General features: G+C 66.0%; 46 protein-coding genes and 1 riboswitch (2 of these 47 running past the window's edge). Of the genes, 15 read left to right on the top strand and 31 right to left on the bottom strand.

Annotation, left to right across the window (positions count from 1 at the left end):
• From lepB to M2428_RS02870, 9 genes are all read right to left on the bottom strand, one after another.
• A protein-coding gene (gene lepB / locus M2428_RS02910) for a signal peptidase I (protein ID WP_277523483.1) crosses the window boundary here: on the bottom strand, positions 1-94 show its 5' end (the start). It extends 587 nt beyond the left edge of the window; 94 of the gene's 681 nt are visible here — the first part of the coding sequence; it begins with the start codon at positions 92-94; its stop codon lies beyond the left edge, outside the window.
• A gap of 131 nt (positions 95-225) precedes the next feature.
• Positions 226-585, bottom strand: coding sequence for a 50S ribosomal protein L19 (rplS, locus tag M2428_RS02905; RefSeq protein WP_090578701.1), 360 nt, complete (start codon positions 583-585; stop codon positions 226-228).
• A gap of 235 nt (positions 586-820) precedes the next feature.
• Entirely contained in the window at positions 821-1660 is an 840-nt protein-coding gene (trmD, locus tag M2428_RS02900) for a tRNA (guanosine(37)-N1)-methyltransferase TrmD (protein WP_277523479.1), read from the bottom strand.
• Positions 1661-2260 (bottom strand): ribosome maturation factor RimM, encoded by a 600-nt coding sequence (rimM, locus tag M2428_RS02895; RefSeq protein WP_277523478.1) that lies wholly within the window; start codon positions 2258-2260, stop codon positions 1661-1663.
• A 123-nt stretch (positions 2261-2383) separates the two neighbouring features.
• A complete protein-coding gene (locus M2428_RS02890) occupies positions 2384-2626 on the bottom strand; it encodes an RNA-binding protein (RefSeq protein WP_018773450.1) in 243 nt (80 codons plus the stop codon).
• A 1-nt stretch (position 2627) separates the two neighbouring features.
• On the bottom strand, positions 2628-3053 hold the full coding sequence (rpsP, locus tag M2428_RS02885) for a 30S ribosomal protein S16 (protein WP_026266438.1): 426 nt from the start codon (positions 3051-3053) through the stop codon (positions 2628-2630).
• Positions 3054-3283: 230 nt separating this feature from the next.
• On the bottom strand, positions 3284-3721 hold the full coding sequence (locus M2428_RS02880) for a hypothetical protein (protein WP_277523468.1): 438 nt from the start codon (positions 3719-3721) through the stop codon (positions 3284-3286).
• Between the two features lie 558 nt (positions 3722-4279).
• Positions 4280-5155, bottom strand: coding sequence for a VOC family protein (locus M2428_RS02875; protein ID WP_277523467.1), 876 nt, complete (start codon positions 5153-5155; stop codon positions 4280-4282).
• A gap of 81 nt (positions 5156-5236) precedes the next feature.
• Positions 5237-6337, bottom strand: a complete 1101-nt coding sequence (locus tag M2428_RS02870; RefSeq protein WP_277523466.1) for an amidohydrolase family protein — start codon at positions 6335-6337, stop codon at positions 5237-5239.
• A gap of 78 nt (positions 6338-6415) precedes the next feature.
• Positions 6416-6523: riboswitch (TPP riboswitch) on the top strand.
• Between M2428_RS02870 and thiC the strand changes: the two genes are divergently transcribed.
• Positions 6519-8324: a phosphomethylpyrimidine synthase ThiC gene (gene thiC, locus M2428_RS02865; protein ID WP_277523463.1), complete on the top strand. Its 1806-nt coding sequence runs from the start codon at positions 6519-6521 to the stop codon at positions 8322-8324. (Overlaps the previous riboswitch by 5 nt.)
• Here thiC and M2428_RS02860 read toward each other — a convergent pair.
• Both M2428_RS02860 and ffh read right to left on the bottom strand, forming a co-directional pair.
• Complete coding sequence (locus M2428_RS02860) at positions 8321-9055, bottom strand: alpha/beta hydrolase (RefSeq protein WP_277523461.1); 735 nt, start codon at positions 9053-9055, stop codon at positions 8321-8323. The genes thiC and M2428_RS02860 overlap by 4 nt on opposite strands.
• A gap of 71 nt (positions 9056-9126) precedes the next feature.
• Positions 9127-10716, bottom strand: a complete 1590-nt coding sequence (ffh, locus tag M2428_RS02855; RefSeq protein ID WP_277523459.1) for a signal recognition particle protein — start codon at positions 10714-10716, stop codon at positions 9127-9129.
• Between the two features lie 152 nt (positions 10717-10868).
• Between ffh and M2428_RS02850 the strand changes: the two genes are divergently transcribed.
• A complete protein-coding gene (locus M2428_RS02850) occupies positions 10869-12257 on the top strand; it encodes a glucose-6-phosphate dehydrogenase (protein ID WP_277523457.1) in 1389 nt (462 codons plus the stop codon).
• Between the two features lie 133 nt (positions 12258-12390).
• Here M2428_RS02850 and M2428_RS02845 read toward each other — a convergent pair whose 3' ends face one another.
• Both M2428_RS02845 and M2428_RS02840 read right to left on the bottom strand, forming a co-directional pair.
• The gene (locus tag M2428_RS02845) at positions 12391-12729 is read right to left on the bottom strand and encodes a P-II family nitrogen regulator (RefSeq protein WP_028276847.1); all 339 of its coding nucleotides are present in this window, start codon (positions 12727-12729) and stop codon (positions 12391-12393) included.
• The gene (locus M2428_RS02840; RefSeq protein ID WP_277523456.1) at positions 12726-14093 is read right to left on the bottom strand and encodes an ammonium transporter; all 1368 of its coding nucleotides are present in this window, start codon (positions 14091-14093) and stop codon (positions 12726-12728) included. The genes M2428_RS02845 and M2428_RS02840 overlap by 4 nt, the downstream gene beginning before the upstream one ends.
• A 248-nt stretch (positions 14094-14341) precedes the next feature.
• Between M2428_RS02840 and M2428_RS02835 the strand changes: the two genes are divergently transcribed.
• Together M2428_RS02835 and M2428_RS02830 are read left to right on the top strand one after the other, a co-directional pair.
• Positions 14342-15592 (top strand): MFS transporter, encoded by a 1251-nt coding sequence (locus tag M2428_RS02835; RefSeq protein ID WP_277523454.1) that lies wholly within the window; start codon positions 14342-14344, stop codon positions 15590-15592.
• Between the two features lie 149 nt (positions 15593-15741).
• A complete protein-coding gene (locus M2428_RS02830) occupies positions 15742-17445 on the top strand; it encodes a hypothetical protein (protein ID WP_277523453.1) in 1704 nt (567 codons plus the stop codon).
• A gap of 102 nt (positions 17446-17547) precedes the next feature.
• Here M2428_RS02830 and ftsY read toward each other — a convergent pair whose 3' ends face one another.
• On the bottom strand, positions 17548-18759 hold the full coding sequence (gene ftsY / locus M2428_RS02825) for a signal recognition particle-docking protein FtsY (RefSeq protein ID WP_277523451.1): 1212 nt from the start codon (positions 18757-18759) through the stop codon (positions 17548-17550).
• 54 nt (positions 18760-18813) lie between these two features.
• A complete protein-coding gene (gene smc / locus M2428_RS02820) occupies positions 18814-22449 on the bottom strand; it encodes a chromosome segregation protein SMC (protein WP_277523449.1) in 3636 nt (1211 codons plus the stop codon).
• 268 nt (positions 22450-22717) lie between these two features.
• On the opposite strand from smc, the gene M2428_RS02815 reads away from it, so the two are divergent.
• From M2428_RS02815 to M2428_RS02805, 3 genes are read left to right on the top strand one after another with little or no spacing between them, the layout of a single operon-like run.
• Positions 22718-23740: a 3-oxoacyl-ACP synthase III gene (locus M2428_RS02815; protein ID WP_277523448.1), complete on the top strand. Its 1023-nt coding sequence runs from the start codon at positions 22718-22720 to the stop codon at positions 23738-23740.
• Positions 23734-26439: an alpha/beta fold hydrolase gene (locus M2428_RS02810; protein ID WP_277523446.1), complete on the top strand. Its 2706-nt coding sequence runs from the start codon at positions 23734-23736 to the stop codon at positions 26437-26439. Before M2428_RS02815 ends, M2428_RS02810 begins: the two co-directional genes overlap by 7 nt.
• On the top strand, positions 26436-27473 hold the full coding sequence (locus tag M2428_RS02805; RefSeq protein ID WP_277523444.1) for an NAD-dependent epimerase/dehydratase family protein: 1038 nt from the start codon (positions 26436-26438) through the stop codon (positions 27471-27473). The genes M2428_RS02810 and M2428_RS02805 overlap by 4 nt, the downstream gene beginning before the upstream one ends.
• Here M2428_RS02805 and mutM read toward each other — a convergent pair.
• The 5 genes from mutM to coaD all read right to left on the bottom strand — a co-directional run bounded on the left by mutM (position 27409) and on the right by coaD (position 30610).
• Positions 27409-28416 carry a bifunctional DNA-formamidopyrimidine glycosylase/DNA-(apurinic or apyrimidinic site) lyase gene (gene mutM / locus M2428_RS02800; protein ID WP_277523443.1) on the bottom strand — a complete coding sequence of 336 codons (1008 nt, stop codon included), beginning with the start codon at positions 28414-28416 and terminating at the stop codon, positions 27409-27411. The two genes, M2428_RS02805 and mutM, sit on opposite strands and share 65 nt — an antisense overlap.
• Before the next feature lie 9 nt (positions 28417-28425).
• Positions 28426-29148, bottom strand: a complete 723-nt coding sequence (rnc, locus tag M2428_RS02795) for a ribonuclease III (protein WP_277523441.1) — start codon at positions 29146-29148, stop codon at positions 28426-28428.
• Between the two features lie 21 nt (positions 29149-29169).
• A complete protein-coding gene (gene rpmF, locus M2428_RS02790; RefSeq protein WP_056738282.1) occupies positions 29170-29373 on the bottom strand; it encodes a 50S ribosomal protein L32 in 204 nt (67 codons plus the stop codon).
• Between the two features lie 36 nt (positions 29374-29409).
• Entirely contained in the window at positions 29410-29934 is a 525-nt protein-coding gene (locus M2428_RS02785) for a YceD family protein (RefSeq protein ID WP_277523430.1), read from the bottom strand.
• 175 nt (positions 29935-30109) lie between these two features.
• A complete protein-coding gene (gene coaD / locus M2428_RS02780; RefSeq protein WP_277523428.1) occupies positions 30110-30610 on the bottom strand; it encodes a pantetheine-phosphate adenylyltransferase in 501 nt (166 codons plus the stop codon).
• Positions 30611-30658: 48 nt separating this feature from the next.
• Here coaD and M2428_RS02775 point away from each other — a divergent pair, with 48 nt between their 5' ends.
• Positions 30659-31870 (top strand): aminotransferase class I/II-fold pyridoxal phosphate-dependent enzyme, encoded by a 1212-nt coding sequence (locus M2428_RS02775; protein WP_277523425.1) that lies wholly within the window; start codon positions 30659-30661, stop codon positions 31868-31870.
• Positions 31871-31872: 2 nt separating this feature from the next.
• The gene (locus tag M2428_RS02770) at positions 31873-32658 is read left to right on the top strand and encodes a fused MFS/spermidine synthase (RefSeq protein WP_277523423.1); all 786 of its coding nucleotides are present in this window, start codon (positions 31873-31875) and stop codon (positions 32656-32658) included.
• Here the strand turns inward: M2428_RS02770 and rsmD are convergent.
• From rsmD to M2428_RS02730, 8 genes are all read right to left on the bottom strand, one after another.
• Positions 32655-33278 (bottom strand): 16S rRNA (guanine(966)-N(2))-methyltransferase RsmD, encoded by a 624-nt coding sequence (gene rsmD / locus M2428_RS02765; RefSeq protein WP_277523421.1) that lies wholly within the window; start codon positions 33276-33278, stop codon positions 32655-32657. The genes M2428_RS02770 and rsmD overlap by 4 nt on opposite strands.
• A gap of 24 nt (positions 33279-33302) precedes the next feature.
• Positions 33303-35531 (bottom strand): ATP-dependent DNA helicase RecG, encoded by a 2229-nt coding sequence (locus M2428_RS02760; RefSeq protein ID WP_277523419.1) that lies wholly within the window; start codon positions 35529-35531, stop codon positions 33303-33305.
• A complete protein-coding gene (locus M2428_RS02755; protein ID WP_277523602.1) occupies positions 35521-36609 on the bottom strand; it encodes a DAK2 domain-containing protein in 1089 nt (362 codons plus the stop codon). Before M2428_RS02755 ends, M2428_RS02760 begins: the two co-directional genes overlap by 11 nt.
• A 22-nt stretch (positions 36610-36631) precedes the next feature.
• A complete protein-coding gene (thiL, locus tag M2428_RS02750; RefSeq protein ID WP_277523601.1) occupies positions 36632-37675 on the bottom strand; it encodes a thiamine-phosphate kinase in 1044 nt (347 codons plus the stop codon).
• Positions 37676-37761: 86 nt separating this feature from the next.
• Positions 37762-39936 carry a glycosyl transferase gene (locus M2428_RS02745; RefSeq protein ID WP_277523417.1) on the bottom strand — a complete coding sequence of 725 codons (2175 nt, stop codon included), beginning with the start codon at positions 39934-39936 and terminating at the stop codon, positions 37762-37764.
• Positions 39923-40783 (bottom strand): hypothetical protein, encoded by an 861-nt coding sequence (locus tag M2428_RS02740; RefSeq protein WP_277523415.1) that lies wholly within the window; start codon positions 40781-40783, stop codon positions 39923-39925. The genes M2428_RS02745 and M2428_RS02740 overlap by 14 nt, the downstream gene beginning before the upstream one ends.
• 20 nt (positions 40784-40803) lie before the next feature.
• Positions 40804-42057 (bottom strand): UDP-N-acetyl-D-mannosamine dehydrogenase, encoded by a 1254-nt coding sequence (gene wecC / locus M2428_RS02735; protein ID WP_277523414.1) that lies wholly within the window; start codon positions 42055-42057, stop codon positions 40804-40806.
• Positions 42058-42071: 14 nt separating this feature from the next.
• Positions 42072-43922, bottom strand: a complete 1851-nt coding sequence (locus M2428_RS02730) for a glycosyltransferase (RefSeq protein ID WP_277523412.1) — start codon at positions 43920-43922, stop codon at positions 42072-42074.
• A 281-nt stretch (positions 43923-44203) separates the two neighbouring features.
• Between M2428_RS02730 and M2428_RS02725 the strand changes: the two genes are divergently transcribed.
• The 6 genes from M2428_RS02725 (at position 44204) to M2428_RS02700 (ending at position 53071) form a co-directional block, all read left to right on the top strand.
• Positions 44204-44785 carry a YdcF family protein gene (locus tag M2428_RS02725; protein WP_277523410.1) on the top strand — a complete coding sequence of 194 codons (582 nt, stop codon included), beginning with the start codon at positions 44204-44206 and terminating at the stop codon, positions 44783-44785.
• Positions 44786-44860: 75 nt separating this feature from the next.
• On the top strand, positions 44861-45184 hold the full coding sequence (locus M2428_RS02720; RefSeq protein WP_277523409.1) for a hypothetical protein: 324 nt from the start codon (positions 44861-44863) through the stop codon (positions 45182-45184).
• 53 nt (positions 45185-45237) lie between these two features.
• Positions 45238-46383, top strand: coding sequence for a UDP-N-acetylglucosamine 2-epimerase (non-hydrolyzing) (gene wecB, locus M2428_RS02715; protein ID WP_277523407.1), 1146 nt, complete (start codon positions 45238-45240; stop codon positions 46381-46383).
• A gap of 226 nt (positions 46384-46609) precedes the next feature.
• Entirely contained in the window at positions 46610-47308 is a 699-nt protein-coding gene (locus M2428_RS02710; protein WP_277523405.1) for a phosphocholine cytidylyltransferase family protein, read from the top strand.
• 85 nt (positions 47309-47393) lie between these two features.
• Entirely contained in the window at positions 47394-49199 is a 1806-nt protein-coding gene (locus M2428_RS02705) for a TIGR03767 family metallophosphoesterase (protein ID WP_346780704.1), read from the top strand.
• Positions 49200-49462: 263 nt separating this feature from the next.
• Positions 49463-53071 carry a CDP-glycerol:glycerophosphate glycerophosphotransferase gene (locus tag M2428_RS02700; protein ID WP_277523403.1) on the top strand — a complete coding sequence of 1203 codons (3609 nt, stop codon included), beginning with the start codon at positions 49463-49465 and terminating at the stop codon, positions 53069-53071.
• 246 nt (positions 53072-53317) lie between these two features.
• On the opposite strand, the gene M2428_RS02695 is transcribed toward M2428_RS02700, so the two are convergent.
• From M2428_RS02695 to M2428_RS02685, 3 genes are all read right to left on the bottom strand, one after another.
• Positions 53318-54571, bottom strand: coding sequence for an endonuclease/exonuclease/phosphatase family protein (locus M2428_RS02695; RefSeq protein ID WP_277523597.1), 1254 nt, complete (start codon positions 54569-54571; stop codon positions 53318-53320).
• Positions 54572-54788: 217 nt separating this feature from the next.
• Positions 54789-56198, bottom strand: a complete 1410-nt coding sequence (locus M2428_RS02690; protein ID WP_277523402.1) for a glycosyltransferase family 2 protein — start codon at positions 56196-56198, stop codon at positions 54789-54791.
• Positions 56199-56629: 431 nt separating this feature from the next.
• On the bottom strand, positions 56630-57671 hold the 3' portion of the coding sequence (locus tag M2428_RS02685; RefSeq protein WP_277523400.1) for an endonuclease/exonuclease/phosphatase family protein. Its footprint extends 245 nt past the window's final position; 1042 of the gene's 1287 nt are visible here — the last part of the coding sequence; its start codon lies off the right edge, out of view — the gene reads right to left on this strand; its stop codon occupies positions 56630-56632.

Genomic DNA, 57671 nt, shown 5'->3' with positions numbered 1-57671 from the left:
AGCGGACCACGGCGCTGATGGCCACGGCGAGCACCAGTGCCAGCAACGCAAAACGCCAGCCCGGTTTCCTGGGCTGGCGTTTTGGCTGTTCCATGTTCCGTATCCCTTGGCGCTGTCGTGAACTAAATTGCGCTGTTGCGGATAGCTCCGGCGCCGCACTAGCTGACGCAGCGGGTACGGTCCGTGGACCCGCGGTGGAAGCCTGCGGTGTAAGTCTGGGAAGACTTACTTAGCGGGCTGGAAGTCGCGCTTTTCCTTGATCTTCGCGGCCTTACCACGCAGGTTACGCATGTAGTAAAGCTTGGCGCGGCGCACGTCACCCTTGGAGACGAGCTCGATCTTGTCGATGATCGGGGAGTGCACCGGGAAGGTACGCTCTACGCCGACACCGAAGGAGACCTTGCGGACGGTGAAGGTTTCGCGGACGCCATCGCCGTGGCGGCCCAGGACGAAGCCCTGGAAGACCTGGACGCGGGAGTTCTTGCCTTCGATGATGTTCACGTGAACCTTGATGGTGTCACCCGCGCGGAACTCGGGAACATCGGTGCGCAGCGAGGCTGCATCTACGGAATCGAGGATATGCATTGATCCACTCCTGGTGAACGCCACAGGTCACTCACGTTGGGTTACGGCGGCCAAGCCCGGGGGCATATGCCGCCCGGAAAATTCCGCCGAAAGTTTGTCAATCCGGCCCTGTCAGGAATAGACGGGACCGGGGTGCCGGGCTGTTGGTAGCGCTCCCCCTGTGGCAGGTTCGCAACCCAGCAGGCACAAGGACCAATTTTGCCACATTTTGTGCGGGTTAGCCCAATCCCGTCGGTTAGGCGTCGGGACGGCGCACCAGGAGGCCGTCGACGACGTCGTACCCCAGGTCAGCGAACGCCGTGCGGTCCGCGCGCGGCAGCTTGCCGGCGTCGAACTCCGCGAGGAGGTCGGGGCGGCGTTCGGCGGTGCGCCGGTACTGCTCGTGCCGGCGCCACTGGGCGATCTTGCCGTGGTTGCCGCTCAGCAGCACCGCCGGGACGTCCCGGTCCCGCCAGCTGGAGGGCTTGGTGTAGACGGGGTACTCGAGCAGCCCGTCCGAGTGGGACTCCTCCACGAGGGACTCGGGGTTGCCGACGACGCCAGGCAGCAGCCGCCCGATGGCCTCAACCATGGCCAGCACGGCCACTTCGCCGCCGTTGAGGACGTAGTCCCCTAGACTCATCGGGCGCACCGTGAAGTGGTCCGCGGCCCATTCCAGGACCCGTTCATCGATGCCTTCGTAGCGGCCGCAGGCGAACACCAGCTGGTTTTCCTCCGCCAGTTCGTGCGCGGTGGCCTGGGTGAAGCGCTCCCCCGCCGGCGACGGGACGATCAGAACCGGTTTGCCGGCAGATCCGGCAGCACCCGTAGCGTCGGGGGCGCCGGCGTTCTCGGCACGCTCCGCCTGCCCGGCGGCCACGGCGGTGAGGGCCTGCGCCCACGGCTCGGGCTTCATGACCATGCCGGCGCCGCCGCCGTAGGGGGTGTCATCCACGGTCCGGTGCCGGTCGGTGGTGAACTCCCGCAGGTCATGGACCCTCAGGTCCAGCAGGCCGTCCTGGCGGGCCTTGCCGATCAGCGACAGCTCCAGCGGGGCCAGGTACTCCGGAAAGATGCTGACGACGTCGATTCTCATCTACGCGTTGCCCTGCGCTTCGGGGTTCTGGTCTTCCGGGTGCTGGTCCGGGCTCTTCTGGTCCGGGCTTTTCTGGTCCGGGGCCTCGTCGGTGTTGACCTCGAACAGTCCGGGCGGCGGGGTGACCAGGACGTACTTTTCACCCACGTTGACCTCGGGCACAATCTGCTCCACGAACGGGATCAGGACTTCCTTGCCGTCGTTCGTGGTGACCACCAGCAGGTCCTGGACGGGCAGCGTGTGCAGTCCGGAGACCTTGCCCACCACGTTGGCGCCCACCCGGATGTCCAGGCCCACAAGCTCGTGCTCGTACCAGCCCTCATCGTCGTCGTCGGCGCCGATTTCTTCGGTTTCGATGAACAGCTTTGCGCCGCGCAGGGTCTCGGCCTCGTTGCGGGTCTCGATCTCATCGAAGGCCAGCAACAGGATGTCTTTGTTCCAGCGGGCACTGAACACGGTCAGCGGCCCGGCAGAGGCGGGTTCCACGATGAACTGCGTGCCGGGGACAAAGCGGTCGCCGGGCGCGTCGGTGAGCACCTGGACGGTCACTTCGCCGCGGATGCCGTGGGGCTTGCCGATTCGTGCCACCTGGAGCTGCATCTGTTCCTCTGTTCGGGGTTGGTGATTCTGTAGGTCTGGTGCGGAAATACGGGAAAACAGTCCGGCCCCTCCACCATTATCTGGTGAAGGGGCCGGACTCAAGACAAGTAGTGCTGAAAAGCGTTACCGGCGGCGGTCGGTGTCGACGACGTCGACCCTGACCGGCTCGCCGTCCGCCAGCGCCGCAACCACAGTGCGCAATGCGCGTGCGGTCCGGCCCTGCCGGCCGATCACCCGTCCGAGGTCGTCCTGATGAACGCGCACCTCGAGGGTTTCCCCGCGGCGGTTGTTCTTCGCACTGACCTTGACGTCCTCGGGGCTGTCAACAATCCCGCGGACCAGGTGTTCGAGCGCTTCTGCCAGCAATTTACTCTGCCTCGGTGGTCTCTGCTTCGGCGGCGTCGGCGGGAGCCTCGGCAGCTTCGTCCTTCTTGGCCTTCTTGGTGATGGCTTCCGGGATAATCACGGAACCCTTTTCCGGGGTAACGAAGGCAGCCTTGGGAGCCTTGGTCTTCAAGGTTCCCTCCTGGCCCGGGAGACCCTTGAACTTCTGCCAGTCACCGGTGATCTTCAGGATCGCGGCGACCTGCTCGGACGGCTGTGCGCCGACGCCGAGCCAGTACTGGGCACGGTCCGTGTCGACCTCGATGTACGAGGGCTCTTCGGTCGGGTGGTACTTGCCGATCTCTTCGATAGCACGGCCATCACGCTTGGAGCGTGAGTCCATGACGACGATGCGGTAGTACGGTGCGCGCATCTTACCGAAGCGCTTAAGGCGAATCTTTACGGCCACTTTTGTGGTCACTCCTGTTTCTGAAACGGGGTCGAGCCCGGCGTTCTGCACCCGTGGGGCGGGCCGTACTTGGGGGTTCTAAAGGACAAGATCCAGACGCGGAGAGAGGGGCCACGCAGATCGAGTACCTGTTCATTGTGCCAGATCACCGGCAGGATTTCGACTTGACACGGGCCCGGCGCACCAGCGCGCGGCCTGGGCAGGTCGATAGACAGGGCGATCCGCGCCCGTCAGGACGTCCAGACGTAGAGGCCAGACCTGGTGGCGGGGTCCACTCCCGCGGCGAGCTCGGCGATCCGGCGGACATAGCCGCGCGCCTCGTCCGGGCCGAAGGGCATGTCCTCCTCGGCGGCCCAGTTGGCCGCGACGTCCTCAAGGACGTCGCCCTCCCCCTCGGTTTCATAGCTGAGCAGTTCCGCCAGCGTGCGGACCATCGCGGCGGGGACGCCAAGCAGGGAGTCGCTGGCCACGTCAACCATGGCCAGCTCATAGTCCGCGCCGGGCGCGTGCACGGCCACTCCGGCGAGGTCTCCCAGCCGCTCCACCTCGAAGTCACTGATGTCCGGGATCCGGACGGCCCCCGGTGCGGCCGGGCCGCCGCCTTGGAGTGCGCCGGCGCGCTTGAGGGCTTCTTCGTGGGTGGACACAAAGAGTTCGGTGAATCCCATGCATCTAGTCCTTAAGGTTCGGCGGTACGCGGACCGCTGTTTTCGCACGTCGCCTCAGCCTAGCCTGCCTCAGCGCAGCCTCGCCCCGGTTGCTGGACATGCCCTTCGTAACACTGTCGGAACTCGCCTCACGTGGCCCCGCCCGTGGACATGCCCTCCGCCGACGTCGAGCAATGGACATATGGCAGCTATGTCCATTCCCGGCTGCGACCGGTGGACATGCCCAGCGGTCCTGTCAGCAAACAGTGGACAGGCCCTCCCCCGACCGTGAGCACTGGACATACGGCAGCTATGTCCATTCCGGGCTGCGACCGGTGGACATACCCCGCGGAGCCCTCAGCGAACAATGGACATGCGCTCCGCTGGCCCGGGGGAACCCCGCGCAGACCGGCCCAGCCCGTGGACATGCCCTTCCCCGACCGTGAGCACTGGACATACGGCAGCTATGTCCATTCCGGGCTGCGACCGGTGGACATGTTCCGAAGTCCTGCCGGCGAACATCGGGCATGTCCAGCGGGGAGCCTTGAACGCCGGACATGCCCAGTAAAACAGCGTGCCTTAGCGCACGGCGACGCGGATCCGGTTGCGCCATGGGTCCTCGAAGCGCAGCTCGGCGCCGGTGTGGTGCGAGTCGACGCCGGCGACCTTGAGCCGGTCGGCCAGGGCCGCGACGTCGTCACCGGACGGCACTTCGATGAGGACCTCACCCAGGCCCAGCGTGTCGCGCCGGGGGCCCGCGCCGCGGCTGTTCCAGACATTCATGGCCATGTGGTGGTGGTAGCCGCCGGCCGAGACGAACAGCGCCTGGCCGTGCCAGCCCGCGGTCTTCTCGAAACCGAGCGTGCCCACGTAGAACTCATGCGCCGCCTGGACGTCGCCCACCTGCAGGTGGACGTGCCCGACGCCGGCGGCAGCCTGGCGCTGCCCGGTCACGGACGCCTCGGTCAAATACTGCTGCAGGTAGCGCTGCGGCGGCAGGGCGAGGCTGTCCATGACGACGTTCTTGCCCTCCCAGGACCATGCCTCCCGCGGCCGGTCCCAGTACAGCTCGATGCCGTTTCCTTCGGGGTCGTTGAAGTAGAAGGCCTCACTGACCAGGTGGTCCGCACTGCCGGTGAAGGACTGGGGCTCGTACTGGGCCGCGCTGGCAATGGTGGCCGCCAGGGAGTGCTGGTCCTCGAAGAGGAGGGCGGTATGGAAGAGCCCGGCCTCGCCGCGGGACGGAAGATTCAGGCCAGGTGCGGGTGCCAGGTGCACCAGCGGCTTCTGCTGGCGGCCAAGGTAGAGCCCGCCGTCCTGCTCGGCCACAGTCTCCAGGCCGAGGGCCCGCTGGTAGTAGTCGGTCATGAGCTTCATGTCGCCGACCTTGAGCATCACAGTGCCCATAGTGAGTTCGGCAGGAAGGAGGTCCTGGGTGCTGGCTTCTGCGGTCATTGAAACGCTCCGTGGGTTCTGTAGCCACCGGCTTTCGGTGACTCTGCATAGAAGTAAATTACTTGAAGCTTCAATTTATTCCTAATGGCGGCCTGGTTGCCGGTTCACCGGCAGCCCGCGCAACACGATGTGCCTGAGGTGGCGGAGCGTGGCCGGCTGGCTCCGCGGATCTTCGGCGGTGACCAGGACATCCGCACTCGCCCCTTCACCGATGGACTCCGCGCCGAGCCACTTCCGCGCGGACCAGCATGCGGCGTCGAGGGCGGCTGCGGCGGGAAGGCCGGCGGCGTGCAGGGCCTGGATCTCGTCCACGATCCGGCCGTGGCTGATCACGCTGCCGGCGTCGGTGCCGGCATAGACGGCCACCCCCGCCTCGTGGGATTCGAGCACCCGCTCCGCCCGCCGCTCCCACAGCGAGCGCATGTGGGCGGCGTAGCGGGGGAACTTGGCCTCGGCCCGGGCGGCGATGTCCGGGAACGTGGCGATGTTGATTAGGGTAGGCACAATCGGGACGCCCTGTTCGAGGAAGCGCGGCAGGTGCCGGGGCAGCAGCCCGGTGGCGTGCTCGATGCAGTCGATCCCGGCGTCGAGCATGTCATCCAGGGTGTCTTCGGCGAAGCAGTGTGCGGTGACGCGGGCCCCTTCGTCGTGGGCGGCCTGAACGGCGTCCTTGACCGTCCGGGCGGGAAAGCTCGCGGCGAGATCGCCGGCGTCGCGGTCGATCCAGTCGCCCACGAGCTTGACCCAGCCGTCGCCGGCGCGGGCCTGCTTGCGCACCGCCTCGACGAGATCATCGGGTTCGACCTCGACGGCCAGGCCCGGCAGGTAGCGCCGGGTCCGGGCGAGGTGCCGGCCGGAGCGGATGATCCGGGGAAGGTCCGCGCGTTGCTGGAGCCAGCGGGTGTCGTGGATGGCGCCGGCGTCGCGGACCAGCAGCGTCCCGGCGTCGCGGTCCGCCAGAGCCTGGGATTCCGCAGTGGCCTCGGAAACGTCCCCGCCCGGGCCCAGGCCTATATGGCAGTGCGCGTCCACGAGCCCGGGAATGACCCAGCCGTCCAGCACGAGGTCCGGCGCGGCGGCCGGACGGCGGAAGGTCAGCAGGCCATCCACCGACCAGAGCCCGCGGCGTTCCTGATCCGCCGCCGTGAGGATGGGGCCGCTGAACTCGATGATGCCGGTCATGGCCTAAAGCCTAATCCCACGTCGGTCCGCCGTCCGCGTCATACTCGACAGCCGTCAACAGGTGCGTGGTAGCTTCGTCTACGACCACACGGGTGCCCTTGCAGGGGCTGAGATCGGGCTGACGCAGCCTGCGACCGTTGAACCTGTCCGGGTAATGCCGGCGAAGGAAGTGAGTATTTTCGTGAATACCCAATTGACACAGCACAGCCCTGTCCAGAACGAGTCTGCAGCCACCACGCAGTCGCTGAAGTCCCACACGTTGGCCTTCCGCACGGACCCGGACCATGGCATCCGCGTCCCGGTGACCGAGATCGCGCTGGAACCCTCACCGGGCGGTGTCGGGAACGCCCCGTTCCGGGTCTACCGCACGGCCGGCCCGGGCAGCGATCCGGTCCGCGGGCTGGAGCCGTTCCGGGCGCCCTGGATCGAGGCCAGGGCGGACACCGAAACCTACGCCGGCCGGGAACGGGAGCTGCTCGACGACGGCAAGTCGGCGGTGCGCCGGGGGGCGGCGTCGGCCGAGTGGCGGGGCGGACGCCCGGTGCCGCGCCGCGCGGTTGAGGGCAGGACCGTCACGCAGATGCGCTACGCCCGGGACGGTGTCATCACCCAGGAAATGCGGTTCATCGCCCTGCGCGAGAACTGCGACGTGGAGCTGGTCCGCAGCGAGGTGGCCGCGGGCCGGGCGATCATTCCCAACAACGTCAACCACCCCGAATCCGAGCCGATGATCATCGGCAAGGCGTTCCTGGTGAAAATCAACGCCAATATCGGCAACTCCGCCGTGACCAGTTCCATCGCCGAGGAGGTGGACAAACTCCAGTGGGCCACGCAATGGGGCGCGGACACCGTCATGGACCTCTCCACCGGGGACGACATCCACACGACGCGCGAGTGGATCATCCGCAACTCCCCCGTCCCCATCGGCACCGTCCCCATCTACCAGGCGCTGGAGAAGGTCAACGGCGAGGCGAATGCCCTGACCTGGGAGATCTTCCGGGACACAGTGATCGAACAGTGCGAGCAGGGCGTGGACTACATGACCATCCACGCCGGGGTGCTGCTGCGCTATGTACCACTGACGGCCAACCGGGTCACCGGCATCGTGTCCCGCGGCGGAGCGATCATGGCCGGCTGGTGCCTGGCGCACCACCAGGAGAACTTCCTCTACACCCACTTCGACGAACTGTGCGAGATCTTCGCGAAGTACGACGTCGCGTTCTCCCTGGGTGACGGGCTGCGGCCCGGCGCGACGGCGGACGCCAACGACGCGGCGCAGTTCGCCGAGCTGGACACCTTGGCCGAGCTCACGCAGCGGGCCTGGGAGTTCGATGTGCAGGTCATGGTGGAGGGCCCGGGGCACGTGCCGTTCCACCTGGTCCGGGAAAACGTGGAGCGCCAGCAGGAACTCTGCAAGGGTGCCCCGTTCTACACGCTCGGGCCGCTGGTCACCGACATCGCACCGGGATATGACCACATCACCTCGGCGATCGGCGCGACGGAGATTGCCCGCTACGGCACCGCCATGCTCTGCTACGTCACGCCCAAGGAACACCTCGGGCTGCCGAATAAGGATGACGTGAAGACGGGCGTGATCACCTACAAGATCGCGGCCCACGCCGCCGACCTCGCCAAGGGCCACCCCGGCGCACACGAACGCGACGATGCCCTGTCCAAGGCGAGGTTTGAGTTCCGCTGGCGGGATCAGTTCGCGCTGTCACTGGACCCGGTGACGGCCGAGGCCTTCCACGATGAGACGTTGCCCGCGGAGCCTGCCAAGACGGCCCACTTCTGCTCGATGTGCGGGCCCAAGTTCTGCTCCATGCGGATCAGCCAGGACATCCGGGACGAATACGGTTCAGCTGACTCGCAGGCGGCCCTGGCGCAGATGGCGGCCGGAATGCAGGCGAAGAGCAAGGAGTTCCTTGCCTCGGGCGGCAAGGTCTACCTGCCGGAGCCTGCCGTGGGAGGCCCCGCAGCCTTCTAAGACGCCCGGGCGTGCTGGCGCCGGCTGACCTCGGCGATGAACGAGCGGATGGCCCGGTCCCCCTCGGTTGAATCCTGGGGCCGGTGCCCTCCCGGCGCTGTGCGGTGCAGGGCACCGGTCTCGCGCAGGTAGCCGGCGATTTCCTCATACAGCGGTTCCCAGCCGCCGGTCAGGACCAGCGTCGGCACGCCCGGCACGATCTGCAGCGGGGCTTCCCACGGCGGCGCCTGCAGGCGGAGCCGGCGCGCCGCCCGGAGGGCCTCCGGCGTCGTGGCCCCGGGGGCGTCCGCCGCAAACGCGCGGCGGATGAACTCCCGCTGGAAGTCGTCGTCGCTGAGGTTGTGCCGGACGTCGAAGAGCGGCTGCATGAGCGCCCGGTGCGCGGCGGTGGCCGGGAGTTCCGCTGTCAAGGACAGGCAGGCCGGTTCCACCAGGGTCAGCGACTGGACGAGGTCGGGCCGTTCGACGGCGGCCATCATCGCGGCGATCGCGCCCTGCGAATGGGCCACCACGTGACCGCCGGCCTCGCCGCGGCCGTCGTCTGCCAGCGACGCGAGCACGATTGCGGCGTCGGCGGCGAAGTTGGATTCGAGCGGTTCCGCGACGGCGTCGAACCCGTGCCGCCGCAGGAACAGGGCGTCGTAGTCCAGCGCCATGCCGTGCTGCTTTGGCCACGCGGCGGCACCGAAGCTGCCATCCCCGTGGACGAAGACTACGCGCTGCTTGAACATTGTCTAACCCTATGGCACTTCAGTGCTGATGCCGCCGGCGACACAGTCCCGGCGGCTCCCAGCAGGTGCGGCTATTTACTGCCGCCGAGGAACTTGTCGAAGCCCTTGGGCAGGTTCAGCTGGGACGGATCGAAGTCGCCGCCCTGCTGGCCGAACGACGCTCCGGTGGGCAAGGCCTTGGGGCCGGCGGCACGCCGGGCCTCGGCGTCGCGCAGTTCCTGCGCAGCCTTGGCCGGGTTGCCGGAGCGGGCCTTCTTCTTAGGCGCGGATTTGGCTCCCTTTCGAGCACCGCCCCCGCCGCCCATGCCGGGCATCCCCGGCATGCCGGGCATCCCGCCGCCGGCGGCCATCTTCTTCATCATCTTCTGGGCCTGGGCAAAGCGCTCCAGCAGTCCGTTGACCTCGGAGACGTGCACGCCGGAACCGCGGGCAATGCGGGCCCGGCGGGAGCCGTTGATGATTTTCGGGGCCACGCGCTCGTGCGGGGTCATCGACCGGACAATGGCCTCGACCCGGTCGATTTCGCGCTCGTCGAACTGTTCCAGCTGCTGGCGGATGTTCTGCGCACCCGGCATCATCATGAGCATTTTCTTCATGGAGCCCATGTTGCGGATCTGCTGCATCTGGGCGAGGAAGTCATCCAGGGTGAAGTCTTCCTGGTCGGCGAACTTCTTCGCCATCCGGGCGGCTTCATCCTTGTCCCACGACTTCTCGGCCTGCTCGATCAGGGTGAGGACGTCACCCATGTCCAGGATGCGCGAGGCCATGCGGTCCGGGTGGAAGAGCTCGAAGTCGTCCAGGCCTTCACCGGTGGACGCGAACATGACCGGCTTGCCGGTCACCGACGTGACGGAGAGCGCGGCACCGCCGCGGGCGTCGCCGTCGAGCTTGGAGAGCACGATGCCGGTGAAGTTGACACCCTCATCGAACGCCATGGCCGTGTTGACGGCGTCCTGGCCGATCATGGAGTCGATCACGTACAAGACTTCGTTCGGGACGATCGCACGGCGGATCTGGCGCGCCTGCTCCATCATCTCGGCGTCGATGCCGAGGCGGCCGGCAGTGTCCACGATCACGACGTCGTGAAGGGTGCGCTTGGCTTCCTCGACACCGGCACGGGCGACGGCGACCGGGTCGCCGGCAGGGTGGTCCAGCTCGGTGGACGTGGCGCCCGGGTGCGGGGCGAACACGGGCACGCCGGCGCGCTGGCCGACCACCTGCAGCTGGGTGACGGCGTTGGGGCGCTGGAGGTCGCAGGCCACCAGCATGGGGCTGTGGCCCTGGGCCTTGAGCCACTTGGAGAGCTTGCCGGCCAGTGTGGTCTTACCGGCGCCCTGCAGGCCGGCCAGCATGATGATGGTGGGTCCGGTCTTGGCGAGGCGGATCCGGCGGGTCTCGCCGCCGAGGATCTCAACAAGCTCCTCGTTGACGATCTTCACGATCTGCTGGCTCGGGTTCAGCGCGCCGGAGACTTCGGCGCCGAGGGCACGCTCGCGCACGCGGCCGGTGAACTCCCGGACCACGGGCACGGCGACATCGGCGTCCAGGAGGGCACGCCGGATCTCGCGGACTGTGGCGTCAACGTCCGCCTCGGTCAGGCGGCCTTTGCCACGCAGATTCTTGAAGGTTGCTGTCAACCGGTCAGAGAGTGAATTGAACACGCGCCGTGCACTTCTTTCAGTGGATCTACAGGTGGCGGCCGGTGCGGCACGCCAGCGTCGCGACTGGTGTTCGCCTGAGCGAACCGCCTCGACAACAGGACTCGACTATCTAGGGTACCAAGATGCGCCTTCAAGATGGCATGCTGGCTTAGGTGACCAGCCAAACAACTGTAAAAACCCTGCTCATCCTTGGTGCCTCCGGCGATCTTACGGGCAGGCTCCTGTTGCCTGGGCTGGCCCGCCTGGTGGCCCGGGGCCGCGCCGACGGCCTCACCCTGGCCGGAGCGGGATCGGACCCCTGGACGCCGGAGCAGTGGCTGGGCCGGATCGAGAAGTCCTTCGCGGACGAGAACTCCCAGGCCGATGCGCACGGCAAGGGGGAACTCAAGCGGATCCGCCAGGAGAGCACCTACCACCAGCTCGATGTCACGGCCAAGGGCCAGCTCGCCGGGCTGCTCGCGCAGCTGGAAGGCCCCGTAGCCGTCTACTTCGCCCTGCCGCCGCACGTCAGCCAGCTCGCGTGCGAGGCCCTGGCCCCGGAGGACGTGCCCGCCGGCACCCGGCTGGTCATGGAGAAGCCGTTCGGCTCGGACGAGCAGTCCGCACAGCACCTGAACAAGACACTGGCCGCGCTGGTCCCGGAGGACCACATCCACCGGGTTGACCACTTCCTCGGCAAGGCAACCGTCCTGAACATCCTCGGCCTGCGCTTCGCGAACACGTTCCTGGAGCCGGTGTGGAACCGGCAGCACATCGAAAAGATCGAGATCATTTTCGATGAGGACCTCGCCCTCGAAGGCCGCGCCCGCTACTACGACGGCGCCGGCGCCCTCCGCGACATGATCCAGAGCCATCTGCTGCAGATCATGGCCCTCATGGCCATCGAGCCGCCGGCGTCCGTGCACGAACGCGACCTCCGCGATGCCGTGGCCACGGTGCTGCGGGCCAGCAGCATCAAGGCCCCGTACCGCCAGAACACCCGCCGGGCACGGTACACCGCCGGTTCCATCAACAGCCGCAAAGTTCCGGACTACGCCAAGGAGGACGGCGTGGACGCATCCAGGGGCACCGAGACCCTCGCCGAGGTGCAGGTGGAGATCGACAACTGGCGCTGGCAGGGCGTGCCGTTCATCCTGCGCTCGGGCAAGGCGCTGGGCACAAAACGCAAGGAGGCCGTGGTGACCTTCCGGCCCGTGCCGCACCTGCCGAAGGGGTTCGCCGGCGTGGACGCCCCCAATCAGCTGCGGATCGGTTTTGGCCCGGACACGCTGCAGTTCGACGTCGACGTGAACGGCCCGGGCGATGTCCTGAGCCTGGACCGGGCCACGTTGCAGGCCGAGCTGAGCGCTTCCGAACTCCTCCCCTACGGTGAAGTGCTGGAGGGCGTCCTGGCCGGCGATCCGCTGCTCTCGGTGCGGGCAGACACCGCCGAGGACTGCTGGCGCATCCTGGCGCCGGTGCTGAAGTCCTGGACCGCCGGGCATGTCCCGCTGGAGGAATATCCGGCCGGGACCCCGGGGCCTGAGGGCTGGCCGGCGTAACACCGGAGCAGCAGGGCGCAGCAGCAGACGTAGCACCAGACGACAAAGCGGGCCGGTTGCCTTTTGGGGCAGCCGGCCCGCTTTGTCAGCGCCGCTGTATCTGTTCCCAGTACCGGGGCGGAGCGGGGAGCAGCTAGATCGCTGCCGAACCGCGCTCTCCGGTGCGGACCCTGACAGCCTCGAACACATCCATCGTCCAGACCTTGCCGTCCCCGGCCCGGCCGGTGTTCGAACTGGCGATGATGACATCCAGGATGTCGTCCGCCTGTTCGTCGGTGGCCAGGACTTCTACCCGGATCTTGGGCAGGAGGTCCACGTTATACTCGGCCCCGCGGTACACCTCGGTGTAACCCCGCTGCCGGCCGTAGCCGCTGGCTGCGCTGACCGTGAGTCCCTGCACGCCGTAGGCTTCCAGGCCTTCGCGAATAGCCTCAAGCTTTTCCGGACGGACGATTGCCGTGATCAGTTTCATGCCCCCACACTTTCCTTACCCGTTGCGTTCTGCTTGCCGTTGGACGCGGCGTCCACCGGAACCTCGGAGACTGCCTCTTCGCTGACCGGCTTGCCGGTGATCAGCTCGTGCAGCGGCTGGAAGCTGCCGCCGTGCCCGCCGACGCCGAACTCGTAGGCGGTCTCTGCGTGCAGGCTCAGGTCCACACCGACGACTTCCTGTTCCTGGGAGACCCGGAAGCCCATGAGCTTGTGGATCGGGAAGGCGATGATGAACGTCATCACGGCGGTGAAGACAATGGCCATCAGTGCCGCGAGGCTCTGGGCCACCAGCTGCGTGGTGCCGCCGCCGTAGAACAGGCCCGCGGTGCCCTGGGTCGGGGTGGCCAGGAAGCCGATTGCCACGGTGCCGACAACACCGGAGACGAGGTGGACCCCGACGACGTCGAGCGAGTCGTCGTAGCCGAACTTGAACTTCAGGCCGACGGCGAGCGCGGAGGCCACGCCGGCAGCGACGCCGAGGGCGATCGCGCCCAGCGGGGAGACGTTGGCGCAGGCCGGGGTGATGGCGACCAGGCCGGCCACCACGCCGGAGGCGGCACCGAGGGAGGTCGGGTGGCCGTCGCGGAAGCGTTCCACGGCGAGCCAGCCGAGCATGGCGGCGGCCGGGGCGGCCAGGGTGTTGATCCAGATCAGGCCGGCCTGCTCCACAGTGGCGGCGGCACCGGCGTTGAAGCCGAACCAGCCGAACCACAGGATTGCGGCGCCAAGCATGACGAACGGAATGTTGTGCGGGCGGTGGTTCGGGTCCTTGCCGAAGCCCTTGCGGTTACCGATGATCAGGACCAGGATCAGGCCGGCGACGCCGGCGTTGATGTGGACCACGGTGCCGCCGGCGAAGTCGATGACCGGCGCGAACGTCTGGCCGAACCAGCCACTGGCGGAGAAGAGCCCGCCGCCCCAGACCATGAAGGCCATCGGCGCGTAGACGAGGGTGGCCCAGACGGGGGTGAAGACCACCCAGGCGGAGAACTTGGCGCGGTCGGCGACTGCGCCGGAGATCAGGGCCACCGTGATGATGGCGAAGGTGGCCGCGTAGCCGACCTTGAGCAGATCAGCCGGTTCGGTGAAGCCGTGGAGGCCGAAGTGGCTGAACGGGTTGGCGAAGATCTGGAAGAAGTTGTCTTCGTTGCTCGTCGCCATCGAGGCGCCCCACAGGACCCACATGATGCTCACGGTTCCAATGGCGACGAAGCTCATCATCATCATGTTCAAAGCCGACTTGGCGCGGGTCATGCCGCCGTAGAAGAATGCCAGGCCCGGGGTCATGAACAGCACGAGTGCCGCGGCGACCAGGAGCCAAACGAGACCTGCGGTGAGTTCCATGGTCTACGTCCTCTCTTGCAATAGGTGCGGAGTAGTCCGCCGGTCCCAACGCATTATTTGCGTTCTACATCGAGTTTCGCGGGGCCGTGTTTCGCTGGCGGAGGATTTACATTGCCGGGTTGTTACAAGAACCTCCCGGACGTAAATGGTGCGTCTCACACTTGTTACGGTTATGTTTCATCGGATTAATTCCGCGCTTGACGAGCCGCCGCCAGCCGGCCCCGCATCTGCCCAAGGACGAACACATTATGACCAACACCTCCCGCCCCGCCGGCGACGCCGCAGCCCAGGTGCCCTCCCGGGTTCCGGGGCGTTCCCGGCTGCCCCGGGACATCAAGGTGATGCTGGTTGCGGCCTTCCTGATCGCGATCGGTTTTGGCCTTGTGGCACCGGTTCTTCCCCAGTTCGCCACCACGTTCGACGTCGGCGCCACGGCGGCGGCCGTGATCGTGAGCATCTTCGCGTTCATGCGCCTTGTTTTCGCCCCGGCCGGCGGCGCCCTGATCGTGAAGCTGGGCGAACGGCCCGTCTACGTGGCCGGGCTGCTGATCGTGGCCGCGTCGACGGCGGCCTGCGCTTTCGCCCAGAACTACTGGCAGTTGCTGGTCTTCCGCGGCCTGGGCGGGGCGGGTTCGGTGATGTTCACTGTGGCGTCCATGGCGCTCGTGGTCCGGCTCGCGCCGCCGGAAAGCCGTGGGCGGGTCTCCGGGGCCTATGCCTCCGCCTTCCTGATCGGCAACGTCTGCGGCCCGATCGTCGGCGGACTGCTCGCCAACTTCGGCCTGCGGGTGCCTTTCCTTGCCTACGCGGCCACCCTGGTGCTGGCCGCCCTCGTGGTGCAGACCCAGCTCAGCCATGTCCCGGCCGCCTCGAGGCAGCCCGGCGCCACAGCCCCGGCGATGGAACTGAAGGACGCGCTGCGGGACAGCGCCTACCGGGCCGGCCTCTTTTCGAGCTTTGCCAACGGCTGGGCCACCTTCGGTGTGCGGATGGCCACAGTGCCGCTCTTCGCCGTCGTGGCGCTCGGCGCGGGGCCGGAATCGGCCGGCTGGGCCCTGGCGGTCTTCGCGGGCGGAAACGCGGTGGCTCTGACGTTCTCCGGCCGGCTCGCCGACAGCCTGGGCCGCAAGCCGCTCCTGCTGGCCGGGCTGCTGGTCACCGGCACGGCCACGGCGGCCATCGGGTTCACCCACCAGCTGCCCTGGTTCCTGTTCGCCTCCGCGTGCGCCGGGATCGGCTCCGGCCTGCTCGGACCGGCCCAGCAGGCCGCGATCGCCGACGTGATCGGCAACGAGCGCTCCGGCGGCCGCGTCCTGGCCGTCTTCCAGATGGCCTCGGACAGCGGGGCGATCGTCGGACCCGTGGTGGCCGGGCTCCTGGCGGACCGTCTGGGCTACGGCTGGGCCTTCGGCGTCACGGGCGGCATGCTGCTGGCGGCCGCCGCCGTCTGGTTGCCGGCCCGCGAAACCTTCGCCCGCCCCGCCGCGAAGAGCGCCTGACCTGCGGCGGTGCCGCCACCGGTCCGCCGCGCCCGGGACCATGTCCAGATCCCTGTCGAGGACCGGGGTCCGGACCTTCGGGTCTGCGGCGGCCGCCCTCCTTGGCTAAGCTGGGGGCACGCGTAACAAACTCCCGGAGGTAATTCCCCATGGCCAGATTCGACTCTTCCCCCGGGAAAGCCGATAGCCCAGACCCCGCCCAACCCGCCAGCGCGGGAACGAGCGCGGGGAAAAGGAAGCGCACACGGATCCTCGCCGGCGCCGGATTGGTCGCCGCGGCCGCGGCAGCCGCAGTGGTGTTTCCCCTAGCCCTCGGAAGCCCGACACCCGCCCCGCCTGCCGCTTCCGAGACCGCGCAGTCGTCATCACCTACGGCGCTCGCCCCGGCTGAGGTGGGACCCCCGGTCACCTATTACAAACAACCGGGCCCGCCGGCCGGGTCGCCGCTGGAGAAGGTTGAGCCCCTCAATGTCGATGTCTCCAACGACCTGGTGGGCACATCGCTGAACAAGGGCGCAATGGGGATCTCCCTGGAGGCCACGGACCTGGCCGATCCCGACCTCAGCAGCGATAACGCGTCAATGGTGAAGCTGCTCAAGGAGATGGACCAGCCGGTCCTGCGCTTCGGCGGCAACGCCGTGGACCGGCGCTTCTTCTGGACGTCCACAGGCGAGGCCGTCCCGGCCGATTACAAGGGCGACAAGACCCACCCGGTCAAGGCCGTGGGACCGGCAGACCTGACCCGGCTGAAAACTCTCCTGGAGGCCGGTAATGCCAACGTCACCCTCACTGTGGACCTGGGCCACTACAACCCGGCCCGGGCCGCGGACATGGCCAAGAATGCCTCGCAGATCCTCGGTGACCGGCTGCTCAGCATCACCGTGGGCAACGAGCCCAACGGATTCGTCTTCAACGACGTGAAGACCGACGGCTACAGCCTGGAGCAGTACATTCGGGAACTGAAGGACTACGCCAACGCGATCTACGCCGTGGCGCCCAACGTGCCCATCTCCGGACCGGGCGCCTTTGACTCGAAGTGGTGGCAGCCCTTCGTCGATGCGGACCTCCCGCAGAAGAAGATCCTGACGTTCCACCACTACCCGCTCTCCAACTGTGATGGCAGCTTGCCCCAGGACTCGCCCACGATGGCAAACGCAATGAGCCGGCAGATGCACGATCGTGCCGTCGACTACCAGAAGGCGGCCCTCGCGGTGGGTCATGCCGCGGGCCTGGAAACCTGGATTCCGGAAACCGGGATCTCGGCGTGCCCCGGTTCCAACGAAACCTCCCGTACCCACGCATCCGCGCTGTGGGCGGCAGACTATGCCCTCACCGCCGCCCAGCTGGGCATCACCCGAATCAGCTACCACAGCTCGTTGCTGACGTGCAAGGGCGGCCCGCCCCTGTCCGCCATTTGCAGCGCAGGCGCCTACCCGTTCGGCAACGGCCAGATGTCCGGCCGGGCCAACTTCTTCGGCCTGTCAATGGTGGCCGAGCTCGAGGCCGGCAAGTTCATGAAATTGAACAGCTCCGGCGGCGGCCTGGCCTTCAGCTACGCGCTGCAGAACGCGGACGGGAGCACCAGCGTGGTGATCATCAATGAAAACGACCCCCAAAAGGCCGCGCAGACCGACGTCACCCTGAACCTCCCGGGAAAGCCCGTCACCGGGACCATGACCCAGCTCAGCGGCCCCAGCTACTCGGCCGAGAACCAGACTGTCATCGACGGCGCCAAGACCGAGCCCCAGCCCGTCGCCAAGCGCGCCACGGTGCCCGGCTTCGCGTACAAGTCCCAGACCCAGCAGTTCAAGCTGACCGCCGGAACAGTGACGGTCCTGAACTTCAAGTACTAGCCACCTGACGCACCAGCCCGCCGCGGCGGGAACAACGCGGCGGGAACACCAGAGTGCCCCGGTCCACAGGACCGGGGCACTCATTTTTTGATGCAGCGGGCGTTAGTTCAGCAGCGCATCCACGAAGCCTTCGGCGTCGAACGGCGCGAGGTCATCGGCGCCTTCGCCCAGGCCGATCAGCTTGACCGGGACGCCGAGGGACTTCTGGATGGCGACGACGATCCCGCCCTTGGCGGTGCCGTCCAGCTTGGTCAGGACAATCCCGGTGATGTTCACGACCTCGGAGAACACCCGGGCCTGGTTGAGTCCGTTTTGGCCGGTGGTGGCGTCCAGAACCAGCAGCACCTCGTCCACCTCGGCAAGCTTTTCGATGACCCGCTTAACCTTGCTGAGCTCGTCCATGAGGCCAACCTTGTTTTGCAGGCGCCCCGCGGTGTCGATCATGACGACGTCGACTTCCTGGTCGATGCCGGCCTTGACGGCCTCATAAGCCACCGAGGCCGGGTCGGCGCCGTCGATGTCCGACTTCACGGTGGGCACGCCGACGCGCTGGCCCCACGTGGCCAGCTGTTCGGCGGCGGCGGCGCGGAAGGTGTCGGCAGCGCCCAGCAGCACGTCCTTGTCCTCGGCTACCAGCACGCGGGCGAGCTTGCCCACGGTGGTGGTCTTGCCGACACCGTTGACGCCGACCACCATCATGACGGCGGGCTTGTCGGCGTGGCGCTCGATGTTGAGGCTGCGGTCCATGGTGGGGTCCACAAGCTTGATGAGTTCCTCGCGGAGCAATGCCTTGACGTGCTCCGGGTCCCGCGTGCCGATCACCTTGACGCGTTCACGGAGCGCGTCCACGAGCTGCATCGTCGGTTCGGTGCCGAGATCGGCCAGCAGGAGGGTTTCCTCGACCTCATCCCAGACGTTTTCGTCGATCTTGTCCGCCGACAGCAGGGCCAGCAGCCCTTTGCCCAGGACGTTGTTGGACTTGACCAGCCGCTCGCGCAGCCGGGCGAGGCGTCCGGCCACCGGCAGCGGGGTTTCCACCGGCACGGTTTCCAGGCCGGCGGCGTCGTCCGGCACCTCGACCGTTGGTTCTTCGAGCTCGACGGCGTCGTCCGGCGCCGTCCTTGCCGGCGCCGCCGCCGCGGGACGGTCCTCCACAAGGGTCCCGGCTCCCGGCGCCTGCACGGGGTCGTTTGCGTCACGCGTGCCGGAATAGGTCTTGGCGTTCTTCCGGGTCTTCATGAGCACCGGGATCAGCACACCGATGACCACCAGGACAGCGAGAATGGGCAGAATAATGGGGAGGATGTCGTTCACTCCCCTAGCTTCTCACAATCCCCAAATGGGCCGTGGCCAGCGTTTTCGTTCTGCCTAGACGTCCGCGCCGAGCCGCTGGCTGATCACAGTGGAGACGCCGTCGCCGCGCATTGTGACGCCGTAGAGGGCGTCGGCGACTTCCATGGTGCGCTTCTGGTGCGTAATGACGATCAGCTGGCTGGACTCGCGGAGTTCTTCGAAGATGGTGATGAGCCGGCCCAGGTTAGTGTCATCGAGCGCGGCCTCGACCTCGTCCATGACGTAGAAAGGCGAGGGCCGGGCCTTGAAGATGGCCACCAGCAGCGCCACCGCCGTCAGGGAACGCTCGCCGCCGGAGAGCAGGGAGAGCCGCTTGATCTTCTTGCCGGCCGGCCGGGCTTCCACCTCGATGCCGGTAGTGAGCATGTCGGAGGGGTCGGTCAGGACCAGTCGGCCTTCGCCGCCGGGGAAGAGCCGGGCGAAGACGCGGACAAACTGCCGTGAGGTGTCATCGAAGGCCTCGGCGAAGACCTTCTGGACGCGGTCGTCGACTTCCTTGATGATGTCCAGCAGATCCTTGCGGCTGGACTTCAGGTCTTCGAGCTGCGTGCTGAGGAACTGGTGGCGCTCCTCGAGCGCGGCGAACTCCTCGAGCGCCAGCGGGTTGACCTTGCCGAGGGCCGCGAGATCGCGTTCGGCGCGTTTGAGCCGTTTTTCCTGCTCGGCCCGGACGAAGGGCTTGCCCTCGGAAATCTCGCGGCCGTCCTCGTCCACCGGGGCGCGCAGGGCGGCCCATTTGTCCGCCGAGTCGTCGGCCGGCACCGGGACGGGCCGGTCCGGGCCGTAATCGGCCACGAGCTGATCGGCGGTCAGCCCGAGCTCCTCCACGCTTTTGAGTTCCAGGGCCTCGATCCGCAGCCGCTGCTGCGTGCGGGCGAGCTCGTCGCGGTGCACGGAGTCGGTGAGCTCGGCCAGTTCGCGGGCCAGGGCGTCGTTGCCGCTGCGGGCCCCGGCAAGCTCACGGTCCATCGATTCCTTGCGTTCCTCGGCGCTGTCCCGCTCCCGGCTGGCGAGCTCCACGGACACGTCGATGAACCCGATGATCTGCTGTACGGCGACGGCGACGGCCGCGGCTCGCCCGGCTTGGAGCCGGCGGCGGCGGGCCCGTTCGGCAGCTTCCTCGCGGGCGCGGCGTTCGGTGGCGGCGGCCCGTTCCAGCGAGGCCGCCCGGTTGCGGGTGGCCGTGAGCTGTTCCTCGGCGCTGCGGAGGGCGAGCCTGGCCTCCATTTCGGCCGTGCGGGCCAGCGAGGCGGCCAGTGCCAGGGCGTCGCGGTGCTCCGGGGAGGGTTCCTGCTCCTCGGGGGCTTCGGTGGCCGCGGCCAGCCGTGCCGTCACCGCTTCCAGGGCGTCCTGTTCCCTGACAATCTGGGCCTCGGCCCTGGCAAGGGAGGCGGCCAGGCGCTCACTTTCGCCCACGGCGCTGCGCAGCACCGCGTTCAGGTGGCCCAGGCGTTCGGCGACGGCGGCGAGTTTCGCGTCGGAATCGTGGAGTTTCGCAAGGGCCGCGTCCGCCCGGTCCTGGGCCTCGGCGCGCCGGGCCCGGGCGGTGGAGAGGGCGAAGCGGTTGCGTTCGAGTCCGGCGGTGACGGCGGCCAGCTTCGCGGCGGCGTCGTCGACGGCGGCCTGGACTTCCAGCAGCGACGGCGCCGACGCGGATCCGCCGGTCACGGTCAGGGCTGTAAAGACGTCCCCGGCCCGGGTCACGGCGGTGAGCCCGGGGCGGGCTGCGATCAGCTGCGCCGCGGCATCCAGATCCTCGACGACGGCGACGCCCGCCAGCAGGGCGGCCAGCGGCAGGCCGGCGGCGTCGGGGTCCGCAGCCGAAACCAGCTCGGCGGCCCAGCGCGCGCCCGCGGGAAGCGTGCTCCCGCCGGTTAGTGCATCGGCAGACAGCGCATCGGCCAACAGCGGCGAAGCTCCGGCCGGGACGTCGGCGAGCAGCAGCGCGGCGCGGCCGGCGTCGTCCTCGCGCAGCAGCCGCACAGCGGCGGCGGCCGTCTCCGGGTCCCGGACCACCACGGCGTCGGACGCGCTGCCAAGTGCGGCGGCGACGGCAGCCTCGAATCCGGCCTCCACGGTGATCATGGACGCGAGGGAGCCCAGGACCCCGGCCGCCAGATTCCCCGCGGCCGCGCCGAGCACGTGCCCGGAGCCGTCCTTGCGGTTCAGGCCGAGCTGAAGGGCATCGCGGCGGGCCATGAGGGCGCCGCGTTCCCGCTCGCCCTCACGCTCGGCCGCCTTCAGTGCGTCAATTTCGGCGGTGGCCTTGTCGAGGTCTTCGCTCGCGGCCTCGTAATCGGCGTCGAGCGATTCCTCGCCGTCCTCGACGCCGGCCACCTGCGTCTCCAGGGCCGTAAATTCACTGTGCGCGTGCCGGCGGCGTTCCTCGCCGGCCTTTTGCGATTCGCGGAGGCGTCCGAGCTCGGACTGGGCCGACTCGACGCGGGATCGTGCCGCGCCGACCTGCCCGGCGAGCTTGGCCAGGCCTTCGCGCCGGTCCGCGGCGGCCCGGAGCAGGGCCGCGAGCCGTTTGTCCTCGGCGGCGGCGGCCTGTTCGGCATCAAGTTTGGCGGCTGTCGCGGCACCCAGGGCCTCCGTCCGGTCCAGGATCTGCCGTTCCAGCCCGGCCTGCTCGTCGCGGACGCGGGCGGCCTGCTGCTCCAGTTGGTCCGGATCACGGCCGGTGTCCGGAACCGCGTCGGCTGCGCCGAGCAGCCTGCGGCGTTCCTCGGCGAGAGAGCCGAGCGAGCGGAGCCGTTCGCGCCCGGTGGAGAGCGAGTACCAGTTCTCCCGCGCGGCGTTCAGCGCGGGCGTGGCCTCGGCGGCGAGCCGTTCGAGGACTGCCTGGCGCTGCCGTCCAGCCTCGAGGTCGCGTTCGACGACGCCGCGGCGGGCCTTGAGCGCCGATTCATCCGCGACGTCCTGCGCCAGCGCGGACTGCAGCTGGACGAGGTCATCGGCCAGGAGGCGTGAGCGGGCGTCGCGGACCTCGAATTGGACGCTCTGGGCGCGCCGGGCCACTTCCGCCTGCTTTCCCAGCGGGGTCAGTTGCCGCCGGATTTCGCCGGTGAGATCGCTGAGCCGGGACAGGTTGGCCTGCATGGCCTCGAGTTTGCGGACCGTCTTTTCCTTGCGGCGGCGGTGTTTGAGGATGCCGGCGGCCTCTTCGATGAAGCCGCGCCGGTCCTCTGGGGTGGCGTGCAGGACCTTGTCCAGCTGGCCCTGGCCCACAATCACATGCATCTCGCGGCCGAGGCCCGAGTCGGAGAGCAGCTCCTGGATGTCGAGCAGCCGGCAGCCGGCGCCGTTGATGGCGTATTCCGAGCCGCCGGTCCGGAACAGGGTCCGCGAGATCGTGACCTCGCTGTATTCGATCGGCAGGGCGCCGTCGCTGTTGTCGATCGTCAATGAGACGTGAGCCCGTCCCAGCGGCGGCCGGCCGGAGGTGCCCGCGAAGATCACGTCCTCCATCTTGCCGCCGCGGAGGGTCTTGGCGCCCTGTTCGCCCATGACCCAGGCCAGCGCGTCCACGACATTGGATTTGCCCGAACCGTTGGGGCCCACCACGGCGGTGACGCCAGGTTCGAATTCAAAGGTCGTCGCTGAGGCGAACGACTTGAATCCCCGGACGGTCAGACTCTTGAGGTGCAAGGTGCTTCGGTTCTCCTGGTCGGCGGACTGGGCCCGCTGTTCGACGAAAGCATGATTCAGACGGACGCGGGTGTTCGGGACGGCCCCGGATACTTCCAATCTACTGCGGTGTAGCGACAAGTCCGCGCAGAACCCGTGCAAAACCGCGGCTTTTGCCGCAGAATATGCAGGAACTGACCTGCACCGGGCATAGTTAAGCTCTTGGGCTTGCGCTCGAGGGTGCGGCGAACCGCCGGAGCGCAGGACGGACGTGAACAGGGGCTTGATTTTGGTAGGCAACGCAACATTCCGGCACAGCAACACCGCCTTACTTTCGGTGAGCAGTGTCGAAGCTCCGACGATCGTGAGTTCCATGGATTTCGACCGCAGGTTGGCTTCGACCCTCCGGCGGCTGCGGGTCCCCCCGAAGCTGCTCGAACGGGTCGCCGGCATCACGCACCGGCGCTGGTGGGCCCCCGGGACATCGTTCGACGACGCCGCCATCGAGGCGGGCGCAAAGGCCCTGGCCGAGTCCGGCATCGAAGCGTCCGAGATTGGCCTGCTGATCAACACCTCCGTTACGCGCCGCAACCTCGAACCGTCCGTCGCAGTGAAGATCCACCACGGACTAAGCCTGCCGTCGTCGGCCATGAACTTTGATCTGGCCAACGCCTGCCTCGGATTCGTCAACGGCATGACGCTGGCGGCCAATATGATCGACTCCGGCCAGATCAAGTACGCGATGATCGTCAACGGTGAGGATGCCCAGGCAACGCAGGAGGCCACCCTGGCCCGGCTGCAGCGGCCCGAGACGACCCGCGAGGACTTCAACCGCGAGTTCGCCACACTGACCCTCGGCTCCGGAGCCGCTGCTGCCGTCCTGGGCCCGGCTGACCAGCACTCGGGGGCGCACCGCATCCTCGGCGGCGTGATGCGTGCCGGCACCGAGCACCATGAACTGTGCGTGGGCGGCATCGACGGCATGGCCACCGACACCAAGGGCCTGCTCGACGGCGGCCTGAAGCTCGTGGTGGACGCCTGGCACGAGGCCCAGCCGGAATGGGACTGGGCCTCGATGGACCGCTACGTCACACACCAGGTGAGCAATGCCTATACCCAGGCCATCATCAACGCCATTGACCTGGACCCGGACAAGGTGCCGATCACGTTCCCGCACTGGGGCAATGTGGGCCCGGCCTCCCTCCCAATGACCCTCGCGGCCGAAGCGCAGTCTCTCGCAGCCGGGGACCGCGTGCTGTGCATGGGCGTCGGTTCCGGCCTGAACACCGCCATGGTGGAAATCGTTTGGTAGCCGCCGACTGGCCCGGCGTCGACCCCGAATGGTCGCGCGAAATCGATGTGGCGTCCACCTCCGCTGTGGATGAGCCCGGAACCGTGCGCCGCTGGCACCTGCTTGACAACGGTGCCCAGCTCACGCGCCGCGGCCTGACTCCTGCCGGCACCCTGCTGTGCGTGCACGGCAACCCGACGTGGTCCTACCTGTGGCGGACCCTGCTGGGCGCCGGATCCGACCTCGCACATCCGTGGCGCGTGGTGGCGGTGGACCAGCTGGATATGGGCTTCTCCGAGCGCACCGGCACGTTCCGGCGCCTGGAGGACCGGATCAACGACCTGGGCGACCTCACCGCCGCGCTCGGACTGGACGGGCCGGTGGTCACCGTCGGCCACGACTGGGGCGGCGTGATCAGCCTCGGCTGGGCCGTGGCACATCCGCAGCAGCTCGCCGGGGTGGTGCTGACCAACACCGCCGTCCACCAGCCCTCCGCCTCCCGCATCCCGCCGGCGCTGCGGCTTGCCCTGCACCCCGCCGTGCACCGCTGGGGAACGACGACGTCGGACACCTTCCTGCGGGTGACGCATTCCCTGGCCCACCCGCCGCTCGCTGCGGATGTCCGCAGCGCCTTCATGGCCCCCTACCGCGGCGCCGACCGCCGCGCCGGCGTGGGGAACTTTGTCGCGGACATTCCCGCCGACGCGTCCCATCCCAGCTTCCCGACGCTCAGCCGCGTCGCGGAAGGGGTGCGCGGGTTAGGAGTTCCGGCCCTGATGCTCTGGGGCCCGCGCGATCCGATCTTTTCCGACCGGTACCTCAAGGACCTCATCAGCCGGCTGCCGGACGCGAAAGTTCACCGTTTCGAGGGCGCCGGCCACCTGGTCGCGGAAGACCGGGACATCGCCGCTCCCGTCTTCGAGTGGCTTGCCGAGCGCGGCCGGGACAGCGAACACGGCCTTCAGCGGACCGACGCCCCGGCCGACCGGCAGCTGCTGGAATACGGGGCCCAGCCCCTGGAGGCCGGCACCGGGGTCCCGCCGCTTTGGGCGCCGCTCACCGCGCTGGCGGCGGGACCCGCAGCCGGGGATACCGCCGTGGCGGAAATGGCAGCGGACGGCAGCGTCGCCCGCTCGCTCAGCTGGCGGGAGCTGGAACAGAATATCGCCGCCCTCGCGGCGGGCCTGCAGGAAGCCGGTGTAGGGCACGGCAGCCGGGTAAGCCTGATGATTCCGCCGGGCGTGGACTTGACCGTGGTCCTCTATGCCTGCCTGCGGCTCGGCGCGGTGGTCATCGTGGCCGACGCGGGCCTGGGCACCCGCGGCCTGAGCCGCGCCGTGAAGGGCGCCACCCCGGATTTCCTCATCGGAATCGACAAGGCGCTGGCGGCTGCCTCGGTACTCGGCTGGCCGGGACGGCGCATCAGTGTCCGGGACCTGCCGGCCACCCGCCGCCGCCTCCTCGCCGTCGAAACTTCCCTCGCCGCCCTCCGCCGCCGCGGGGCCAGCCCGGAGCTCCCTTGCCGGGATCCGGCCCTGGTTCCGGACCCGGACGCCCCCGCCGCCGTGCTCTTCACCTCCGGCTCCACCGGTCCCGCCAAGGGCGTGCTCTACACGCACCGGCAGCTGGCGGCAATGCGGGATACAGTGGCCGCGACGCTGGGGATCCGCCCGGGCGCACGCCTGGTGGCGGGCTTCGCGCCGTTCGCCCTGCTGGGACCGGCGCTCGGAGCCGTCTCGGTGACGCCCGCCATGGACGTCACCATGCCCCGCACGCTGACGGCCAGCGCGCTGGCGGCCGCCGCCGCGGCCATCGACGCCACGGTGATTTTCGCCTCACCCGCGGCGCTGCGCAACGTCCTCGCGACCCAGGGCGGCCTGAGCCGGACCGGGCACCAGGCCCTGGGGCGGGTGGAGCTGCTGCTCTCCGCCGGCGCGCCCGTCCCCGAGCCCCTCCTCGCCGAGGTGCAGCGGCTGCTGCCCCGGGCCTCGCTGCATACCCCGTACGGGATGACCGAGGCGCTGCCCGTCACCGACATCAGCCTCGAACAGATCCGCGCCGCCGGGGCAGACGCCGCCGCCGGAACCGTGGCGGGGGCCGGCAACGGCGTGTGCGTGGGCTGGCCGGTGCACGGCGCCTGTTTGGCCGTCATCCCGCTCGCCGCGGACGGCACCGCACCCGGGAACAGCCCCGTCACGGAGGCGGGAGTCACCGGCGAGATCCTCGTCAGCGCCCCGCATGTGAAGGAAGCCTACGACAGGCTCTGGCTGACCCAGCGTGAGAGCGTCCGCACGGCCGGATGGCACCGCACCGGAGACGTCGGGCACCTCGACGCCGCCGGCCGGCTCTGGGTGGAAGGACGCCTCGTGCACGTCGTGACGGCGCCGGGTGCTGTGGTGACGCCCGTTGGCGCCGAGCAGGCCATCGAACGCCTGGACGACGTCGGGATGGCCGGCGTCGTCGGGGTCGGTCAGTCCGGGACCCAGGCCGTCGTCGCCGTCGTCGAAACCGTTCCGCCGGTCCGCCGCGCCGGCCCCGCCGTGCCGCACCTGGCAGGCCGCGTACGGGACGCCGCCCGTGCGGCAGGCGTCAGCGTCTCGGCCGTGCTCGCCGTCCCCTCCCAGCCGACCGACATCCGCCACAACGCCAAGATCGACAGGACCCGCCTGTCCAGTTGGGCGTCAAAGGTGCTGGCCGGCGGCCGTCCGGGCACGCCGTGAGGGTCCTCGTCACCGGCGCGAGCGGCCTGCTCGGCCGGGAGGTGGCCGGGCTGCTGGTGCGGCAGGGCCATGCCGTCACCACGTTCCAGCGCCGTCCCTCCGGCGTCGACGGCGCCGCGGACGTCTCCGGGTCCGTCGCGGACGAGGACGCCGTCCGCCGGGCCGTCGCCGGCGCCGAGGGTGTCATCCATCTGGCCGCGAAGGTCTCCTTCACCGGCCGCGCGGCGGAGTTCGACGAGGTGAATGTCGAAGGCACGCGCCGCCTGCTCCGGGCGGCACGCGGGGCCGGCGTGCGGGACCTGGTGTTCGTCTCCTCCCCCTCCGTAGCCAACTCCGGGGCCGCCATCGCCGGGCTGGGCGCCGAGCCGGCGGACCCGGTCCGCGCGCACGGCGACTACTCCCGCACCAAAGCCGAGGCCGAACTGCTGGCGCTGGCTGCGGACTCGCCGGACTTCCGGGTCGCGGCAGTGCGCCCGCACATCGTCTGGGGTCCCGGCGACACGCAACTAGTGGGACGGGTGCTGGAACGTGCCAGCCGCGGCCGCCTGCCGCTGCTCGACGCCGGTGCAGCCCTGATCGACACCACGTACGTGGACAACGCCGCTGCGGCCATCGTCGCCGCGCTGCACCGCATGGAGCACATCCACGGCCGGGCGCTCGTGGTCAGCAACGGCGAACCCCGCCCCGTCGGCGAGCTGCTGGCGGGAATTTGCGCCGCGGGCGGCGTCCCTGCGCCCTCGTGGGCGGTGCCGGGCAGCCTCGCGCGTGCTGCAGGATCGGTGGTGGAGAAGGTCTGGTCCCGGTCCGGCCGGGCTGGGGAGCCGCCGATGACCAGGTTCCTCGCTGAACAGCTCTCCACCGCCCACTGGTTCGACCAGCGCGAGACCCGGGAACTCCTCGACTGGTCCCCCGCCGTTTCGCTTGACGAGGGCCTGGCGAGGCTGGCCGAGCACTACGGCCGGACTCCCCCTACCAGCGGCCCTTCCGTGGCCTGGGCTGGCAGACGGGACAGGTGTAAGAGGAACGGTTCATGAACTGTTCCCGCTTCATCAGGCTGACCCGGCCGGCGGCGGCGCAGCGCTTGCACTCCTGGCCCTCCCGGCCGTAGGCGTTCAGGGAGCGGTCGAAGTACCCGGAAGCTCCGTTGACGTTGACGTAGAGCGAATCGAAGCTGGTGCCGCCGGCGGCCAGCGCATCCGTCATGACCTCGCGGGCGGCGTCGAGGAGTCGCAGCGCGTCGGCGCGGCGCAGGGTGTCGGTGGGCCGGGCATAGTGCAGCTGCGCCGTCCAGAGGGCCTCGTCCGCGTAAATGTTGCCGATACCGGAGACCAGGCCCTGGTCCAGCAGCGCCCGCTTGAGCCCGGTTTTGCGTGCCCGCAGGCGCCGGTAGAAGGCGTCGAAGGAGAACCAGGGGTCCAGCGGGTCCCGGGCAATGTGCGAGGCTTCCTCGGCGATGAGGGGCAGCGGCGTTTCGGCCAGGCCGCCGGGGCCGCCGTCGTCAGTGGGGATGAGCGAGGTGAGGAACAGGCCGCCGAAGATGCGCTGGTCCACGAACCGGAGCTGCTCGGGCATGCCGTCGGCGGGGCTGAGCCGGAGCCTGACCTTGAGGTGTTTTTCGTCCGGAACCCCGGGGTCCTGCATCAGCAGCTGACCGGACATGCCAAGGTGGGCCATGAGCGCGACGGCGGGGGCCGGCTCTGCGGACGGGCGGGGGTCTCCGGACAGGTCACCATTCCCGGACAGGTCACCATTCCCGGACGGGGCGGGCGTGTCCGCCAGCGGCATCCAGAGGAATTTGCCGCGGCGGACCACGTCCAGCACCCGTGCGCCCTCAAGGTTGCCGGCAAAGTCTTCCGGGCCCAAGGCATGCCGGCGCAGGGAACGCGGGTCCAGCACATCGACGGAGGTGATGGTCCGGCCCCGCACCCAGCTCACCAGGCCGCGCCGGACCACCTCGACCTCGGGCAGTTCAGGCAACGCCGCCGCCTAGCTGCCGGTCTGGGTGTTCAGCTGCTGCGGGTCAGGCGCGGACGGGGCGGTCAGCCGGCGCCAGGCGTCGGCGGCGGCTTCCTGCTCGGCTTCTTTTTTGGAGTTGCCGCTGCCGGTGCCGTAGTCGGTGCCGCCGATCCGCAGCACGGCCTCGAACGTCCTGGCGTGGTCCGGTCCGGAGCCGTCCACCGCGTAGTTGATGGTTCCGAGCTGCCGGCTGGCCGCCAATTCCTGGATACTCGTCTTCCAGTCGGTGCCGGCGCCGAGGGCTGCGGCGTCCTGCAACAGCGGGCCGACCAGCCGCATAACCAGCTGCCGGGCCGTCTCGATGTCGTTGGAGAGGTAGGTGGCGCCGATCAGCGCCTCCATGGTGTCCGCCAGGATGGAGGCCTTGTTCTTGCCTTCGGTGAGCTTCTCGCCCTGTCCGAGGTAGATGTATTCGCCCAGCCCAATGCTGCGGCCGATGCCGGCCAGTGCCCTGGTGCTGACGACGGCGGAACGGCGCTTGGCCAGGTCCCCTTCGGGCAGCGTGGGGTTATCGCGGTACAACGCGTCCGTCACGGAGAAGCCCAGGATGGAGTCGCCCAGGAACTCGAGCCGTTCGTTGGTGGGAATGCCGCCGTTTTCGTAGGCGTAGGAACGGTGTGTGAGCGCAAGACGAAGCGTCCCGGCGTCAATAGTGACACCGAGACGCTTCAGAAGCTCTTCAGTTGAAGACATCTTTTTCAGCCTGTTGGCGGATTAGACGTCTGCGACCTTGCGGCCCTTGTATTCAAGGAACAGCGCGGTGCCAGCCGAGTCGGTAACGACCTTTGCCTGGTGCGGCAGGCTGTAAACAACCTGGCCGTTCTCTACGGTCTTCACCAGGTGGGGGGCAGTTGCCTTCCACTGGGAGCGGCGGGCGCGGGTATTCGAGCGAGACATTTTCCGCTTCGGGACAGCCACGGCTAACTCATTTCTCTCTAGAAAAACACTTACAAATCAGTTTTGCCGGTCAGGCTTAGCCAAGTCAGCCAGGGCGGCCCAGCGAGGATCTACGACCTCGTGGTGATGCCCCGGCTCGTCTTCCAGGCGTGCTCCACATTCGGAACAAAGGCCCTGGCAGTCTTCCCGGCACACCGGCTGGAACGGCAGTATGGTGACAACTGCGTCCCGCAACACCGGCTCAAGATCGATCAGATCGTGCTCGACTCGACGTTGCTCTTCTTCGTCTTCTTCGTCGGAGAACACAGCGTCCTCGTAGAAGAAAAGTTCTTGCACATCGACCTCTTGGTCATACGCAAGGGGATCCAGGCATCGGCCGCATTCGCCAGTTACTTCAACGAGCGCGGTTCCTGATACCAAAATTCCTTCGTGTACGGCCTCAAGCCGCAGGTCCAGCTCAACATCCGAGCCTTCCTGCACGCCAATGAGCGCCACGCCAAGATCACTTGGCGCGGGTACATGTTCCGTCAGCGTTCGCATGCTTCCCGGACTGCGTCCGAGGTCCTTGACGTCGAACGCCAAGGGCGAACTAGCATCTCGTTTAATGAGAACTCCTGTTGAACATATGACCGACGTACTATCTTAGCCTGAACTTCCGGACGGACTCAAACCGGGGGCACGCCTGCGGTTCACACCACAAAGCGGCCTTGGATTCGGGCCACGCAACCGGCAGCAGGCCGCCGAGTACCGGTCAAGCTTACACTTTGCGCGCCCGGTTCTGGACCGGCTCGCCCGGAGCCAGCCGTTTCAGCACCGAGCGGGGAACAAAGTCCGAGACGTCCCCGCCCAGGGCGAAGACCTCCTTGATGAGGGTGGAGGACAGGTGCAGGTAGTGGCTTTCCGCCGGCAGGAACACCGTCTCGACGCCGGTCAACTGCCGGTTCATCGTGGCCATCGGCAGCTCGTAGTCGAAGTCCGAGGACGAGCGCAGGCCCTTGACGATCGCGGACACACCGCGCTGCCTGCAGTACTCGGCCAGGAGCCCCTCCCCCACGGGTTCCACCACGATGCCGCGCAAGGACGCGAACGTTTCCTTGGCCATGTCGATCCGCTCCTCAACGCTGAAGCGGTACTTCTTGGCGTAGTTCGTTGACACGGCCACGATCACCTCGTCGAAGAGGCCCGCGGCGCGCGCAATGACTTCAAGGTGTCCATTGTGAATGGGGTCAAAGGAGCCAGGGCAAACAGCGCGTCTCATGCTCCGAACCTACCGTATCCGCGCCGCAGGCCGGGATAACATGGCTGAATGTCCCAGCTCCCTCCCCAGTTCCCGTGGCAGCGCGCCGCCACCGGCGCCAACTTGCTCTCCCCCGACGGTTCGCTGGGCGTCACGATCTTCGAGGAGATGACCACCCTGGCGCTCAGCACGGGCGCCATCAACCTCGGCCAGGGCTTCCCGGACGAGGACGGCCCCGTCGAGATCAAAGAAGCCGCCCAGGCCGCCATCGCCGCCGGAGCCAACCAGTATGCGCCCGGCAAGGGCATCCTGCCCCTCCGGGAGGCGATCGCAGTCCACCAGGAGCGGTTCTACGGGCTGACACCCGATCCCCAGACCGAGATCATCGTCACCACCGGCGCCACGGAGGCCATCGCCGCCTCGCTGCTCGCGCTGGTCGGTCCGGGAGATGAGGTGCTCACGTTTGAGCCGTTCTACGACTCCTACGGCGCCATCATCGGGCTCGCCGGCGCCACGCACGTCACGGCCCCGCTCCTGGCCCCGGATTTCATGCCGGACCTGGCCGCGCTCGAGGCCGCGTTCAGCAACCGCACCAAGGTGGTGCTGATCAACAATCCGCACAACCCGACCGGCGCGGTGTTCCCCCGCGAGGTGCTTGCGCGCGTCGTCGAACTGGCCGAAAAATACGACGCCGTCATTATCACCGACGAAGTGTACGAGCACTTGACCTTTGGTGTGCAGCACATCCCGCTGGCCACCCTGCCCGGCGCGGCCGAGCGCACGCTGACCATTTCCTCGGCCGGCAAGACGTTCTCCTTCACCGGCTGGAAGATCGGCTGGCTCTCCGGACCGGAGCACCTCGTGGCCGCCGCCCGGACGGTCAAGCAGTTCCTGAGCTACAGTTCCGGCACGCCCTTCCAGGCCGCGATCGCGGTGGGGCTGGGGCTCCCGGACGAGTTCTACGCCGGCATCGCCGACACGCTCCGGTACAAGCGCGACATCCTCAGCGAGGGCCTCCGGGCAGCCGGCCTTGACGTCCTGACGCCGCAGGGCACCTACTTCGTGAACGTGGACACCTCTCCGCTGGGAATCACCGATTCCGTGGAGCTGGCCCGCAGGCTCCCGGCCCTCGTGGGCGTCGCCGCGATCCCGGTGCCGGTCTTCTGCCACCCCGACGGCGCCGAGCGCACCCGCAGCCTGCTCCGCTTCGCTTTCTGCAAGCAGCTGCACGTCCTGGAGGAGGCCGCCGAGCGGCTGGCGACCTTGCGCGACAGGCTGTGAGCATGGCCGGGCAGCAACCCGGAGCCACGCGGTTCCTGCGGACCACCGGGCAGCACGCCACGATCGAACCGGATCCCTTTACCGACGGCGGCTTCGTGCTGAGCATCGGCGGCGCCGAACAGTCCCACGTCAACCTGGCCGATCCCGCGGACATCTTCTACGAATACCTGCGCAGGATCGGGCACGTGGTGGACCTCGCCGCCCCGTGGGGCGAGCCCATCAGCGCACTGCACCTGGGCGCGGGCGCCCTGACGCTGGCCCGCTACATCCAGGCCACCCGGCCCGGCTCGGTCCAGTACGCCGTGGAGCTGGAGCGGGAACTGCTGGACTTCGTGCTGGCGCAGCTGCCCCTGCCGGAGGGAACGCAGCTGCACACGGTGATCGGCGATGCCCGCGACGCCCTCGCCGGGCTCCCGGCGGAACTGCGCTTCGACGTCGTGATCCTGGACATCTTCTCCGGGCCCGAGGCGCCGGAACACATCGCGTGCGCAGAGTTCTACCAGGAGGCGGCGGCTCGGCTGACGCCGCGCGGGGTATTGATAGTCAACGTGGGCGACGAACCCGGGCTGACCCTGGTCCGGAGCCAGGTCTCGGCCATGCGCCGTGCCATGGCCGACGTCTCGGCCTTCGCCGAGGCCGGAATGTTCACCGGCCGGTACCCCGGCAACATCATCCTGACCGGGACGCAGGGCCCGTGGCCGGAAGTCTGGACGGCGGCGCTCACGGCGCGCGGCCCGCATCCGGCCAGGCTGCTGGCCGGCGTCGAGCTGGACGTGCTGGCCGGCTAGTCCCCCACCTCTAAATCCACGCCGTCCGCGGCTTCCAGGGCTTCCACGGCTTCAACACCGGGCTCGGCGAACCATAGCCGGGTTTCGCCGTACTTCTTCTCGGCAAACCGTTCCATGCCCTCGGGCCATGCCGGCTCGGGGGTCCGGGATGAGCGTTCCACCACCACGACGGCCCCCTCAGCCAGGTGTGGGACGAGCTTGGCCAGCACGGCAGCGAGGGCCGGCTCGTCCAGGGGGTAGGGCGGGTCCAGGAATACCAGGTCCCAGCGCAGGGCCTCAGCGGTCCGGTCCAGGAAGGATTCGACCTTGGAGCGGTGCACGGAGACCACCTTGCGGCCCGCGACGGTGTTGACAAGGTCCGCGTTGCGCTGGCAGACGGCGCTGGCCTTGGCATCGAATTCGACCAGGTCCACGGAGTCAGCGCCGCGGCTGCCGCTCTCCACACCCAGCGAACCGGATCCCGCGTACAGATCCAGCACTCGGGCGCCGGAAATAGCGTCAAAGGCGTCCAACCGGGAGAACAGCGCTTCCTTGACCCGGTCTGTCGTGGGCCGCGTCAGGCTCCCAGGGACACTGACCAGCGTCGTTCCGCCGGCGGTGCCTGAGATGATCCGGCTCATGGCCGAAGCCCTTGATGTGTGGTCCTAGCCGCGTTCAAGGAACGCCTCCTTCTCGGGGTTCAAATATTCGTCGATCGCGGCCGCGAGCCGGGGCTGGCCGGCCAGTGAGGGATCGGCGGCCACGATCCGCTGGGCGTCCTGCCGGGCCCGGGCAATCACGTCCTCGTGTTCGAGGACGCGCAGCAGCTTCAGGGTGGAGCGGCCGCCGGACTGCGAGGCGCCGAGGATGTCGCCTTCGCGGCGGAGCTTGAGGTCCTCCTGGGACAGTTCGAAGCCGTCGGTGGTGGCAGCCACGGCATCGAGCCGGCGCCGGCTCGGATGGCCCGGCTCCAGGGTGGTGACCAGCAGGCAGGTCCCGGGCAGCCCGCCGCGGCCCACCCGGCCGCGCAACTGGTGGAGCTGGGAGATGCCAAACCGGTCCGCGTCCAGGATCACCATGAGCGTGGCGTTGTGCACGTCCACGCCCACTTCAATCACGGTGGTGGAGACGAGCAGTTTGGTCTGATTGGCGGTGAAGGAGGCCATGGTCTCGGACTTCAGCACCGGGTCCTGCCGGCCGTGCAGCGGCGCCACAGCCACCCCGGCGAGGGCCGGTTCGTCCTGGAGGTGTTCCACGACGCCGGTGACGGAGGCGAGTTCCCGCGAGCCGTTCTCGCCTTCTAGGTCCGCGGCGGATGGTTCGGCCTCGCCCGGGGTGAAGTCGCCGTCGTCGTCCGTGCCGATCTTGGGGCAGACCACGTAGACCTGATGTCCGGCGTCGATCTCCTCCCGCGAACGGGACCAGATGCGGGTGACCCAGGCCGGGTGTTCCGCGAGCCCCACCACGTGCGTGGAGATTGGGGCGCGGCCGGCGGGGAGCTCATCCAGCACGGAGGTTTCGAGGTCTCCGAACACGGTCATGGCCACGGTCCGCGGAATCGGGGTGGCGGTCATGACCAGCAGGTGCGGCGGTTTGCTGGCCTTGGCCCGGAGGGCGTCGCGCTGTTCCACGCCGAAGCGGTGCTGCTCGTCCACCACAATCAGGCCGAGGTCGTAGAAGGACACGTTGTCGCTGAGCAGGGCGTGGGTGCCGATCACGATTCCCGCCGTTCCGGAGGCCGCGTCCAACATGGCCTGCTTCCGCGCCGCGGTGGGCATGGAGCCGGTGAGGAGGGTGACCTGGACGGCGTCCGGGCCGAACCCGCCGAGCATCCCGTCCCGGGAGAGCGGTCCGAGCGTGCGCCGGATGGATTCATAGTGCTGGGCGGCGAGGACTTCCGTGGGGGCCAGCAGGGCGGCCTGTCCCCCGGCGTCCACCACCTGCAGCATGGCGCGAAGGGCCACGATCGTCTTGCCGGAGCCCACCTCGCCCTGGAGCAGCCGGTTCATCGGCGAGTCCTGGGCGAGCTCGTCGGAGAGCGTCTTGCCGACGGCGGTCTGGCCGGCGGTCAACGTGAACGGCAGCTGGCGGTCGAAGGCGGGCAGCAGCCCGTCCGGTGCCGGGCGGCGGGCCGTTGCTTCCTCGGCGGCGAGCTGGGCGCGGCGGCGGGCCAGGGCCGACTGGAGCACCAGGGCTTCCTGGTAGCGGAACCTGTCGCGGGCGCGCTGGAAGTCCGCCGGGGTTTGCGGGGCGTGGATCAGCCGGTAGGCGTCCGCGACCGGCAGGAACTTCTCCCGCGCCGCGATCTCCGCGGGCAGCGGGTCGCCGAGGGTTTCAAGATCCACGGTGTCCAGCAGTGTCGAGATGACCTTCTGGATGGACCAACTGGTGAGCTTGGCCGTGGCCGGGTAGACCGGGATCGGCATGGCGGCGAGCTTCTCCGGGTCGATGCCCGGGGTGTCGGGGTCCTCGTCGAGCAGCAGGAAATCGGGGTTGGTCAGGCCGAGGGACCCGCCGTAGCGGGTGACCTTGCCGGAAAACATGGCGCGCCGGCCCGGCTGCAGCTCGGCCTTGGCCCGGAACCCGTTGAAGAAACTGACCTTGAGCGTGCCCGGCAGCGCTCCGCCGGCGTCGTCGGAGATCACGACGTCGGTGAGGGAACCGCGCCGGGCGCGCATGGCCCGGGTGCTGTTGGAGACCACCCGGGCGATCAGGGTCACTTCCTCGTCCAGCGGGACCTCGCTGATGGGCGTCAGCTCGCCGCGGCTGAGATAGCGGCGCGGGAAGTAGTTCAGGAGCCCGCCGACAGTGGTGATGCCGAGGTGATTTTCGATGACAGCCGCGGAGCGCTTGCCGATGCGGCGCTCGAGGCCCAGTTCAAGTTCAGCGTGCATGTCCGTCGGGGTTTCGGTTTTCGGCGGCAATTGCGGGAGCAACGGAGGGGGCAGCGGTGGCGGCAACGGAGGCAGCAACGGTGGCGGGCTGGGGTTGCGGATCGCGCGGCACGGCGAGCTCACTCACGGAAATGTCCGTAGGCTCGCCCAAGGAACGGATCAGCGCGACGGCGGGGCCGGCATCCAGGACGTGGACGTGGACGCGCCAGCGGTACTGCCCGGCGGCGTCCGCGGCCCCTCCGACCTGGCTCATTATTACGGAGTCGCCCATTTCGTCGAGCCGTTGGCGCATCATCGCGGCGTCCAGCGGGGACAGGGAGATGGTGCACATGACCTCGACGCCTTCGTCGCGCGGCATGCCGACGTGGATGTGCGGGTCCTGGACGTCGTAGCCGTGCAGGCCGTCCAGCAGTTCACTTTGGAGCTCCTCGCCCAGCACCGCGGAGCGGAGGCAGTCCAGGATCAGGAGCATGCCCACGCCGCCGGCGTCCACCACATGGGCGGCGTGCAGGGCATCGAGCTGGTCCTCCGTGCGCACCACGGCGGCCAGGGCTGCCTCGACGGCGGCATCCAGGGCCAGACCGAGGGTCTGGTTGCTGTCATCGCCGTCGTGGGCGGAGTCCACGGCGGCCGCGGCCCGGGCGGCGGCTTCCATGACGGAGAGCATGGTGCCGGGCACGGGATCACTCAGCGCGGACCAGGCTCGGATCTGGGCCCGGTTCAGGGCCGCGGCCAGCAGCGGTGAGCTGATCCGGGTGTGCCCGGCCAGCGGTTCGGCGGCGGCGGCGAGGAAGACGGCAAACAGGGTTCCGGAGTTGCCACGGGCCTGTTCCATGGCCACCTGGCCGGCCTGCGCCAGGACGGCGCCGACGTCGTGCGGGTCCGCGGCGGGGTGCGTGGACTGGCCAGCGGCTGTGCCACTCCCGGTGACGGCGTCCGCGGCGTGGGCCGCGGCACGGACGGTCAGGTAGAGGTTGGTGCCGGTGTCGCCGTCGGCCACGGGAAAGATGTTGATCGCGTTCAGGCGGTCGCTGTGGTTGCCGAGCGTGGTTTCCGCCTTGCCCAACCACCGCTTCATCGCTTGCGCGTTGGCGGCAATCTTAGTCTGCAAAGTGATCCCATCCCACAGCGTCAGCGGGCCTGCCCGCGATCGTTACTCCCGTGCTCTCGGTTGGTGCAGGGGCCTCTACCGAGCCTATCGCAGTGAACCCGGGAGGGAGCTGAGCCCCCGCGGGAAAAGTGGCCAGCAGTCCGTGGTCCTCGCCGCCGCCGAGGACCCAGGACATCGGGTCTGCTCCCAACAGCTCCGACGCCGGCAGCAGCGCAGCGGCCAGCTCCTTCAGGGCGGCGGCGTCCAGGTTCAGCACGCCATGGCTGGCGGCCGCCATGCGGTTTCCGTCCCGGACCAGGCCGTCCGAAATGTCCATCATGGCCGTGGCGCCGGCCTCACGCGCCAAGGGTCCGGCCGCGAGCGGCGGCTGCGGCCGGCACTGGGTGTCCATGAGGGAGCGCTGCTCGGCGGTCAGGTCCCCCACACGGACGTCCGACTCCAGCAGCGCCAGCCCGGCGGCGGCCCGGCCCACTGTTCCCGCCAGCGCCACGGTATCCCCGGGCCGGGCTCCGGAACGCAGCACGGGCTCCTTGCCGTCAAGGGTCCCCAGGATGGCCACACTGACTGCCAGCTCGCGGCCCCGGCCGAGGTCACCGCCGGCCACCGCGCAGGCCCGTGCCCCCAGCCCCCTGATCCCGGCCACGAGTCCGTCCGCGAAATCTTCCACCCAACGGACAAGGGTCTCCGGCGGCATCGTCAGGCTCACCACAAGGGACGTGGCCCGGGCGCCCATGGCATTGATGTCGCTGAGGTTTTGCGCCGCGGCCTTCCAGCCGACGTCGTACCCGGTGGTCCGGTAGCCGTTGTTCCACTGGAGCCGGAAGTCCTGGTCGGCCACCTGCGTGTCGATGCTCAGCACAGACCGGCCGTCCGGCGCGGCGACAATGGCGGCGTCGTCCCCCGGCCCCAGCAGCAAGTACGTCGCCGCTTCCGGGCCGCCAGTCGGCTCCGGGACGGTGAGCCGCGGGAAGATGCGCCCCAGCAGCTGGGACTCCGACAGCCCGGCAACGGTCAATGTGGCGTCCGTCGGCAGGTGTTCGGGCACAGGAGATTCAGGCACAGGAGATTCAGGCACAGCCCTACGCTACCGCGAGGGGCTGACAGAGCCGGGCCGTGACTTCAGCTGCCAAATATTTCCTCCAGCCATTGTTCGCCCGTGAACCGCATATCGAAGCGTTGAACGTATTCGGCAGCGGCCCTGGACTCTTCGGCATACGCGTGCGGGGAACTGTTGAGAGCCGAGACAAATGCCCGGATCTGGGAAGTGGTCTCGCGGGTCCAGCGATTGCTGAATATGTCGTCCACTCCCGGCCTTTGCCAGAACAGCGGCACCGCCCCTGACGCCATTCCCTCAGCCGGGGCGAGGTGGAAGCTCTCATCCGAACTGGGCGACAACACATAGCCAATCTTTCGCAACCAGGACGCCATGTCCGGGCCGAACGGTTCGAAGACCACGGCATCCCGGAGCGCCGGGGACCGTCCGATCCGGTCAAAGATTTCCAGGTACGCCTCCCGCTGGAACGGCTTCTTCCACTCGTAGGGGTATTCCCACGGCATTCTTCCGCGCACGTGCAGGGTGTACCGGGGGTCCTCTTGCAGTAGTTCCTCCAGCAGGTCAAGGGCCCGGTCCAGGCGCTTGCGCATCGGGACGATGCCCACCAGCCCCAGTCGGAAGCGATGATCCGGTTCCTTGGATCGGCGGAGGTCCACAAGGTCAACGGCGTTAGGGATGACCCGGAAGGCGGTGTCGGTCCAGGCGGTACTTGCGCGGGTGCGATCCACGTAGAGGCTTGAGACGCAGATCAGCGAGTCGATGTTGTCAGCGGCCACATCCTTCATCCAGGGGCCGTTGAGCTCGAACATGTGGAGACGCACAATGAGCTTCTGCCTGCGGCGCTTGTTATTGGAGTACCAGACGGCGTTGGGGCCGCACCATTCGCAGATGATGACGTCGGCCCAGTCCCTGAGCCGTTCGGACTCATGGACATCGTGGTGGTGCAGTGACTTCCAGTGGTCGAAGGCAAGGTCGATGTCATCCCGCATTTCGAGGACGGAAACGAGCTCGCCGGCAAACTTGAGATCGTGGCCGGCAATCAGGACCCTTGTCTTCTGCTTGCTGCGCGGACTGCGGACGTAGTCTGCCTCGGACCGCTCGAAATAGGCGTTCAGCCGGGCAGCCGCTGACGAAATCGAGTAGTGCCTTACGCGGTTGCTGACCGTCTTCTTCAGCTCGGCCAGGTTGTCCCTGGCGTTCAGGAGGGTGCTGACCACGCCTTCGGTCGAATCGTCATCGACATACAGCGGATAGTCGGCACCGAAAAGCTCAAGATGCTGGGCGTTGCGGTTCACCATCGGAGGCACCCCGAGGGCAGCGTACTCGAGGACCTTGGTGGAGATCTCGAGGCTTGCGTCCATGCTCCGGTCACGCCAGCTCAGGCCGACGTCGTGCCTGCTGACCTCCTTTGCGGCCGCATCACGGGACACCCCGCCCAACCAGTCGATGCCGGGCGAGCCCACCGCCTCCTCCATGGAGGCCGACCACAACGGGTCTTGCTGATCATGCTGGAATTTGTCCCCGATCATCGTCACCGCCAGGGCAAGCTTTTGCTCCGCGGCCGCAGCGGGGAGGGAGCACATCTCGAGCGTGCGCCACTTCCTGGCGAACTTGCCCGAGTAGACGGCACTCAGTTTCCTACCGGCGGCCGGGGAATTCCCCCGCAGGTCAAAGTATTCATCGGGCACCATCGGCGTCAGGACAAGCGTTTTGCCTGCAGCTTCGGGAATCGTCGCTTCTACATAGGAACGTGCGGCCTCCGTCTGCACGAAGAAGCGCCGGCATTGTCCGACGGTCCGCCTGAGCATCGCAAGGTCAGTTTCGGAAAGCCGGGAACTGGGATGAGCGATGTCCGTGATGTAGAGCCACGACTTGGGACCAAGCACTTTGGAGTTCGCGACGTGCGCCGCTACCTGGGTGCCACGGGCGATCACGACGTCGAACGGCCTTTCCGCGTCAAGTTGGGCCATGCGCTGGGCTGCAACGCGTGGCTGCAGCGTCTCCATGCCCACCATGTCGCCCGGCTGGGCGATTTCTACTCCGGGCAGCTCCGCTATCCGCTCAAGCAGCCGGGTCTTCGTGACCTCAGTCTTGAGCAGGACGCAGACCTTGGAGCCCGTCCGTGACAACGCTTCAGCCATGGAAACAAGCCACACGGAGGATCCGTCGATGATATTGAGGTCGACGTCCCCGTAGAGGAGGACCGTCCGCGCGGACGTCGTTTCGTCAGTGCGATCCAATGAGCGCTCCCTTTTTCATTGTGGCGAATGTTTCGAGCGAAGTGAGCAGGCCGAATTTGTAGTCTTCGGTCCACTGCTCCATGGAGGAACGATCCGAAAACACAACATCCGCTGCAGCTTCGAACTCCGTGGTGTAGGTGTCGGCCTCCCGCCGTGTCCTCACGAAGTAGGCCGGCATCCCTTGGGAGCGGCACTCAGCGAGCGCCCGGAGGATTTCATTTGCAAGCAAGGTCCCCGCCGCGGAATCGGCGCCGAACCAGATCCCGGCGGTGAAGGCGCTGTCATCGAGAATCAGAGCGGAACCGCGCCCGTTGGCAACCTGGGCCGCTATGGTGCTCGGACGCAGGGTTTCAAGCGCATGCGCGTCGCCCAGGTACTGCTGAAGGTCCTGGCCCGCGATCGCGTAGACAATCCGTCCGCCCCACGGCGCCGTTGGAGGCGCTCCGAGGTAGCCGAGAATTTTGGCTTGACGGTCCTCGTCATCCATGACGGCGGCCGCGAGCCGGCCAACCGCCCGGCCGGACGCTGGAGCCACGGGCGGAGCCAGTTCTTTCTTCGCCGCCGCGGCGGCTGCCGTTTTCGGCACCTGGTGGTCCAGAGAAAGCCCGGTCACCATGTCGCGCAGCTCGCGGAAGCGCGAGCGGGCCTTCCTGGCTTCAGTTTCCTGGAGCCACCGCAGGCTGACCAGCTGCGAAATGGCCAGCACCGCCATGAGCGTGAACAATGCGAGGGACAGAACCGCGAACGCCGGATGCCCGAGCACAAAGTACAGGGATCCACCGAGTGCGGCCACCATCCCGCAGAGGGCCGTCGCAACGACGCCCCGGCTCTTGAAGGCTGAGCGCATTCTCTGTTGGATTCGAAGGATCATGAGCTGAAGACCCCTCGGGTATCGACCAGGAGCTTGCCGGCCAGGACTTCGGGGGGCAGCGCGCGAACGGCGTCATGGTCAACCAGCACCACCACCAGCGAGGAACGGCTCACGGCTTCCTCCAGGGGCACCAGCCGGACGTTGTCCTGACGCTGCAGGCTTCCGGGCAGGCTGTCGATGTGCGGCTCGGCCACGTTGATCCGGATGCCTGTCATCGATTCGGCGACGGCATGGGCAATTTCAATGGCAGGCGACTCACGCAGGTCGTCAATATTTGCCTTGAAGGCGAGCCCAAGGAGGGCAACCTCGGCGTTCTTGGGCAGCTTGGCGAATGCAGCATGCACCTGGTCCAGGACCCAGCGGGGCTTATCGTCGTTGACGGTCCGGGCTGTCCTGATCAAACGCGACTCGGCAGGTGCCGCAGCGACGATGAACCAGGGATCAACCGCGATGCAGTGCCCACCGACGCCAGGGCCCGGTTGCAGGATGTCGACGCGGGGGTGGTGATTTGCCAGCCGGATCAGTTCCCAGACGTTGATGCCCAACTTTGCACTGATGACCGACAGTTCATTGGCGAACGCAATATTGACGTCGCGGTAGGAGTTTTCGACCAGTTTGGCCATTTCCGCGGTTACGTCATCGGTGACCAGTATTTCGCCCTGGCAAAACACCGAGTAGAGGTCTTTAGCAAGATCGGCGGCCCGGCGGGTGACCCCTCCAACTATTCTGTCGTTGGTCACAAGCTCGATCATGACTTTGCCGGGCAATACCCGTTCGGGGCAGTGGGCCAGGAGAATTGCAGGCCTGCCTTCGCCGCCGTCCAGCGACAAGTCCGGCCGGAGCGAGACGATGTACTCGCCCAGGTGGCGGGTTGCCCCCGGGGGTGACGTTGATTCCAGGATGATCAGTTCGCCGCCCTGTAGTACCGGCGCGATCCCGCGCGCGGCCGCCTCGATATAGCTCAGGTCGGCGCTCTTGTCAGCCGTGAACGGCGTTGGCACGGCCACAATGTACGCATCTGCGGCGGGCGTCTGGGTGGTTGCCTTGAGCCGACCCTGGCTGACGGCTCCAGCGACGTGAATCCCGAGGTCCGGTTCAACAAATGGGACTCGCCCATCGTTCACGGCGTCGACGGTCCGCTGATTGACGTCGACGCCGATCACGTCAAGGCCGTTGGTCGCCAGGATCGCGGCTGTAGGCAGCCCGATGTACCCAAGTCCAATGACGGCGATGGTCTGGAAGCTAGTCAATCTGTTGACCCCTATCAAAGCGTGATGAATTCACGTGGATTTTCGAAAATTTGAATCTCGCCGGCCCCTGCGGGTCCGTCGTCCGGCACGCCCGGGCCATTCCCGTCGCCGGGGCGCATCTGGCAGTAGTTGAACCTGTCGGCCGAGTAAATGGAGCCCTCGGCCGCCGCGACGGACGTAAGGAAGGCGGTGTCCTCGCCGTGGCTCAGCGCCTCAAACGGGTGCGCCTCAAAGACCGCCTTGGGTGCTGTGATGGTGGGTCCAGCCACCTGCCCGCTAAACCGGTGCTCCTGGTGGGCAGCACGGAGCACGGTGGCCCGGCTGGCACGCAAGTGAGAGTAGTGGGACTGCTTCCCCACCACATCCGCCCCGGAATAAGTGAGCGCATGCAGCAGATCAACCAGATAGTTGGGCGCGTAGTAGTCCTCGCCGTCCATCCTGGTCAGCACCACCCCCGTCGATGCTTCAATGCACCGGTTGAGGCACTCCCCTAGGGTCAGGGCGGCCGGGGCGGGAAGGACTTTGTATTTCGCCACGCCATAGGTGTGGGCCAGCTCAGCGAGCAGGTCCTCGGCGGCTGTAAAGCCGCGAGTCAGCAGGACGAGCTCCAAATCGACGCCGTCCTGGCCGCCGACGGTCTGAAATATTTGCCTGAGCTGTTGCGGGCTTGTTGTGCTCACCAATGCACTGGCTGACGGCAGGCCGACGGGCCGGCATCGTTCGGGCGCGACCGCTTGAACGATGGATTCTGCGCGGTGCGCGTAGGTATGCTCACCCCAAATCCGGCGCTGGGCCTTGTGGACCGCCCTCTCATTGAATTCGTCGTCGGATGTCAGCCTCCGCAGAATCCTCTCCGCCTCAGGCTTGGCCTCGGCAACCAGCACCTCACCTTCGTCGAAGAAGCGCGATATCGCCGCGCTTGGCGTCGAGACGACCGGTGTTCCCGAGGCGGTGATCTCAAATATCCGCCGGGCGCACATGCTGGGCGAATCGGTCACGGAATTTACATTCAAGAAGGCCTTGTACGCCCGGTAGGCGGTCAGCATCTGCGCGTAGCTCAATGACCCGACAACATGTTGGTCAAACGGCTCAGGGAACTGATAGTTCTTGTCGCCTCCCAGCTGGCGGGAGAAGATTTCCAGCTCGGCGCCGCCCGATCCAGCTTCAGCAATGGCCGCGCCCAGGAGCATGTCCATCTGCGCGCGGCGTTGGGGGAACTTGTGGGCAAAGTACATCCCCGCGAAAGCCACGCCGCGCGAGTGCCATCCGAGGCCCGACCGGACAGGGTTGTGAATAGCCGGCTGGGCTGCAAACGGAAGAGTGCCTATGCGGTCGTGGCCCAAATCCCTCACGTAGTTGGGAACGCGGTCAGAATCACTCGTGAAGACGTGGTCAAACAGCTTGGCTGCGGGCAGAAAATCATCGTAATGGGGCGGATCTTCCTTATTCCAGAAGACAGTCGGAATTCCCTGGGAACGGCACCAGGCCACGAGCCGGACCAGCTCGGTGCCTGGACCCGAAGAACCGGTGAGCTGATATTGCCAGGATCCGGAATTTCCGTTCCATGCAGATTCCACGAACAAGAAATCGATCCGAGTCTGGCCAAGTTGATCACGCCACTCTTCCCGGCGCAGTTCGACTAAATTCCACTCGAACCGCAAAGCCGTGCGGGAGAAATCATCAAGAATCACGCCCACGTTCAGGTCTGCGCGCCGCGGCCCCTGTCCGGAAGTGTCGTACGGCCTGAACTGCAGCTGGCGGTCTCCGCCCCGCCCGGACCATTCGCCCGCTGAACCCTTGGCCCGCGGCCGTACAGCAGAGCGAAAATGCCGCAGAGCCTTTCGCGTGTCGTTGAGGATGCCCATCAGTCCGGGCTCCTACGGCAATTCATTCCGTCTGCAGGCACTACTCGGTTCTCCTCAGCGATGCGCCCCTCCGGCCAAGGTGCCAAAGGAAATCCGTCACAGGGCCAAAAAGACCCTGGGCCCCCTACCTTCATCGAAGCTAGGAGGCTCAGGTAAAGGGAATGGCGGTCCAAGGTGAACGAAGGCCAAACAACACCGGGCTACTCACCTGTTGCGCAAGTTTTTCCGCAGGGATCCTCCACCATTTCTCCCTCTCGCCACCGCGTGAAAGACTCTCAGCCGTGCCTCTTTCTGTCCCCGCGGTCAACACCGCCACCCGCAGGGTGCTTGCCTTCGCCGCCGGGGGCGTCCTGCTGTGGCTGATCATTGCCGTTCAACTGTTCATCAACGTGGATCCGCTCAGCGTGCACCGGACGGACGCCATCATCATGCTGGGCGGCGCGGCCTCCGAACGCCTGCCAGTGGCCCGCCAGGTCCAGGCCGAATTTCACATCCCGGTTTTGGTGATCTCGCACACGGACACTTTTGGCAACCGTGAGGCGGATGAGGCATGCAATTCAGCCGCCTTCCCCAATGCGGATGTCATCTGCTTCCGGCCCCCGGACCTGGACACCCGCGGAGAGGCGCGGGCAATCTCCCGCCTGATCGAGGCCAACGGCTGGAAGTCCGTCACCGTGGTGACCTCGAGCTACCACGTCACCCGCGCCGGCCGTCTCATAGGACAGTGCACGACGGCGGAAGTCCAGATGGTTGCCTCGCATCCAGGCCTGGACTTGGGCCAATGGATCCGGCGCTTCGTCATCGAAACCGGAGGACTGATCGACGCTTCCTTGCGGCCGGAATGCGCCAATCATGGCGCATAAATGTAAGAATTGAACCTCGTCAGGTTGAAGCCGTCTGCCTGATTGACCATTCATTGAGCCGAGGAGGACGATACGTTGGAGAACCCTGCCGACGGCGCTCCCCCGCTAGTCGCGGCCCCGCGACACTTGCGCCGGCGCCGCCTGCACGAGGACATTCCAGATACGCTTCTGGTCCCAGATGCCGCGCCGCATCCGCTGTCCGCGGTCCGCGCATCGCGTGAACCGACCACACAGCAGCAGGAAAGCGAACGGTCAGCGCCGGCCAAGCGGGCCGCAAACCTGGACCTCGACGACGCGGAAGTCGCCTACCGCCGCAAGCGCATGGCGGCACTGCTTGCCGTCGTCTTCGTCGCGGTCAGCGTCCCGGCTCTCGTGATCGCCTTGTTGCTGCTGGGCTGAACCGGCCCCGCTAGCCTTTACACACCACAACCAACCTTTCTGGGGGATAGTCCATGCACAGCATCATGCCGATCTTCGGAACCAGGCCGGAAGCCATCAAGATGGCGCCGATCGTCAGTGCCCTGCAGGAGTCTCCGCACTTCCGCTGCATCGTGACGGTCACGGGCCAACACCGCGAGATGCTGGACCAGGTCAACGAACTGTTCGGCATCGTTCCGGACCATGACCTCAACATCCTGCAGCAGCGCCAGTCGCTGTCCGCCATCATGACGCGCACCATCGACGGCCTAGAGACGCTCTTCGCCCAGTCGCGGCCAGACGCCGTCGTTGTCCAGGGCGACACCACCACGTCCACGGCTGCCGCCATCGCGGCGTTCTATCACGGCATCCCAGTGGTGCACGTCGAGGCCGGCCTGCGCAGCGGCGATCTGCTCTCCCCGTTTCCGGAGGAAGCCAACCGCAAGATCACCAGCCAGATCACCCGCCTGCACCTGGCACCCACCTCCACCAGCAGGGAAAACCTGCTGAGGGAAGGCATCAGCCCTCAGGACATCGTGGTGACCGGAAACACGGTGATCGACGCCCTGCTCGCCACAGTGGACAAGCAGCTCCCCTTCACGGACCCCAGGCTGGAAGAACTCGCCGCCAGCGGTCGCCGGATCCTGCTGGTTACCACGCACCGTCGTGAGAACCAGGGCGAATCCATGCGCGGCGTGGGACGGGCGCTGGCCCGGATCGCCGACGCCGAGCCGGACCTCGTGATCGTCCTGCCCGCCCACAAGAATCCCGTGGTGCGCGAGGCAGTGCTTCCCGCGCTGGAGGGCAAGGCCAACGTCCTGGTCACGGAACCGCTGGCCTACGGCGAATTCACCCGGCTACTGTCCGTCGCCCATGTGGTGTTGACGGACTCGGGCGGAGTGCAGGAGGAAGCCCCAAGCCTCGGCAAGCCGGTCCTCGTGATGCGGGAAAACACCGAACGCCCCGAAGCCCTTGAAGCCGGCACCGTGAAGCTGATCGGTACGGACGAAGAACGGATCGTCACCGAGGTGACCCGCCTGCTCCACAACCCCGGACATTTTGCCGCGATGGCAAACGCCGTCAACCCCTACGGGGACGGCAAGGCGGCCGCGCGGACCGTGGCAGCCATCGAGGAACTCGTGGGCGTGGGGTCCCGGATTAGCGACTTCACCGGCGGGTAAGCGCCCGCGCAATATTGCGCCCACGGCAACGGGACGTCATCCGGGAAGTTAACACAGCATTAACGTAGGATTGCGCGCATCATTCGGTGCCACCGATGCTCAGCCCTTATGCTTGGACGCGGGGGAGGCGCCCTCTGGTCCGTGTAAACGGTTCTGGGGCGATCTCTAGCGATGCAATGGCTCGCCGCTCCCGCCACCAGGATCGCTCGTAGAAGAGGAAAAACACATGAAAGTCCAGGCCGTAATTCTTGCCGCCGGAATGGGAACGCGGCTGGCACGTCCGCACCCGAAGCCCATGACAGAGCTCAGTGACGGCCGCACCATCATGCACCAGCAGGTCCACAACCTGCGGAAAGCATTCGGCAAGGGGCTCCGCCTCACCATTGCTGTTGGTTTCAAGCTCGAAATGATCCTCGAACACGTCCCGGACGCGTCGTTTGTGTACAACGAGAACTTTGACCAGACCAACACCTCCAAGAGCCTCCTGAAGGCGATCCGGAATTCGGCCAAGGGTGGCGTCCTCTGGATGAACGGCGACGTCGTGTTCGACCCCGACATTCTTCAGATGCTGGCGCCCTACATCAAGCGCGATGAATCCTTCATCACCGTTGATGTGTCCTCGGTTTCCGACGAGGAAGTCAAGTACACCACCGACGCCGACGGCAACATCCTGGAGCTGTCCAAGACTGTCCCCGCCGATGTTGCCCAGGGCGAGGCTGTCGGCATCAACTACGTCAGCTCCAAGGACAAGAAGAAGTTCCTCAAGCGACTCATCGAAGTCGACGACCAGGACTACTTTGAGCGCGCGATCGAACTGACCATCAAGCAGGACGACGTCAAGTGGACCCCTGTGGACATCAGCGAGTTCTACGCCGTGGAGGTTGACTTCCCGGACGACCTCGTCCGGGCCAACGCCAGCCTCTAAGGGCAGCTCAGCAGTCCGAAGTTTGGCGGCTCAGGCGACTGACGCCACCGCAAGCCGATCGCAACAGCAAGGGTTACATCAGCAAGTGCGACAGCCGAACAACACGCCTGTATCCCGGCGAAGAGCCCTCCGGTGGTCTCTGGCTGGTGCGGTAGGCGTCACTGTGCTGGGGGCTTCCGGATCAACATCGGAATCCTCATCCAAATCCTCGGGGAACGCACAGGCAATTCCGGAGCCGGCAGCACCGCTGTCAACACTGGAAGCCACCGTCATCTTAGGATCCCGGGCCGCGCCTCGCCTGCCCTACCAGAGGCTGGCGCGCGGACCGGCCCTTGAGACGCTGGTCCGTGAGGACCTCTGCACCCGGGGCCGCGCTGTTAGCCGCCAGCGCATCGGGCTGGCAACATTCGGACATCTGACGGACGCACACGTTCTCGACGCAGCCAATCCCGGCAGGCTGTCCTTTCTGTGGCAATACTTTGACTTCTCGGACGGATACCCTTCGTCCGGGAGATTCAGGCCCCAGGACCTCTTGACGGTCCACGTTCTGGACGCGACGGTCCGGAAGTTCAACGCGGTCCGCATTGGCCCCATTGGCCAACGCGCTATTGACTGCCTAGTGACCACGGGCGATCTCACCAACACCTTTGCCCTCAGCGAACTGTCGGCCGCAGCCGGTGTTTTCCAGGGGGGATCCGTGACCTCACATCCCACCGCTGCCTATCGCGGCGTCCAGGACCACGGCCCGGCTCCTCGCGAGCTGTCGAAGAGCATTTGGCATCCCGAGCCGGAAAATACGCTGATCTCCCCGGATGATTGGAAGGCGCTGCACGGTTATCCCACCGTTCCCGGATTTCTCACGGCGGCCATCAAGCCGGTGAACGCGCAGGGTTCAGCTTTCCCGTGGTACATCGGCGTGGGAAATCACGATGAAGCCGGTCGGTCCCCTTCGGACCCGGTTTCCCCCAAGGCGCAGTTCGTTGACACTCTTCGAATCGGTGACCGGCTTCCGATTCGGCTCCCGAAAGGCATGGACACCACTGACTTCTGGAAGGATGTCAATGGTTCCAATACCGGCGAACGCCGCAGGCTTATCAAATCAATGCCTTCCCGAACCGTGAATGCCTCGAAACTACGCCGCCCGTTCTCCAAGGCAGAGTTCATGGACGCCTTGCCGGCCGGTGAATCCAGGGTTCAGTTTGGTTCCGGCCCGGACTCCGAGGCGAAGCCCTACTACACCTTCGACGTATCTCCCGGGGTAGTCGGCATCATGCTGAACACAGCGAGCCCGGATGGCAGCACCGTGGCCGTCCTGGATGCGGCCCAGGCCGACTGGCTTGAGGAACAACTCAAGGGCGCGTCCGCGAAATCCTACGATTCCAAGGGCAAGCTCACCGCATCCACGGCTCAGGACCGCCTCATAGTGTTGTTCAGCCACCATCCACTGTCCACCTTTGACAAAGAGGAGCAATCGTCCGACGGCGGTCGGCCGGCGTTGAATCGATCTGCACTCCTGGAGTTGCTGTCCCGCTTCCCCAACGTGGTCGCGTGGATGAACGGCCACAGGCACAAGCACAAAGTGACCCCGCACAAAGCCAAATATGAATATGGCGGATTCTGGGAAATTACCACGGCCTCCCTCATTGACTACCCGCAGCAATCGAGAATTGTCGAGCTCATGGACAACGGCGACGGAACGCTGTCAATTGCGGCCACTTTGGTGGACCATTCGACGCCGGAGAGCGTGCGGCACGAGGGCGAGCAAACTGCCCAGTCCCTTGCGGCATTGAGCCTCGAACTCGCCATGAACCGTCCAGGACTGGATCGCGCTGAGATGAGCGGCGGCATCAAGGACCAGAATGTCGACTTGATCCTCAAGAAGCCCTTCTAGGCTTGAGCCCTCTGGGATGGGTCTGCCGGGAACCCCGTGCCATTATTGACAGATGGTTCAGCGAGCAACGCGGAGGCTGCACCCATCTACTTTTACCCAATGACGCAACAACCACCGGTTGGAAACAGACGAAAGAAGCGAATCCAAGAATGCCAGGTCGCAGGGAGAGCCAAGCCATAGCTTCGTTGAAAGCCGCTGCTAAGAGGAATCTGCGGCGCGCATGGCGGGCGTTGCCTCCGCAGCATCAACAGCAGATCCGGAAGTTGGCCCATCCGGCCAACCTGGCCAAGGTTCAACGTGCGCTCAACGCATCCCCACTCGGCATCTTTCAGCTACCACAGCTCTCCGTCGTCGTCCTGGTGACAGATTACGCGTCCGATCCAGATAAGACGCTGAGAAGCCTAGTTGGCCAGAAACCCGCGCTGGAAATGATCGTCATTGATACGTCATCGGCCAGCGTGGGCAAGGGAGCAGTACAGCCATTCGTGAAGCGTGACCGCCGGGTGAAGTACCTCGCACTTTCCGGCGTCGGCGAGGAAGAAGCCCGGGACCGCGCCGTGGCCTCTTCGCGGGCCCCATACCTGATGTTCCTCATGGCGGGGGATGTGGTTGAAAAACATAGCTTGGACACCATGCTCCGCTCGCTGCGCGAGACCGGCTCGTCTTTCGTCGTCGGTATGACCGGAATCGTGAAGGGCAAAATCAGCTCCACGTCGCCACGGCAGCAGAAAATCCACGCTAAACCCCGGCCCGGGGCCAGTTTTGCGGACGTCCCGGAGATCCTGGTTGATGGCGCCCTTGCCAACAAGCTATTCAGGCGTGATTTCTGGATTTCGGCAACCGCCGACGTCGCAGTGGATCGCGAACACTGGCAGTACGAGGCCGTTGCCACCCTGTACACGCGCGCCAAGTCATTCGACGTTCTGAACCGCAAGGTCGTCAATACATCCTTGGACTCCGCTATCCGGCCACCGTCCCGCGAGCTGATCTGCCAGCCGGGATACCTCGAAGACCGCCTGCACCGTCTCGAGTCCTTGGCCGCTGTAGTCCGCGCGGTGTCGGCGCCCGAAGACTATCGGAGTTTGCTTTCCGAAGAACTGGGAAACGGGCTATTCCGTTATTACGAGGTGGTGCCCCGCACCAGCCTCGAGTACTGGGATTTGCTGCATGCCACCGTGCTGCGCCTTAGCGAAGGTCAGGAGCTGGACTGGGATCTCATCCGGATCCACAACCGGCTCATCCTCTCCGCCGTCATCGCGGACAAGCGCGAGGACGTTGTCCGTATCTGTAACCACCGGAGCGACTACGCGTCCAGCTTTCCGACGGTGGTGACGGCTTCCGGGATCCTCGCACGGCCCCTGTATCTGGACGAACTTTCAGGCTACGAACCCGGGCTCCTGTCCTGCCGCGATATTGACCTGCGCCTGGTCAGCAAGATGACCCGTTTCGACTGGCAGGACGATGGCAAGCTAGTAATCGGCGGTCACGCGTACATCTCCTCAGTGGATCCAAGCGGTGGCAACCTCGCCATCCAGGCGTCCCTCGTCAACCTCACCAGCGGTCGGGCTGTTCCCCTGGCAGTGGTGCGCCACACGGACAAGTCCATCGATTGGGAGTCCAATGACAACTGGACGTCCTACGCTGACGCGGGTTTCAGTGCCACCATTGACCCGGCCGTGGTGCTTGAAGAGAACGGGGCTGCAGAGCCCGCCAGCTGGCACGTTCTCCTGACTGTCAGTGCCGGCGGTCACACACTCGCAGCGCCATTGACGCGCCGTGACCTCAACGGTTCAACCGGTCAGCTGCCCGTGGGGCCCATGCAGGGCACCACAAGGATGGCCGTGGAGATGCGCGCGTCAACCACCGGCCTGACTTTGATTCCGGTCACACCACGGTATGTGGCAACATCGATGGAACTGGCGGGGCGAACCCTGAAGCTCACCGTCGAAGCCCATGCGGCCCCTGTGGCCGCCAGGGTTTCCATCGAGAGCCGAAAGTTTGGCATCCGGAAGACCGCTACCTGCCAGGAAGTGGCCGGGAACCGGGCCGCCTACACCATCAACATCCCGGCGCTCGCAACGTCAGCCGGAGCAACAGTGGAGTACGAGTGGCAGCTGCGTCTGGACAACGGCCTTAAAGCGCCGCAGCCAGTGGCGTGGCAGGGGGGCTCCCACGAGCTCCTGGCGCAGTCCGACGATACCCGAAGCCTCAGGCTGAGCCTGACAGGTTACGGGTTTATCGCTGTCGAGGAGCGGAAGCGCCGCGTTTTTGCGTCCAAAGTCGACGTTTCACCCGACAAACGCACCCTTCGAATCGAGTGCACTGCAGACCTGCCGATGACCCCGGTCCCCCGCATTGTCCTCGCCAGTGGGAAGGCCGTCATCCCTGCGACTGACGTTGTCTTGGCCGTCCGGACCAATGAGGGAAGCAACGTCTTCACTGCCGAATTCCTGTTGCCTCAGCGGCCTTGGGGCGGTGACGAGGTAATGCCGGAAACCGGGGCCTACAGCGTGCGTCACGTCCCGCCGGGGGTCGCCGACCACCTCGGGTACTGGATTCCGGCGTCGTCCGGGTTTCAGAAACAGATGCCCGCGAGAATGGAAGCGGACCGGCTCGAAATCGGAGTAAGCCGCACGTCAAGGAACGGCGCGCTAACCATCCACCTTCGCCCGCCCTACGCCGCTGATGAACTCGGCAGATTCGCCCAACAGACGCTGCGCACTCCGGTAACGCTGGCCGGAAGCGCTGAACTTCAGGACGCCGTTCTGTTCATGTGCTTCGGTGGGCGCCGCGCCACAGACAGCCCGCGCCGCCTCCTGGAAGAATTCCAGCGCAGGGGAAGCAAGTGGCCCATGTACTGGGCGGTCGCGGACTACTCGGTGCCTGTGCCGGGCGGAACCGAACCGGTTCTGATCGGTTCTCGGTTGTGGTACCGCCTCTTGACCGAGTCTCGGATCCTGATCAACAACAACAACTTCCCGTTCTACTTCCGCAAGCGTGAGGGTCAGGTCTATATCCAGACCTGGCACGGCACTCCGCTAAAGAAGCTAGGCAACGACGTCGCCCGGACGAGCTTCTCCCTTTCATACTGGAACCTCATGTGGCGGGAGGCGGAGTACTGGGATGCCCTCCTGGCGCAGAACGAATACGCCGCCGGGGTCCTTGCAGAGTGCTTCGGGTTCGAGGGCAGGGTTGTGGTCGAGGGCTATCCGCGTAACGACAGCCTCACCCCCGAGCGGATGGAGCAGAACCGTGCTGCCATCCGCACCAAGCTCGGCATCCCCGACGGCAAGACTGCGATCCTTTACGCCCCCACCTGGCGCGACGATGCAAAGAACGCCTCACGGCAGTACGAGATGGTCACCTACCTCGATTTCGAAAAGGCCCAGATGCAGCTCGGCAGCGATTACGTGCTGCTTCTGCGCGGACACCACAACATCGCAAGCCAGAGGCAGACGGCGGCAAACAAGTTCGTCATCGATGTGACCGAGTACCCGGAAGTCAACGACCTCTACACGGCCGCAGACATCCTGGTGAACGATTATTCATCCGTCATGTTCGATTTCTGTGTGACGGGCAAGCCGATCATCTTCCTGACCCCGGACATCAAGCAATACCGGGACTCAACCCGGGGCTTCTACTTCGATCTTGAAGAAAAGGCGCCAGGCCCCCTCCACAGCACCACGGAGGAAGTCATTGAATCAATCAAGAACATCTCGGACGTAGCTGGCCTGTATGCCCGCAAATATGAGGCCTTCGTCAAGATGTTCGCTCCGCACTGTGACGGGCACGCGACGGCCCGCGTCTTCGATACGCTGTGGCCGGACAGGGCAGAGCTGGGTGTGCCTCCCAGCCAGGGCCCGACCGGATGAACGTATAAGCCGCTTGGGATGACCCGATCAGAATCTTGTTGGAACTGGGTCGAGCGCTTGAGCTATGAGTGCCGCGTGGCACCGGGTGCTCGAAGGAAACCTGAATCCGAAATCGTAGTGCCCGCGAGTGATTCTTGATTAGCACTGTCGCCGTCCGCGGTATCGTCTGGCTGCCTCCGCAAACGAAACACGGGCACTCATCGCAACCCGGGGTTGCGACGAGTGCCCGCGATCAACAGACGGTTCCTAAGGCAATTGGACGACGGCGTTGACCATATTGTGGTCGGACGGAATTGTTCCGATGAAGTTACCGGAAGAATCCATGTTAATGACGGTCTCCCACTTCCCCACCCTCATCTTGGAGGTAAAGATGTAGTCGAGGTACGTTCCGTTCCCTGTCGTGTTGCGCGCCCTGGCTTTGCGCTCGAACCCGTTGAAGCTGTCGTAGTTGGCTCGAACCCGCTGTTCAGCGGTCGCCGCTGATGACGGCGCGTCGTTTTTGTATGTGTTGCCCAGCGGGTCAACATATCCGGCTGCAATCATCTTGTCGTACGGAGCATTTGATGGTTCCGTCCACTTGTGGGAATTGAAATCACCCACCATGAGCACGGGCAGTTTTGCTGTGTTGAGGCGCGCGATCGCTGAGACTATGGCCGAAGTCTGTGACTGCCTCAGCAGGTAGTAGGCACTGGCTTTGCTTGAGTCCAGCTGCGTGTCGCCAAAGAAAAAGGACTTCCCGGTTGACCGTTGGCGCAGGACTGCCCAAGCGAGGTACCGAGTGTTGTCCGTCGAGCTAATCTTCGGAAGCGCAACCGAGCCCTGTCTCATGAGTTCCAGAGTGCCCTTGTTGTAGACAATCTTGGTTCCCTGCGAGGCCCCTTTATCCGCGAAAACGCAGTTGGTCGGCGTGACGTCATTGACGCAGTTATTGCGTTTGGCGTTGGCCAACTGGTAGTTGACTCCCCGCTTGTACAGCCTCTCCTGGAGGTCCTCGAACTGGGTCAGCCCGCCGGCACGTGTCTCGTTCTTCAGCCAGCCCTGGGAGGCCTCCTGAACCCCGACGACGTCCGGCCGTTTGGACACGATGCTGGACACTACTGCATCCCGGCGACCAGCCCAGGACAGTTCATTCGCCAATCCGTCAAAGCAGTTGTCGCATTTGACGTTATAGCTCGCCACCGAGAGTGGGTTCGATATGGGGGGCAGAGTGGTTGCGGCGAGCGTCTTGGCCGCGACAGCCGCAGAATACGGACTGAGGTTTACCCCGTCCAAAGTGATGACACGTACTTTCGCGTAGTACTTGGTGTTCGGCTTCAAGTTCCTGATTTCTCCCGTCGTGGAAGAGAACCTGAAAAACGTTGCGCTGGACATGTCAGCGTTAGGCGAAATCTGAATCCGGTATTTGGGAGCTCCAGCAACGGCGTTCCACTTATAGGTGAGGGATGTGGTGCCCTGGACAGACGACTTAAGTCCGGTCGGAACGGCATACGTCGTGGCCATAGCAGCCGACAGCGGCATAGCGAGAAGTAGGACCAACAGCGCCACTGGCAAAATACGCCAACGCCGGGCGGAACGAAATTTGGACTGGGCAGGCAATATGGCCAAGAGTAACCTCGCGAGACGCTGAATAAGGCTTGTGGGCTTAGAGACGGTCAAAGTCTCGCATTAAAGCACCGCATTCACTAACCCACGCCCAGCGACACGCCGAAGTTGAATACTAATTTGCTACGGCGAGACTAAGATTCCCATGCCCTGTGCCGTACAAATGCACGTTGCGGTCCATGTCAGGTAGTCCGCTGGACTCGAGGCGCCTAACCCGGGCCGTGATGTATTTTCTATCAATATATGAGGCCAGGAAGAAGTCATGGGTGCCGGCTCGCAGTGCATTCAGGGCCTCGGAAGTCAATAGTCCTCGAAAAAGACCAGCCTTGGAATAAACGGTCGGAATTCGCCGGTCGCGCTCGACGGGGACGGCCATCAGTCCGTTTCCGTCCCTGTGTCGCAGTTCGCACACGAGTTCCGGCATTTCAAATCTGCCTACCACAGAGGCTTCGAAGAAAAGTTCCAGGTCCCCGTCGCCCGAGGGTTGTCCGCCCCAGAAAGCAGCCTTCAGGCGCGGATCGCCCTCGTTGCGGCCGAGGTCCAGTAGCGACTCGGCGTCTTGTCGCCGAACCAGTGCAGAGCGGCTCCGGTAAGGCTCGGGCAGCCGGTTCTCAACACTTTCGGGAATGAACCGGTCGATGAAGTCCCGGTGAGCCCTCAGCCATTCCTCCCGTCGTTTGGAGGAGTAGCGCTCAAACCGGCCGGGGGTGTAAATTTTGAGGCATTTCCTGCGGTAGAGCCCTGCGAGAACGTCCGCCGTGACGTCAGGGTCAAGATTGGCAGCAACGACAACGTCGCAGATGCTTGCCACCGAGCCGGTATACCCCACGGGATCAAACCCGCCCGAGCTGATGTTCTGTCCGTCGTCTCGGTTCCGCAGGAAGTAGAGAGTTTCGCCGCCCAAGACCGAGATTCGTTTCGCGGCGAGGTAGGCCGCCGCGTTGAAGATTCCGTCCTCGAGGCGGACTTTCTCTTCAGGAAAGCGGATGTCGTTGTCGGCCAGCAATGAGCGCCGGTAGAGCTTTTGCGGGGCAAGAGTCTTGAAGGCCTTAGGCAAGGCAACGTCAATGTCAGTCTTGATGTAAAGCCAAGGAGGTACAATGCGGCCGTGGGTTCCTGCCATTGACGGAATGACGACGTCTGAACCGTGAGCGTCGGCAAAGGCAACCAACTCCCTCAGCGCGTGCGGAGCAAGTACGTCGTCGGCGTCGGCGAAGAATAAGTACGTCCCTGATGTGCTAGCGATACCCACGTTACGAGGCTGACCCGGCCAGCCATGGTTCCCCTGGTGCACCACGGTCACGTTGGCGTGGCGCGAGGCGAACTCATCCATGTACGCCGAGCCGCCGTCCGTGGACCCGTCATCAACCAGGAATACTTCAAACGCATCTGCATCCAGATCCTGCGCCGAAAGCGAGTCGAGCAGTTCTCGGAGGTACGGCATGGCATTGAAGACCGGCACAACAACCGAAACCGCGGGCACGTCTTCGGAGGGTATGGCATCGGAGTGGGGGCCTTGCGGCATGATCTTGGTGCTCCTTAGCAAGGGAAACTTTGATGGCCGGCGCACTGCCTATCCCTGTACGCGCAAGCACTGCGGCAGCGGCTCAATCGGTTTTGACCCCTTCACCACAAAATAGGATTCTACCCGGGGGCCCCACGTAGCTACGAATCTAAGGGGCCATGACACATTGCCCGCCTAAACAATCCGTCGGCACAGTAGGCCTAACGGCAGCATCGGGCTCCTGGTAGTGGTCCCGCATGGCGGTGTGGAGCTGCTCGTTTCCGGTGGCCAGGCCATCTCCGATCCCGCCCTCGAACCCTTGCAGGCGGCCGCTTCGGTTTCCTCGAGGCACTGCCTGCGGACAGCCGCCAAGCGCCAGTATCGACCGAGCGTTAACTACGCAGAAGCTGACCCACTGCGGTCATTCGTGGAATGTGCCAGTCATCCCGTGGCTACGGCAACTGAACGTCGGCACGGATCATGTTGTGGTCTGAAGGTATGGTGCCCACGTAGTTCCCATTGGAATCAATATTTACGACGTTCTCCCACACTGCAGTCCGCATCGATGACGTGAAGATGTAATCCATGTATGTGCCGTTCCCATAAGTATTTCTAGCCGGCGCTTTACGGGAAAAACCGTTGAAACTCTCGAAATTTGCCCTGATCGTCTTCTCGGCCGTCGCCTTGCTGCTGGGCAAATCATTCTTGTACGTGTTGCCGAGCGGGTCGATGTAACCGGCAGCCGTGAGAATGTCATAAGGTGCATTAGCTGGCGAAGTCCATTTATTGGAGTTAAGGTCGCCTACGATCAACACCGGCAATCTTGCGGTATTTTTCGCCGCAATTGTCGAAACAATCTGCTGCGCTTGCTTCTGCCTCAGATTAAAGTAGGAAGGGTCGGACATGTGATCAATTAGATGCGCATTGCCGAAAAAGAACGACTTATTCGTTGATTTCTGACGAAGAACGGCCCAGGCAAGGTACCGATCGCTTGCCCCGGTCTGCGAGGCGAGTTTCAGTGACCCCTGGCTAACGAGGTCTACCTTGGCGCTGTTGTAAAGAATCTTTGTTCCGTCCGAAGCGCCCTTGTACTGGTAGACGCACTGATATGGGGTCGTGTCATTGACGCAGTTGTTCCTCTTCGCGTTACTCAACTTATAGGCAACACCGGACGCGACGAGGCGATTCGTGAGGTCTTCAAACTGTGTAAGTCCCGCCACTGATGTGTCACCCTGCAGCCGCCCGGAGGAAGCTTCCTGCACTCCCAGGACATCGGGTCTTTGCGACGATACAGTCTTCACGACTGCGTCCCGCCTGCCGCTCCAAGGCAATTCATTGGCCTGACGGGCATAGCAGTAATCGCAGGAGACGTTGTACGTGGCGACGCGGAGTGGATTGCTGATCGCGGGTAACACGGGTTTCGGTTTGGTTTTCACCGCCAACGTGGCTGAGTAGTCGCTTACCCCTGTCCCCGCTGAGTTTATGACTCGAACC

Origin of the sequence: Arthrobacter sp. ES3-54 (assembly GCF_029504395.1) — a bacterium.
Lineage (GTDB): Bacteria > Actinomycetota > Actinomycetes > Actinomycetales > Micrococcaceae > Arthrobacter.
Note: the sequence above shows the minus strand (reverse complement) of the source record. Positions and strands in the feature narration are given on the sequence as shown.

Coding starts and splice junctions, on each gene's coding strand:
- rplS (WP_090578701.1), bottom strand. CDS start 585: ATGCATATCCTCGATTCCGTAGATGCAGCCTCGCTGCGCACCGATGTT.
- trmD (WP_277523479.1), bottom strand. CDS start 1,660: ATGAGAATCGACGTCGTCAGCATCTTTCCGGAGTACCTGGCCCCGCTG.
- rimM (WP_277523478.1), bottom strand. CDS start 2,260: ATGCAGCTCCAGGTGGCACGAATCGGCAAGCCCCACGGCATCCGCGGC.
- M2428_RS02880 (WP_277523468.1), bottom strand. CDS start 3,721: ATGGGATTCACCGAACTCTTTGTGTCCACCCACGAAGAAGCCCTCAAG.
- M2428_RS02875 (WP_277523467.1), bottom strand. CDS start 5,155: ATGACCGCAGAAGCCAGCACCCAGGACCTCCTTCCTGCCGAACTCACT.
- M2428_RS02870 (WP_277523466.1), bottom strand. CDS start 6,337: ATGACCGGCATCATCGAGTTCAGCGGCCCCATCCTCACGGCGGCGGAT.
- M2428_RS02860 (WP_277523461.1), bottom strand. CDS start 9,055: ATGTTCAAGCAGCGCGTAGTCTTCGTCCACGGGGATGGCAGCTTCGGT.
- M2428_RS02845 (WP_028276847.1), bottom strand. CDS start 12,729: ATGAAACTGATCACGGCAATCGTCCGTCCGGAAAAGCTTGAGGCTATT.
- M2428_RS02840 (WP_277523456.1), bottom strand. CDS start 14,093: ATGGAACTCACCGCAGGTCTCGTTTGGCTCCTGGTCGCCGCGGCACTC.
- M2428_RS02835 (WP_277523454.1), top strand. CDS start 14,342: ATGACCAACACCTCCCGCCCCGCCGGCGACGCCGCAGCCCAGGTGCCC.
- M2428_RS02830 (WP_277523453.1), top strand. CDS start 15,742: ATGGCCAGATTCGACTCTTCCCCCGGGAAAGCCGATAGCCCAGACCCC.
- rnc (WP_277523441.1), bottom strand. CDS start 29,148: ATGTCTTCAACTGAAGAGCTTCTGAAGCGTCTCGGTGTCACTATTGAC.
- coaD (WP_277523428.1), bottom strand. CDS start 30,610: ATGAGACGCGCTGTTTGCCCTGGCTCCTTTGACCCCATTCACAATGGA.
- M2428_RS02775 (WP_277523425.1), top strand. CDS start 30,659: ATGTCCCAGCTCCCTCCCCAGTTCCCGTGGCAGCGCGCCGCCACCGGC.
- M2428_RS02770 (WP_277523423.1), top strand. CDS start 31,873: ATGGCCGGGCAGCAACCCGGAGCCACGCGGTTCCTGCGGACCACCGGG.
- rsmD (WP_277523421.1), bottom strand. CDS start 33,278: ATGAGCCGGATCATCTCAGGCACCGCCGGCGGAACGACGCTGGTCAGT.
- M2428_RS02760 (WP_277523419.1), bottom strand. CDS start 35,531: ATGCACGCTGAACTTGAACTGGGCCTCGAGCGCCGCATCGGCAAGCGC.
- M2428_RS02755 (WP_277523602.1), bottom strand. CDS start 36,609: ATGAAGCGGTGGTTGGGCAAGGCGGAAACCACGCTCGGCAACCACAGC.
- M2428_RS02740 (WP_277523415.1), bottom strand. CDS start 40,783: ATGCGCTCAGCCTTCAAGAGCCGGGGCGTCGTTGCGACGGCCCTCTGC.
- M2428_RS02730 (WP_277523412.1), bottom strand. CDS start 43,922: ATGGGCATCCTCAACGACACGCGAAAGGCTCTGCGGCATTTTCGCTCT.
- wecB (WP_277523407.1), top strand. CDS start 45,238: ATGCACAGCATCATGCCGATCTTCGGAACCAGGCCGGAAGCCATCAAG.
- M2428_RS02710 (WP_277523405.1), top strand. CDS start 46,610: ATGAAAGTCCAGGCCGTAATTCTTGCCGCCGGAATGGGAACGCGGCTG.
- M2428_RS02695 (WP_277523597.1), bottom strand. CDS start 54,571: ATGGCCACGACGTATGCCGTTCCGACCGGACTTAAGTCGTCTGTCCAG.
- M2428_RS02690 (WP_277523402.1), bottom strand. CDS start 56,198: ATGCCGCAAGGCCCCCACTCCGATGCCATACCCTCCGAAGACGTGCCC.